This is a genomic window from Flammeovirga sp. OC4 (assembly GCF_000812565.1).
Taxonomy (GTDB): domain Bacteria; phylum Bacteroidota; class Bacteroidia; order Cytophagales; family Flammeovirgaceae; genus Flammeovirga.
In genome coordinates this window covers 1-50,468 of the sequence record NZ_JTAM01000078.1, presented here as the reverse complement: position 1 = coordinate 50,468, position 50,468 = coordinate 1, and the positions used below count along the sequence as shown (strand labels likewise).

General features: G+C 34.2%; 37 protein-coding genes and 1 tRNA gene. 17 read left to right on the top strand and 21 right to left on the bottom strand.

What is annotated here, in order from left to right:
• Window positions 1-48 precede the first annotated feature (48 nt).
• Window positions 49-1,023, bottom strand: coding sequence for an ROK family protein (locus PL77_RS25690; protein WP_044211659.1), 975 nt, complete (start codon window positions 1,021-1,023; stop codon window positions 49-51).
• 521 nt (window positions 1,024-1,544) lie between these two features.
• On the opposite strand from PL77_RS25690, the gene PL77_RS25685 reads away from it, so the two are divergent.
• The 3 genes from PL77_RS25685 to PL77_RS25675 are packed head-to-tail and all read left to right on the top strand — an operon-like array spanning window position 1,545 to window position 3,565.
• Complete coding sequence (locus PL77_RS25685) at window positions 1,545-2,099, top strand: hypothetical protein (protein ID WP_044211658.1); 555 nt, start codon at window positions 1,545-1,547, stop codon at window positions 2,097-2,099.
• Between the two features lie 2 nt (window positions 2,100-2,101).
• A complete protein-coding gene (locus PL77_RS25680) occupies window positions 2,102-2,794 on the top strand; it encodes a YggS family pyridoxal phosphate-dependent enzyme (RefSeq protein ID WP_082026737.1) in 693 nt (230 codons plus the stop codon).
• A 60-nt stretch (window positions 2,795-2,854) separates the two neighbouring features.
• Window positions 2,855-3,565, top strand: coding sequence for a Bax inhibitor-1/YccA family protein (locus PL77_RS25675; protein ID WP_044211657.1), 711 nt, complete (start codon window positions 2,855-2,857; stop codon window positions 3,563-3,565).
• A gap of 73 nt (window positions 3,566-3,638) precedes the next feature.
• Here the strand turns inward: PL77_RS25675 and PL77_RS25670 are convergent, their stop codons facing one another.
• Window positions 3,639-4,091 carry a hypothetical protein gene (locus PL77_RS25670; RefSeq protein WP_156152541.1) on the bottom strand — a complete coding sequence of 151 codons (453 nt, stop codon included), beginning with the start codon at window positions 4,089-4,091 and terminating at the stop codon, window positions 3,639-3,641.
• 357 nt (window positions 4,092-4,448) lie between these two features.
• On the opposite strand from PL77_RS25670, the gene PL77_RS25665 reads away from it, so the two are divergent.
• The 4 genes from PL77_RS25665 to PL77_RS25650 all read left to right on the top strand — a co-directional run bounded on the left by PL77_RS25665 (window position 4,449) and on the right by PL77_RS25650 (window position 7,465).
• Window positions 4,449-4,964 (top strand): hypothetical protein, encoded by a 516-nt coding sequence (locus PL77_RS25665; RefSeq protein ID WP_044211655.1) that lies wholly within the window; start codon window positions 4,449-4,451, stop codon window positions 4,962-4,964.
• Window positions 4,965-5,193: 229 nt separating this feature from the next.
• Window positions 5,194-5,937, top strand: coding sequence for a 5-oxoprolinase subunit PxpA (gene pxpA / locus PL77_RS25660; RefSeq protein WP_044211665.1), 744 nt, complete (start codon window positions 5,194-5,196; stop codon window positions 5,935-5,937).
• Complete coding sequence (pxpB, locus tag PL77_RS25655) at window positions 5,934-6,602, top strand: 5-oxoprolinase subunit PxpB (protein ID WP_044211654.1); 669 nt, start codon at window positions 5,934-5,936, stop codon at window positions 6,600-6,602. The genes pxpA and pxpB overlap by 4 nt, the downstream gene beginning before the upstream one ends.
• Window positions 6,599-7,465, top strand: coding sequence for a biotin-dependent carboxyltransferase family protein (locus PL77_RS25650; protein ID WP_044211653.1), 867 nt, complete (start codon window positions 6,599-6,601; stop codon window positions 7,463-7,465). The genes pxpB and PL77_RS25650 overlap by 4 nt, the downstream gene beginning before the upstream one ends.
• Before the next feature lie 28 nt (window positions 7,466-7,493).
• Here the strand turns inward: PL77_RS25650 and PL77_RS25645 are convergent, their stop codons facing one another.
• From PL77_RS25645 to pruA, 8 genes are all read right to left on the bottom strand, one after another.
• Entirely contained in the window at window positions 7,494-10,061 is a 2,568-nt protein-coding gene (locus PL77_RS25645) for a hypothetical protein (protein WP_044211664.1), read from the bottom strand.
• Window positions 10,054-11,271 (bottom strand): glycosyl hydrolase 53 family protein, encoded by a 1,218-nt coding sequence (locus PL77_RS25640; RefSeq protein ID WP_044211652.1) that lies wholly within the window; start codon window positions 11,269-11,271, stop codon window positions 10,054-10,056. The genes PL77_RS25645 and PL77_RS25640 overlap by 8 nt, the downstream gene beginning before the upstream one ends.
• Window positions 11,272-11,344: 73 nt before the next feature.
• Window positions 11,345-12,421 (bottom strand): SusE domain-containing protein, encoded by a 1,077-nt coding sequence (locus PL77_RS25635; RefSeq protein ID WP_044211651.1) that lies wholly within the window; start codon window positions 12,419-12,421, stop codon window positions 11,345-11,347.
• Between the two features lie 10 nt (window positions 12,422-12,431).
• Window positions 12,432-13,970, bottom strand: coding sequence for a RagB/SusD family nutrient uptake outer membrane protein (locus PL77_RS25630; RefSeq protein ID WP_044211650.1), 1,539 nt, complete (start codon window positions 13,968-13,970; stop codon window positions 12,432-12,434).
• 11 nt (window positions 13,971-13,981) lie between these two features.
• Complete coding sequence (locus PL77_RS25625) at window positions 13,982-16,987, bottom strand: TonB-dependent receptor (RefSeq protein WP_044211649.1); 3,006 nt, start codon at window positions 16,985-16,987, stop codon at window positions 13,982-13,984.
• 193 nt (window positions 16,988-17,180) lie between these two features.
• The gene (locus PL77_RS25620) at window positions 17,181-19,631 is read right to left on the bottom strand and encodes a glycoside hydrolase family 2 TIM barrel-domain containing protein (protein ID WP_044211648.1); all 2,451 of its coding nucleotides are present in this window, start codon (window positions 19,629-19,631) and stop codon (window positions 17,181-17,183) included.
• A gap of 109 nt (window positions 19,632-19,740) precedes the next feature.
• Window positions 19,741-23,739: a hybrid sensor histidine kinase/response regulator transcription factor gene (locus tag PL77_RS25615; RefSeq protein ID WP_082026734.1), complete on the bottom strand. Its 3,999-nt coding sequence runs from the start codon at window positions 23,737-23,739 to the stop codon at window positions 19,741-19,743.
• A gap of 192 nt (window positions 23,740-23,931) precedes the next feature.
• Window positions 23,932-25,566 (bottom strand): L-glutamate gamma-semialdehyde dehydrogenase, encoded by a 1,635-nt coding sequence (gene pruA, locus PL77_RS25610; RefSeq protein ID WP_044211646.1) that lies wholly within the window; start codon window positions 25,564-25,566, stop codon window positions 23,932-23,934.
• Between the two features lie 223 nt (window positions 25,567-25,789).
• On the opposite strand from pruA, the gene PL77_RS25605 reads away from it, so the two are divergent.
• Complete coding sequence (locus PL77_RS25605) at window positions 25,790-26,251, top strand: N-acetyltransferase (RefSeq protein ID WP_253274022.1); 462 nt, start codon at window positions 25,790-25,792, stop codon at window positions 26,249-26,251.
• A 122-nt stretch (window positions 26,252-26,373) separates the two neighbouring features.
• Window positions 26,374-29,223, top strand: a complete 2,850-nt coding sequence (gene uvrA, locus PL77_RS25600) for an excinuclease ABC subunit UvrA (RefSeq protein ID WP_253274021.1) — start codon at window positions 26,374-26,376, stop codon at window positions 29,221-29,223.
• A 307-nt stretch (window positions 29,224-29,530) separates the two neighbouring features.
• On the opposite strand, the gene PL77_RS25595 is transcribed toward uvrA, so the two are convergent.
• From PL77_RS25595 to PL77_RS25585, 3 genes are all read right to left on the bottom strand, one after another.
• Entirely contained in the window at window positions 29,531-30,289 is a 759-nt protein-coding gene (locus PL77_RS25595) for a class I SAM-dependent methyltransferase (RefSeq protein ID WP_044211644.1), read from the bottom strand.
• A gap of 121 nt (window positions 30,290-30,410) precedes the next feature.
• Entirely contained in the window at window positions 30,411-30,944 is a 534-nt protein-coding gene (locus PL77_RS25590) for a hypothetical protein (protein ID WP_044211643.1), read from the bottom strand.
• 121 nt (window positions 30,945-31,065) lie between these two features.
• Complete coding sequence (locus PL77_RS25585; protein WP_044211642.1) at window positions 31,066-31,668, bottom strand: OmpH family outer membrane protein; 603 nt, start codon at window positions 31,666-31,668, stop codon at window positions 31,066-31,068.
• Between the two features lie 250 nt (window positions 31,669-31,918).
• Here PL77_RS25585 and PL77_RS25580 point away from each other — a divergent pair, with 250 nt between their 5' ends.
• Entirely contained in the window at window positions 31,919-33,958 is a 2,040-nt protein-coding gene (locus tag PL77_RS25580; protein WP_044211641.1) for a BatA domain-containing protein, read from the top strand.
• 84 nt (window positions 33,959-34,042) lie between these two features.
• On the opposite strand, the gene PL77_RS31050 is transcribed toward PL77_RS25580, so the two are convergent.
• Both PL77_RS31050 and PL77_RS25570 read right to left on the bottom strand, forming a co-directional pair.
• The gene (locus tag PL77_RS31050; protein WP_172665951.1) at window positions 34,043-36,355 is read right to left on the bottom strand and encodes a GAF domain-containing protein; all 2,313 of its coding nucleotides are present in this window, start codon (window positions 36,353-36,355) and stop codon (window positions 34,043-34,045) included.
• Window positions 36,356-36,679: 324 nt separating this feature from the next.
• Window positions 36,680-36,764: transfer RNA gene (locus PL77_RS25570), tRNA-Leu, on the bottom strand.
• 287 nt (window positions 36,765-37,051) lie between these two features.
• On the opposite strand from PL77_RS25570, the gene mnmA reads away from it, so the two are divergent.
• Entirely contained in the window at window positions 37,052-38,257 is a 1,206-nt protein-coding gene (gene mnmA, locus PL77_RS25565; protein ID WP_044211640.1) for a tRNA 2-thiouridine(34) synthase MnmA, read from the top strand.
• Window positions 38,258-38,382: 125 nt separating this feature from the next.
• Here the strand turns inward: mnmA and PL77_RS25560 are convergent, their stop codons facing one another.
• The 5 genes from PL77_RS25560 to PL77_RS25540 all read right to left on the bottom strand — a co-directional run bounded on the left by PL77_RS25560 (window position 38,383) and on the right by PL77_RS25540 (window position 42,890).
• Window positions 38,383-38,913: a hypothetical protein gene (locus tag PL77_RS25560; RefSeq protein WP_044211639.1), complete on the bottom strand. Its 531-nt coding sequence runs from the start codon at window positions 38,911-38,913 to the stop codon at window positions 38,383-38,385.
• A gap of 34 nt (window positions 38,914-38,947) precedes the next feature.
• Window positions 38,948-39,799: a rod shape-determining protein MreC gene (gene mreC, locus PL77_RS25555; RefSeq protein WP_044211638.1), complete on the bottom strand. Its 852-nt coding sequence runs from the start codon at window positions 39,797-39,799 to the stop codon at window positions 38,948-38,950.
• A gap of 167 nt (window positions 39,800-39,966) precedes the next feature.
• Window positions 39,967-40,992, bottom strand: coding sequence for a rod shape-determining protein (locus PL77_RS25550; protein ID WP_044211637.1), 1,026 nt, complete (start codon window positions 40,990-40,992; stop codon window positions 39,967-39,969).
• Window positions 40,993-41,275: 283 nt separating this feature from the next.
• On the bottom strand, window positions 41,276-41,941 hold the full coding sequence (locus PL77_RS25545; RefSeq protein ID WP_082026733.1) for a carboxypeptidase-like regulatory domain-containing protein: 666 nt from the start codon (window positions 41,939-41,941) through the stop codon (window positions 41,276-41,278).
• Window positions 41,942-42,215: 274 nt separating this feature from the next.
• Window positions 42,216-42,890 carry a hypothetical protein gene (locus PL77_RS25540; protein ID WP_044211636.1) on the bottom strand — a complete coding sequence of 225 codons (675 nt, stop codon included), beginning with the start codon at window positions 42,888-42,890 and terminating at the stop codon, window positions 42,216-42,218.
• 451 nt (window positions 42,891-43,341) lie between these two features.
• Between PL77_RS25540 and atpD the strand changes: the two genes are divergently transcribed.
• From atpD to PL77_RS25515, 6 genes are all read left to right on the top strand, one after another.
• Entirely contained in the window at window positions 43,342-44,847 is a 1,506-nt protein-coding gene (gene atpD / locus PL77_RS25535; protein WP_044211635.1) for a F0F1 ATP synthase subunit beta, read from the top strand.
• Window positions 44,848-44,994: 147 nt separating this feature from the next.
• Window positions 44,995-45,240: a F0F1 ATP synthase subunit epsilon gene (locus PL77_RS25530; RefSeq protein ID WP_044211634.1), complete on the top strand. Its 246-nt coding sequence runs from the start codon at window positions 44,995-44,997 to the stop codon at window positions 45,238-45,240.
• A 1,413-nt stretch (window positions 45,241-46,653) separates the two neighbouring features.
• Window positions 46,654-46,884, top strand: coding sequence for an IS3 family transposase (locus PL77_RS32580; RefSeq protein WP_156152542.1), 231 nt, complete (start codon window positions 46,654-46,656; stop codon window positions 46,882-46,884).
• Window positions 46,885-47,252: 368 nt separating this feature from the next.
• The gene (locus PL77_RS31610) at window positions 47,253-47,408 is read left to right on the top strand and encodes an IS3 family transposase (RefSeq protein WP_082026732.1); all 156 of its coding nucleotides are present in this window, start codon (window positions 47,253-47,255) and stop codon (window positions 47,406-47,408) included.
• Window positions 47,409-47,869: 461 nt separating this feature from the next.
• On the top strand, window positions 47,870-48,601 hold the full coding sequence (locus tag PL77_RS25520) for an exopolysaccharide biosynthesis polyprenyl glycosylphosphotransferase (RefSeq protein WP_305728126.1): 732 nt from the start codon (window positions 47,870-47,872) through the stop codon (window positions 48,599-48,601).
• Window positions 48,602-48,686: 85 nt separating this feature from the next.
• On the top strand, window positions 48,687-49,859 hold the full coding sequence (locus tag PL77_RS25515; RefSeq protein WP_156152540.1) for an O-antigen ligase family protein: 1,173 nt from the start codon (window positions 48,687-48,689) through the stop codon (window positions 49,857-49,859).
• On the opposite strand, the gene PL77_RS25510 is transcribed toward PL77_RS25515, so the two are convergent.
• Entirely contained in the window at window positions 49,856-50,392 is a 537-nt protein-coding gene (locus PL77_RS25510) for a hypothetical protein (protein ID WP_052444727.1), read from the bottom strand. The two genes, PL77_RS25515 and PL77_RS25510, sit on opposite strands and share 4 nt — an antisense overlap.
• Window positions 50,393-50,468 lie beyond the last annotated feature (76 nt).

Here is a 50,468-nt window from a genome sequence, read left to right as displayed (position 1 = left end):
GATGAGTTATGAGACAGCCTCTTTTCGTTTTATCTTAAATACAAGTAACTATGCTTTAGCTGCTTGTTTTTCATATTCTTGCCATGCTAATGCAGAAGAACCTAAGATTGCTGTGTTGTCACCTTCTAAGTTAGATACTACTAATTTAGTTTTACCTTTGAAGATATGTAAGCAATTTTCTTCCATAGCTTCACGTGTAGGCTCTGTAATGTAGCTACCTGCACTTGCTAAACCACCAAACAATACAATAGCCTCTGGGCTAAAGATCGCAATAGTATCAGCTAACGCTTTACCTAAAATCTCTCCAGTTACGTCAAATGCTTCTTTTGCCAATTCATCACCAGCTTCAGCAGCATCGAAGATATCTTTTGCTGTCAACTCTTCGAAAGTCTTATCAGATAAAGAACTTGTACCGTTGCTGTCAGCTAATAATTCAAACATTGTACGTTTGATACCTGTTGCTGAAACGTAAGTTTCTAAACAACCTCTACGACCACAACCGCAGATACGGCCACCTTCAACAACATTGATGTGTCCTAACTCACCTGCAAAACCATCATGACCATATAATAAGTCTCCGTTTACGATGATACCACTACCAAGACCAGTACCTAATGTAACAACAACGAAGTTTTTCATTCCTTGAGCTACACCAAATTTCATTTCACCTAAAGCAGCTGCGTTAGCATCATTTGTGATGGCAACAGGAACCTTGAAGTGCTCTTCCATTAAGTCAGCAATAGAAACTTCTTTACCCCAACCTTTAAGGTTTACAGCTTCTTCGATTTTACCAGTATAGTAGTTAGCATTTGGAGCACCGATTCCAACTGCAACCATTTCCACTTCACCTGCCTCTTCTTTCAGTTTATCTACTGTAGCAAATACATTAGATAAGAAGTTTGCAAATGGTTCGTCAGCACCTGTAGGGATGTGCGTACTTGCCAAACATCTACCATGTTTGTCTACAAAACCAATTTTTGTATTAGTACCTCCTACGTCAATTCCTAAAGTTACGGTCGTCATGATTTAATATATATATTTTGAAAAGTGTTTGTTTGATTTTTCCAAATCCAATTGAGTTGGCTAATTACAATAAAGAATTTTAATTAAGAAATGATTTTCATTACAAAATGTAAACGAGAATTAAAAAATCGATTGCAGTATTTAATAATATTGATCCCCAATGGAATTAGGTCGATAATAAGGCTCTTTATTGAACAAAAAATGATGTAAATGCCGATAGCTATTAAAGTTTGGCTATAAAGCTCATGTATCGTCAACTTTTAAAACTTCCCTTCTTCTTCATGATTATCTTAACACAAAAACAAAGTAAAAAAGTCAAGGCCGATTTAGATACTAATAAATGATTGCTTGAATACAGATCAAAAGACAGGGGGGGGTATTATTATCTTCTAAAAAAGGGAGATTGATTAATAGCATATTTTTGGTTTCACACAAAAAATTAAAATTCCTCTCCAATAACTCTCTTCTTTCTTTCTTACTTCCTACTTCTTATACTACTTTTGTAGCCTTAAGACTGAATTATGAAAGAACAAGCACAATCACCAAAATTAAAATTTTTAAAACCTGATTTATTCAAGGTTGGAGCCGTAGCAGGCGTAATAGCCGCATTTATCCTTATTGGATATGTTATGGTATTGCATGGACTCAACCTCAACTCATTTGGAAGATGGAAAAATATTAACTTCCCTCTTTACGGTCTTTTCTTTGCGGGTGCAATGACCTATTTCCGTCTGAAATTAAACGATGGAAAAATGAAAGGTCCTCAAGGTATTTTAATCGGGGTAACGTTAAATAGCGTAGCCACAACGTTATATGGCTTTTTACTGTATGTTCTTTTAAGTACAAAAGGTATTGGTCAAGCAATTATTGAGCGTCATAAAGCAGATTTAAAAATCATCTTAATAGAAGGAAAATCAGTAATTATTGAAAGTCTTGGCGAAGCAGGTTACGAAGAAAACGTAAAAGGTGTTGAAGAATTATCAGCAGGTGTTTTAGCCGTAGACCAAGCTATTGGATTGTTGTTCCTTGGCTTTTTCCTTACTTTCTTATTTATGCTAATTATCAAAAAGAAATAAATATGTCATCTATCGCAGAAAATCTTAATTCTTTCAGACAAAAACTGGAAGGTACTTCTTGTAAATTGGTTGCCGTTAGTAAGACCAAACCTGTAGAAATGTTGAAGGAAGCTTATGATGCTAATCAAAGAATATTTGGTGAAAATAAAGTGCAAGAATTGGTAGACAAACATGAAGTTTTACCAAAAGATATTCAATGGCATATGATTGGACACCTTCAAAGAAATAAGGTAAAATATATTGCTCCATTTGTCTCTTTAATTCACTCTATTGACAGCCCAAGACTTCTGAATGAAGTTCAAAAAAGAGCAGCTCAGAACGACAGAGTAATTGACTGTTTACTTCAAATTTTTATTGCTGAAGAAGAAACTAAGTTTGGCTTTTCTAAAGAAGAAGTAACTGAATACTTATCTTCAGAAGAGTTTCAGGCGTTGAAAAACATCAGAATTGTAGGTGTGATGGGCATGGCAACCAATACCTCTGATGAAACACAAGTGCAAAAAGAATTTGCCTCTTTAAAGACACTTTTCACTGAACTCAAAGAGAAATTTAATAACTTAGAGAACGTAGAACTTTCTGAAATTTCTATGGGTATGAGTGGTGACTTCCCAATCGCCATCAAAGAAGGTAGTACAATGATCCGTGTTGGAAGTGCTATTTTTGGTGCAAGAAATTACGGAGCCCCGAAACACTAAGTCTTAATATTTCGTTTATATCACCAATGATTAACAGAAAATCTTAAAATATTACCTAAAATGAGACAACAAGAGTATGCGTTCCAACGCAGTCATAGATCAGATAAAGAAATAGCAAGTATTCAAAGTTCATTTATGACAAAAGTTTATGGTTGGATGAGTGCTGGATTATTAATTACAGCTTTTGTAGCCATGTTTGTAGCCAACAATGCTTCTAACATGCCAATCGTAACCAATAACTTCTGGATTTTAGCCATTGCACAATTTGGTTTGGTTATTTTCTTAAGTGCAAGAATTAATAAAATGTCATCGGCCACTGCCACAACATTATTCATATTATATTCAGGTTTAACTGGTGTTACATTATCGACTATTTTTTATGTTTATCCTTTAGCTAATATTGGATCTACATTCTTAATTACTGCGGGTACATTCATTGGTATGAGTATTTTTGGTTTAACAACTAAAAGAGACCTAACATCAATGGGTAACCTTTTGATTATGGCTCTGTTTGGCTTAATCCTAACATCAGTAGTAAATATCTTTATTGGTAGCTCAATGTTATACTGGCTATCATCAGCAGTAGGTGTATTGATCTTCGTGGGATTAATTGCTTATGATTCTCAAAAATTAAAAGAGATGAGCTACGCTATCGCAGACGGAGAGTCAGCACAAAAAATGGCTATCTTAGGTGCATTAAGCTTATACTTAGATTTCATCAACTTATTCTTATACTTGTTACGTTTCTTCGGCGGATCAAGCAGAGACTAGGGTTAGATAAAATATTAATATTGACTCCTTGAAAGGTGAACACTTTTCAAGGAGTTTTTTTATGAATTGATTTCTATTTAGAAGCATAAATCGCTTTAATATTGGGTTGTAAATAGGGTGAAAACTCAGCTTTCAACCGCCCGTCTTTGGCAATAAATAGATGTAGATTATTGAGGCTTGTTATACCCGGCTGCACTTGATAATCGTATTCTGAATTATAAAAAGTGATGACATTTTGTTCTGATAAATTCCAAGAAAACTGTATTTCTTCCGTATCAAAAATTAAGCGTACGGTTACTTGTGTTTCATTCTCTCTAACTACAGAAATATAACTATCTCCTATTTCATGCTCTTCTAACGGAGCTACTGTATTTACCCCCTCATATTGAAAACCAGAAATAATATATTGACCTTCTATATTTTTAGATAAATCAATCTGCTTAATTTCATCGGTTTGATCAAAACAAGAAACAAGGAAAAATGGAATCGTAATAAGTAATAGATGGGTAAATCTGAAGTAATTCATAATCAAAAAGTAATTCATGTAATTAGGTTTCTGCTCATTACACGAAAGAATTGGTTTTGTGGCCATTAACAGTATTTAGGTACATGTAATTGATTTCTCATTAAAACAGGCTTAAAACATTCAATAATTGGGGGAGATAAGGAAAGAACTATTCATTTATTATTTTTCTACATGTAATAAACTAGGACAAGTTTTATTATTACAATCTATTTTCTTTCGTTTTTAAATCTTAAGTACACATCAAAGTAGAAGTATCATTGTTGCTTCTATTTATTGTAAATGGCTGTACTAATGAAAGCGAAATAATAACTGAAACTTAAAGAAGCATTCTATTTTTTAATTATATAATATACTACTATGTTAAAGCAAACACATTTTTTTCGTCTGCTCATTATTCTTGGGATTCTATCACTTTATTCGTGTAGCGAAGATGAAGGACCACTTGACCCTATTAAAGGTAAATGGCAGGTATCTGCAATCAATGCTACAGAAACTGAAACCTACGAGCTTCGTCCTGAAAAAAATAATATCACTTATTTTAAAGCTGATAATATCAGTTCCACCTATGAATTCATGGATGAAAATATCCTAGAGGTAAGAGGTAAATACGATCGTATCCGTTATGATGAAGAAGGTAATGAACTTTCTGTCGTACGAGATATTCCTAACCACAGAACAGATTACTGGGAAATTAATGAAGACATGAGTGAATTCTTATTTGCCATTGATGGTACTTTTTTAGAAGAAAGATGGGAGATTACTGAATTAACCACGAATAAGATCACTAAAAAATCTGTAGTGGAAATTGATATTGAAACTACGGATGGTCCGATTAACATCAAAATCGAAGTAATTATAGAATTGACACGTTAGCAGTATAAAGGAAATGGAATATTCCCTAATTCCTGTCATTCAACCTGTTTGATCAGAAGAGAGAAAAAAGGATTGATAAAGCTATAAGAACAGCTTTTAAGCTTACGAGATAACACAGAAATAAGTACTAAACCATAAACCACCTTGAGCAATTGAGGTGGTTTATTTTTTCTCCAAAAACCAGATAATTAATTATTTTGCACCCTCAACAAATATTACTCTTCAAAACTTGAAAACAATAGACCTCAATGCGGATTTAGGAGAAGGCTTCCCTTTTGATGAACAACTCCTCCAAATCGTTTCTTCCTGCAATATTGCCTGCGGAGGGCATACAGGAGACAAAGAAAGTATGAAAGCTACATTGCGTTTAGCTCAAAAATATAATGTGAATGTAGGTGCACATCCATCCTACCCTGATCTAGAAAACTTTGGTCGGAAAGAAATTGTGATTTCAAATGATGATTTGAAAAACTCGATCATGGATCAAGTTCAGAGCTTTCTTTCTATAGCAAAAGAGGAAAATATCAGTGTAAATTATGTAAAACCTCACGGTGCATTGTATAATAAAGCCATGATTGATATTACTACGGCAACAGTCATTGTTGAAGTAATTCAAGCTGTAAGTGAAAGTTTATCTATCATGGGAATGCCTAATTCAGTATTGGAAATTCTATGTCAAGAGAGTGGTATTTCTTTTATCAAAGAGAGTTTTGCGGATAGAAGATATACCTCAGAGGGAAAATTGGTTCCAAGAAGTGAAACAGGAGCCGTAATTCACACTAATGAAGAAGTATGGCAACAAATCAAAAGTACAATTGAGAAAGGGCAACTTGAAAGTATAGATAAGCAACTCATTTCATTAAAAACAGATAGTATTTGCTTCCATGGAGATACCCCTGAAGCCTTAGAACTCATTCAATTCGTAAAGAAAAAGCTAGTAGAAAATTCTATTCATATTCAATCATTCTTATGATGGAGGTAAAAAGATTTGGGGAAAAGAGTTTGATTATTCAGTTTGAGAATATCATTTCCATTCCGGTTCATCAACAGGTAAAAAACTACTATAAATACCTTTTACATTCTTCTATGAAAGGTATCAAATCAATCTCTCCCGCTTATAATTCTATCACATTAATTTATGATCCTTTTCTGATTGCTTTTGATACGTTAAAATCAGAAATAGAAAATATAGAGATTGATGGTGATAAAGAACTTGAGCAAAAGGTAATTGAAATACCGGTCTGTTATGCCACTTCTTTAGGGTTAGATATTGAAGAAGTAGCACAATCAAAAAATATTTCAATAGACGAAATTATCCATTTACACACTACTCCTCATTACACTGTGTATATGTTAGGTTTCTCTCCAGGTTTTATGTACTTAGGTGGATTAGATCCTCAATTACTTACACCAAGAAAAAAAACACCACGTCTTCAAATCCCTGCCGGTGCTGTAGGATTGGCAGATCAACAAACGGGAATCTATCCTTCTGCAACTCCAGGGGGATGGCAGATCATTGGGCAAACTCCGATTCCAATTTTCCAAGTCAATGAAAAACCGCTTGTACAAATGGGGGATCAAATAAAATTCAACCCCATTGACCTTGATACTTTTCACCAACTAAAGAATACCAAATGAGCTTTGAAATCATAAAAGGAGGATTGATGACCACCATTCAAGATGGAGGACGATATGGTGTGCAAGATCAAGGAATACCCGTGTCCGGTTTTATGGATGAATCTTCTGCTCAAATTGCCAATTCATTGGTAGGAAACTCACCAAACTCCGCTTTGTTAGAATGCTGTCAAGTAGGTTGTACAATCAAGGCTCATACTGAATTTTCTGTGGCTTTTCACGGAGCACATATGGAACTTAAATTAAACAATCATTTAGTTTCTCAAGGAAAAATTATCACACTTACGACTGATGATATATTGAGTATTGGATTTGCAACCAAAGGCATGTACGGTTATTTAGCCATTGCTGGTCAATTAAACCTTCCAAAAATATATAATAGTTACTCCACCTACCTCCCTGCCAAATTTGGAGGTTATTATGGTAAAAAGCTTGAAATGGGAGATGTTGTCCATATCCTCAAACCTAATATCCTTTCCAATAGCTTTAGTGTCATCAAACCTCAAAATTTTCCTCAACAAATTGTACTTGAAGCACTACCTGGCCCTGAGTGGAATGAACTTCCAAAAGAAAGTCAAGAGTTACTATTATCCACTACTTATACCATAAGTAAAGATATTAACCGTATAGGATACCGATTAGAAGGTGATCCAATTCCTTTAGGAAATCAAAAAGAAATAATTTCTTCTGGAATGGTAAAAGGCACCATGCAAATTACGAGTGCAGGAATTCCGATTATTATGATGGCAGATGCTCCTACTTCAGGAGGGTACTTAAGAGTATTGAATTTGACAGAGAGGGCATGTGATCAATTGGCACAGATGCAAGTGGGTGGAAAAGTTCTATTTAAAATAAAAACGGCTTAACCTTCCGAAGAAAGCTAAGCCTGTTCCACTAATTCACTTGATTTGTTATCGCTGTTGCATTCAATAATTCAATAGATTCTATCTCTATTTGACAATGACTATCCAGTGTTTTTATTTGTAGTGCTTCAATTTTATTCCAATCAAACACTCCTTCCACTTCAGAAGGTTCAAAGTAATAAGGTAAAAAAGATGGATAACCTCTTGGAAGTGCGATCACTTTAGTAGGTGTAAGATCATTTATTTCGATAAAATAATCTTCCTTCTTTTTATCAATACTTAAGGTATGACCATATGTCTTTCCATCTATATCAATTAAAGCTATTTCTATCTTTTGGGGAACCTCATTTAAAGTCCTTACTTTAATTTTGATTTTTTGATCATCGGAAAAAGTTGAATTCGATTTTAATTTATCACCTATAAAGTGTCGAATTCCATAAGTAGGTACTGTCATTGCATCATCCGTAGGTACTTTAGGTAAATTGATCTGAAGCACATCTCTTGATGATGATAAACTAGAAGACAATTTCACATCCTTATGCCATGACTTATTTAAATGGGCATAATCGCTTTTCGGATCAAATAACAGAATGGGAGCACTTTCTTTTACAATACGAGTAGTATATTTTTCTAATGATGTAAAATCCCAATCATTCAGATCACCATTTACTCCACCTGGAAAAGTTTTTATTCCTTCTGATGTAGTTGCCGTAATGGTATAATTAAAGTACCCTGCACTTAATTGTTCTGCATTAATCTGTCCTTTATAAGTAAAAGCTTTTACACGATCAAGTTGACACTTCACAACTTTACCATCATTATACCCTGTTAAGTGAAGGTGCTCAGGTAATTCCTTATCAGTAAATTCGGCTGAAATAATTAAATCTTGATTTTCATTTAGTTGATGTGTCTCCTTATGAATCACCAAAGGTTTTTCGATGGATTGTTTTGGAGCCCTATACTCTCCTAATAGTATATTTTGATATTTACTATTTGCAGTCCAAGAGTGTACTTTTCCTTTTTGCGTTAGAACATAAGTACCTGGTTGAATATCAAAAGATCCGTTCGTAGTTTGGCTAGAGCGTTGATTTCCTTTATTTATTCCTTCAATGGAAAAATCATTCCCTAATTGAGGTAGATTGATGGTCATTTTCCATTGATTCCAAAGGATATCAGCCACCTGTTTCTCTAAACTATTTTTTCCTAATGGATTTTCTGTAATCACTACATCAGGCATCACTTCTAAACGCCAAACCCCATCTTCCAACTGATCTAAAAAGTAAGCTCCTTTACCTTCATAATCGACCAAGGGGGAAGTACCAATACCTGCAATTTCTTTAAGGTTTGTCACTTCTTTTGGTGATGTTTGATGCGTATTGGTGTAAAAGAATTTTGACGTATTATCAAAAATCACCACGTCGTTTTCATAATCAATCGAGGTATTTTTAAAAGTAGTGTTATCAGGAAATCTACCATAATCAGTATACATGGGCACTTCATGAAATATCTCACTTGAAATTTTCAAGCTTATTGCCTTGCTTGGAGTGTAGGCTAAATTCATGTAATGCGTATTGTATTCTGTATTTCTATCCGCTAAAAAAGTAGGATCATATGCAAATTGTGTTGCCCACTGTATACCCGCTGTTCTAAAACTTCTAGCCATAGCAGGATACATGTAAGATTTCATTATATCTGCACAATCAAATTCATAAACCACTTTTGCTTTCTTTTGGAAAGTCTTGTACTCCGCAAAAGGGATATTATAATCATCTACATTTACTAAGAAATTGCCCTTCAATTCTTCTCCTGATACCAGATTCGTTGGGTACCACTGAAAAGTACCTCCATCTATTCCAGCATCATAATAGGCATCAACTAAATGAATACTATGGGATACATTATAGAAAATAGGTTTCTTGCACCCTGTTGATTTCATCGATTTCAGCATCTTTTTAATATATGATGTCACTTCTTTTGGTGTGCCAGAATGATGCGGTTCATTACTAATTTCGAAGGCTACAATATTAGGTTCATCTTTGTATGCTACACCTGTGTACTTATTCTTATGATTAAGAAACTGTGCTAAGTAATTCGCTTGAGCTTTTATGGCTTCAGGATTATCTAAACAAGCATCTTTTCCATATTTGTGAGAAAATCCAGGCGTGTAAGTATCTTTTTCAGGCCAGCCATTCCCCCAGAATGCTATTGGTGTAATCAAAAATTTGATCTCTCTCTTTTTCAATTCAGCAATCATATAGTCAAATAAATCCAAGTGTTCATTGACTAATAAGTTGCCTAAAGAATCAGAAATTTCGGTATCCCAAACATGAATTCTATAGCCATCAAAACCTAGTCGAGCAAAATGATAAATATCTTCATCTATTGCATCTTTAAGGTTAATACCCATCTTTTTTGCACTTCTATAAGCGTGTGCAAATGGACCTGTATAATTCACACCAAAGCCCTTCACTTCTTCTTTATTGGCCCACCTTATCACCCCTTCTTTATCCACAAATGCATCTTGATTTTTATGAGCAAAAAGTGAGGTCGCCAAGAGTGATAATAATAAGGTGAAAATGTACTTTCTTCTGTTATTCATACTCATCCGTCATAAAGTCAAAAGCTGAATTTGCATTGTGGTTTTCGTAATCGAAAAAGGCACAATTCTCCCATGCGGAACCTTCTCCCCAAAGTGTTTTTATTGGAACAGCAACCCAAGCAGGTTCCCAATAAACTATTCCTATTGCTCCTGCATTCATCATTTTTTGAGTCAAGTCATGCAAGAATTTATGTTGACCTTCCAAAGTGAAATCATAACCTGTTAGTGCAGATTGGCCACCGAATAAGTTGTTATAATCATCTCCGGCTTCTGTTGTCCATGGGTAAGCGGTTTCAACAATTAAGATGTCTTTCTTGTATTTATTCTTAAAAGAGGCAATCGCCCCTTCAAGGCTACTGAATGAGATTCCATCATGCCATAATGGATAATAAGAAATGCCAATAATATCACAATCGATAGCATCATCGCCGGACAAACCTTCATCAAACCACCACTCAATATGACTTGGGTCTGCGATATGAATAATTGTCTTTGCTTTTATATCCGATGTCTCATTGACAGCTTTAACAGCTTCTATTCCACTACTCAATAATTGCTTTTGTTCAGTCCATTTACCGTCAAACACACTTACATTCGGAAAGCCTTCTGATTTTCCAGTACTTAAAATTCCTTGATTTATTTCATTACCAATCTGTACCATTTCCGGCATTAACCCTTTTTCGTTTAAATACACCAAAGTATTATAAGTGTAATTGTAAACAGAATCTGATAATACCTCTAATGATGTTATTTCTTTCCATGCCTCAGGCACATCTTGCTTTTCCGGATCTGCCCAAGTATCTGAGTAATGAAAATCCAACATCACTTCCATATTATTGGCTTTGGCCTCAGCAATTGTTTTCTCTACATCTGCTAAATCACAATATACTTCTCCGTCAGGATAGAGTGTGCTATGCCATGAAGGGTTATGCCATAGTCTTACACGCACTAAGTTTGTCCCTTTTTCTGAGAATATTTTATAAGGATTTTTTGAAGCTCCATCCATTTTAAAATCTCCTCCATGATCTAATATTTGATTGACATAAGATAAATCTGCTCCAAAATAAAATGAATTTTCAGTAGGTGGTGGAGTTACAGGTTTTTCCTGATCATCGTCTGGAGCCTGCGGTTTTATTTTATCTTCCACTTTCAGGCAACTTATCGTTAAAAGTGCTGTGGCAACTGCAAGCGTTAATTTTTTTATATTCATTTTGATTATTTTTTATCAATAAGTAAGTGCTAGGATATCGTAAAGCAACACCCTAGCAATTCGTCTCAAAATATTATTTCAATTCAATGGATTGTGTGTAAAGATCCACTGATACTTTAAATTCTCCATCAGTTCCTTCAAACCTAAGATTGGCATCGCCATCAGTATCTCCAGAAAGATCACCAGTTATGGTACCTTCTCTAAAGAAATTATAATTGTATTGTTTTGATGACCAATTCCCATCTTCCGTGAAGAAACGGAAAATATTAGCATTCCAGAAGTTGGAAGTCACTTCATATTTACCTCCACCAAGCCAAGTCATTTTATCAAAAGACCAACCGTTTTGATCTCCAACAAGATATAATTCAGGAGTTGACGCTTTTTCCATTGTGATCGTTTTGGTTCTCAATGAAACTGTCATAAAGTAAACACCTGACTCACCTGCAAAACGGAAATTATCATCAGCATCTGTTGCTGATTCTAATAACTCATCGACTTCATTAAACGAACCATAACCTAATTGATTACTCTCCCATGATGCTCCTTCGAAGAAACGGAAGTGACTGCCGTTATTAAATGTGCCTATTACTTCATATTCACCAATATCCAATGTATGAAGAGCGAGTATATTACTCATATTCCACTCTTGGTCATCACCCATTACGTATAAAGGTGCTAATTCCAATGGAGCGTAAATTGTAATCATGGTTGATACAGATTCTGAATAAACTGGCGCTATATCCTCATGGATATTGGCTTCTACTCTAAACGATACTTCCACTTCACTCCCTCCTTCAATACCTTTTTCTAAAAGGAACTTATTCAAATCCCCTTTTGTAAATGTGGACTCTAAATTATAAGTATGATTTAAATTGATGGGTTCAGAAAAACCATCGGCAGTGATGTCAGCTTGTAGTGAATAATTTGGAGCTGTTGCCACCCCAAAATCTACCGGTGTCCAAAATAAAGTATCAAAATCTTCATTTCTTGTTTCTTCAGTAAAAGTATATTGATCCTCTATTGACATCAATTGATTTGGTGTAACGACCGCATCTTTATCAATTACCGCTTGATCTAATTCTTTTGTCTGACATGAACAAAATGCAATTATTCCCCAAAAGAACGTACTTATTTTTATCAGTTGTTTCATGAGTGTAGTATTAATAGCCAGGATTTTGTTTAAGATTAGGATTAGCAATTAATTGCTGTGCTGGTACAGGGAAAATGTTTCTGTAAGCAGGAGTTGAACGTCCTTCAAAAGATTTTCCTTTCCATGGCCAATTGTAAGAGCCATCTGTAAACTGTCCAAAGCGAATCAAGTCTGATCTACGGTGTCCTTCCCAAAATAATTCTCTCGCTCTTTCATCTAATAGGAATGGTAAATCCAACTCTCCTGCTGAAATTAATGGGGCATTGGCTCTTCCTCTCAGTTGATTGACCATATCCAATGCTTGACTGACTGATCCTCCTTGACCTCCTCTTAAGGTCGCTTCTGCATACATTAAGTAAACATCTGCCAAACGGTACATCGGAAAGTCTGTATCTACTTGCTCAGCGTGATTAGAATCTGAAATATCACCATTCAACTTTCGGTTTCTAAATTTTGTAACACCATATCCATCAGTAAATAAATTAACATCATTGATTTCTAAGTTCTGACCATCTGACCAAAACAAAGCTCTGACATCATTATCAAGATCAAATTTATGGACTAATGCTTTTGTGGTTCTTAACCCTGCCCAAGCATTCTGAACACCAAACATCCCATGAGCATCCATCGATCCTCCAATTTGTGATAAAACCAAATACATTGTTCCTCCAAATGATTGTGTTTTTATACCATCATAAATCATAGGAAAAATCATTTCTGGGCTTGTATGGTTATCCGCTACAAAATTGTTCATGTACTGATTAGGGATGTAGTAACCCGCATTCAATACTGTTTGAAGTGCCGTTAAACACTCTGTATATTTTGCTTCGCCGATATAAACTTCTGCATTCAAATAGATTTTGGCCAACAGCATAGAAGCCACTGCTTTATCTGCTCTACCATATTCAAAACGAGGTTCACCTAATAAACCTTGAATTTCAATTAATTCTGATTCTACATAACTGAATAATTCCTCTCTTGTAATTCGTTCTGGAAAAAATGCTCCTGGTAAATTAGCTTCCGTAACAAAAGGCATTGGGCCAAACATATCCATACCATGAGAATATGCTAATGCTCTTATAAATCTAGCTTCTGCTTCAAAGCGTTTTACCTCAGGTTCTTCACTTTTTTGAGTGGCTCTAATATATTCGTTGGCGATGGCAACCGTATACATAATTCTAGAGTGCATCGCTCCTAAAAATACATCTGTTGCGGACCATGTATGCCAACAAAAATCCTTGATAGTTTGATCATTCCAAGATATTACAGCTTCATCTGTAGATAATTCTTGAAGGTTCCAGTACAAACGTAAGTAGTTATAAAAGCCTTCATCCCCTTCAATATCGGGCATTCCGCTTGGCCCTTGCTGACCTGTTAATGCAATGGATGCATATATTTTCGCCAACCCTTCTTTATAGTCTTTTACTGAGTTATACACATTATCTCCTCCACTAACATTAGGGTCAATTGGAGAAACATTTAAATCATTTATACATGAGGTCAATTGAAATAGACCTATTACAAAAATTAATTTATATATCGATTTCATACCTGTTTTGTTTAGAAGTTTAAGTTTAAGCCAAATTGATATACTCTAGGAATTGGATATACACTTCCATCAATTCCATTTCCTACTTCTGGGTCTACCCCTTCATAATTGGTAATAACAAATGCGTTGTTCACTGTGAAACTTGCTCTTCCACTTAACTTGGTATTGAACATTTGACTGAATGAATACCCCATACTGATGTTATCCATTCTGAAGAAAGAGGCATCTTGAACATAAATATCAGACCAATACTGAGGGTTAATAAAACCAATATCCAAAGCTTCTGGCCTAATGTTAGAGAAATAACCATTAGCGGTTTGATAGTATAAACTGCTTAATGAATTAGATGCTAACCCATAATTATATACATAATTACCAAGACTTAAACGACCTGACATTGAAAAATCAAATTTCTTATAATTCAATCGAGTATTGATACCAATCAGTACATCGGGGTTAGGATTTCCAAATCGGTATTTATTAAACTCATTACTGATCACCTCTCCATTTTCACCTGATCGGTTGACATAAAGTCCTTCGATTGGCTTTCCATCTGTATCATAAATCTGCTGGTATACGAAGAATGAATTCGGTGCATATCCTACAGAATGAATTTGTACTAAGTTACCTTGTCCACCAATTGCACCTGTTGGAACACCCAATGAGTTCGGGTCATTTACTTTATTCAGTTTTGTAATTTCTCTATGGTTATAAGTAATGTTACCTCCTACAGACCACGTAAAATCCTTTTTAGTGATGACTCTACCGGTCAATGAAAATTCAATACCTTTAATTTCCATTGAGCCCACATTTGTTACTAGATAATTGGAGAAGTTGGAACCATCAGCAATTGGAATTCTATTTAATAAATCATTCGTTGTTCTGGTATATCCTTCTAATGAACCTGATAATTTATCATCCCATAAACCGAAATCTAAACCTATGTTATAAGTAGTTGTTTCTTCCCATTTTAAATTAGAATCATAAGCTGAAGGTCGTAATGTATGGTAGTATTCATTACCAAATTGGTAATAAGCTCCTTCTATACTTCTTCTATAATTAGGAATTGCTGGATAATATGGATCTCCGACATTCAATCCTTGTTGACCAGTGATACCATATCCCAATCTTAATTTCAATGTGCTGATTTGATCCACGTCAGCTAAGAAACTTTCATTATGTACATTCCAAGCAAAGGCTAAAGAAGGGAACAATCCCCATTGATTTCCTTTTGCGAAACGAGAAGATCCATCATTTCTTAAAGTGGCTGTTAGAACATAGCGTTTATCAAAGGAATAAATCATACGACCATAAAAGGAAATTAAGTAATTCTCGTTGGCCCAGCCATTATCGTTATAAACTAAAGTCTCATCATAGTTTCTGCTATAGTTATTTCCTACTCTCAACCATCTCTGCCAAGAATAACCACCAATCAGATCAATGTTGTGCTTGCCTAATGACTTTTTGTAGTTCAAGAAGAACTCTAGTAAAGTAGATTCTGTATCAGTAGTATAATTTGATCTTGACCCTCCCTGGTCACCGGCAACATTATTTCCCATAGTCCATGAAGCGCCTGGCAATACATTATCATGACCTACAGTACTTGTTCTATCGATACCTACATTTAGATTAGCATGTAAATCTTCTAAAAAGTGAAGCTTATAATCTAGTTGGGCATTACCCACAAATCTATTGACACTAGCTCTATTGTCTGTAAGATCAAGCATAGCAACTGGGTTTGAAACAAAAGTGTTTGGGGCTCCATTCGGGTCTATACTTCCATCTTCTAATACGTCCTGTGTGTAAGCAAAATATCCTCTATATTTTTCACTATCTGCATATACAGGTTGAGTAGGATCAAATCTTATGGCATTACCAATCGCTGACGTTTCTCCGAAATTAGTATTTGCGGTTGTTCCTTTTGCATTAACATTTACAGATAAGTGATCTTTGAAGAAGGTAGGGTTTACATTCACTGACAATGTATGTCTATTGGTATTAGTTGTTTTCAGAATACCGTTTTCATCATTAAATCCATAAGAAACCCTGTAAGGAACATTTTTCACTTTCCCTGATACACTTAAGTTCGTTGTATAAGACACCGCATTGCTAAAGATTTCATCTTGCCAATTCGTATTGGCATCACCTAATTTTCTAATGGCTCTTTCATCAATACCACTAAATCCACCTTCATGTAATTCAGTAATTAGATCTCTGTACTCATCACCAGTAAGAGTGTTTACAAATTTGGTAGGTGTGCTTACAGAAACGATGTTGTCAAAATTGACTTTCATCTGATTTGAATTCGCCTTTTTGGTTGTAATTAAAATCACACCATTAGATGCTCTTGAACCATAGATAGCCGTTGCTGAGGCATCTTTTAGAACCGAGAATGATTCTATATCATTTGGGTTCAATGTACTTAGTGGATTTGATAACCCTGCCACATCTCCATCATCAACAGGAAAACCGTCAATAACGATAAGCGGGTCATTGGTAGCGCCACCTAATGATGAACCTCCACGAATACGAATCGTTGACCCAGCACCTGGAGCTCCACTGTTTCTAGTGATGTTTACCCCGGCTATTTTACCCGTCAATAAATCTTGAGGGTTAGTCGTTACTCCTTGTATAAATTCTTTTTCTCCAAGGGTAGAGACCGAACCAGTCACATCTGACTTTTCAACTTCTCCATACCCAATAACCACCACTTCTTCTAAGGCTTTCAGGTCTTCTTCCAATTGAATATTTAATTCTTTGGAAGTACCTACCTTTACCTCTTGAGTGACATAACCTAAATAGGATATGATGAGAACAGATTCGTTACTTTTGACTTGAAGTTGGAATTCTCCATCAAAATTGGAGATTGATCCATTGGTTGTTCCCTTCTCTAAAATAGAGACGCCAGGAATTCCCATTTGAGTATTATCTACAATACGTCCTGAGATAATAGATTGTGCATTGATTGAGAATTGTATAATAAATACACAACTAAATAGTAATAGTAATCTTTTCATTTCATTGTATTCTCGTTGCAATAATTGTATGCAACAAACTTAGGTTTAACAGTCATTTTTACGCTTTCACTTTTGACACCTAAAGTTGTAATTTTCGGACAAAAGTGCCTTTTCAGCTTAAATAGAGAGGTTTTTCAAAGTTAAGCATCACCAATACCATTAAAATGACGACTATTGATGATGCTTTATTTTTTTATTTACCCGTCAGATTATCTGCTTTTTTATCGATTGACTTTATCTTAATTGTTCCTGATTTAATTCCTTTTCCTCTGACAATCAATTCAGCATTTCCTGAAGTCATTGAAGATTGAACAATAGCCACCAACTTACCATTGAAAGTTTTCATTGTAGGCTTATGGAACATTTCTAAAGAGGTAGCATCTCCATTACAAACTGCTTTAAAAGTTGAGTTTCCTTTTACTTCAAAGTCCAGTTGTAGATTTGCTGTTGGGCAAGGATTTCCATTTTTATCAACTACAGTTACAGTGACAAAACTCAAGTCTTCCCCATCTGCATAAATTGTTGGTCGGTCTGCTTCTAATACTAAATGATGAGGTTTGCCTGCTGTTCTAATTTCCTTTGAAGCCACTTCTTCACCTTCATTATTGTATGCTACAACTTTCACTACACCCGCCTCATATGTAGTATCCATCCATCTTAAACGATAGCGATCTAAACGTTTGGTTTTATCTTTAATACGAACTCCTTGGCTTACACCATTTATAAATAACTCTGCTTTATCATAATTTGTATACACATATACCGGAGTCACTTCACCTTCTCTTCCTTCCCAATTCCAATGTGGTAAAATGTGTAAAGTCTCTTCTTGAGTATTCCAACGACTTTTGTATAAATAGAATCTATCTTTTGGGATACCTGCTAAATCACAAATACCAAAATAAGAACTTCTTGAAGGCCATTCTTCATTGTAAGGAGAAGGTTCGCCTAGATAATCAAAACCTGTCCAAACAAACTCACCCAACACCCATTCAAAATCATCTTGTAAGATAAAATCATCTTCAGGTAAATTTGACCAAGGGCAAGCCTCCATATCATAAGATGAACTTTGGAAGTCATCGTGTTTTTTAACTTTATATTCTTTTACAGGAAAATGATAAACACCTCTAGAGCTTACTGTTGAAGCTGTTTCTGAACCTAAAACAAACCCTTGTGGGAAAGTTCTATATGCTTCTTGATAAAGATGCGTTCTATAATTTAATCCCGGAATATCCATAATGGCACCAAATCCGTTTTCCATTACAGCTTGAACTTGATCCATCCCTACAGTTACAGGTCGAGTTGGGTCTTCTTTATGGAAAATATCTTGTAACCACTTTGCTCGTTTCACACCGTCAGATCCCCATTGGTCAGGCACCTCATTTCCTGAACTCCACATAATAATAGAAGGGTGATTTTTTGTTGCTCGCACTAAATGTTGAACATCAATTTTAGCCCATTCGTCAAAGAAACGATGGTAACCATTGTCTACTTTTGCTTTTTTCCATTCATCAAAACTTTCTGCTACCACCATTAACCCTAACTCATCACAAAGTTCCAATTGCTCAATAGAAGGCATATTATGGGCTGTTCGAATGGCATCAGCTCCCATTTCCTTCATCATTACCAATTGTCTTTTTAAAGCAGATCTATTGATGGCCACACCTAATGGACCTAAGTCATGATGAAGACAAACACCTTTTATTTTTCTTTTCTCACCATTCAATTCAAACCCTTTTTCTGCAGTAAATGAGATAGATCGAATACCAAACTTTTCAACAATTTCATCGGTCTGTATTCCATCAACAAATGTGGTCGTTATCATTTGATATAAATAAGGATGTTCAGGGCTCCATAATTCAGGTTGTACTACAGCCAATGTATTCTCAAATTCATTACCAAATGACGCATTGGAAGAGGAAGTACTAATTATAATTCCATCTAACGTCTTAATTGTTGTTTTCACTTCTTCAACATTACCAATCGTCTTCGTTCTTACGGCAACTTTTGCTTTTTCAGAAGTGATAATCGGAGTAGTTATGGTATTGCCCCAACGCTTTATAGCATTAGGTTGCTTGGTTATCAATTTTACATTTCTATAAATTCCTGCACCAGGGTACCATCTTGATGATTTCGGTTCATTGTGTAAACGAACTGCCAAAGTATTCTGCCCCTCTTCTTTTAAAAAAGAAGTGATGTCAAAATAAAAATAACCATAACCATAAGGGTGTTCACCTACATAATTACCATTGACATAAACCTTAGCTTCTGACATAGCACCATCAAAATGAATCAATACTTTTTCCTGATTTTTTCTTTTAGGTGTGTCAAATTTCAGACGATACCAAGCAGTTCCCATATAAGGTAATGCCCCCGTTCTACCAGACTTTTCAGTGGGTATTTGTTCTCCATCTTGAAGGATAGCGACACGCTGAGCATCATGTTTTTTATCAAATGGTCCTTTGATCGCCCAATCATGTGGAACAACTACTTTTTCCCATTGTGAATCATTGAAGTTTACATTTTTAGCTGTGGCAAAATCACCTTTACTGAATCGCCAATTTTCTTTTAGTAATGTTTCCATTCTTTGCCCATAACTGATATTTGCTATTAAAAAGGCAAGAATAATAGTAAATCTCTTCATCATTTCATCTTGTTATTTTCAATAATCAAAGTTGATCATTTGACACCTGATAAGTGTTGCACTTATAGGACAAAAAATTGACATTTTGAGTATTCAAGGTGAAAAGAGACCTCTAAGAATTAGCTTTTTGATACTTTTCCTGATATTTCTTTGGAGACATCTTAAACTCTGATTTAAACACTCTTGAGAAATAAGAAAGGCTTGAAAAACCCGTTTGGTCAACAATATCAGTAATATTTCCTTCTTTGTTCTGTAATAAAATAGAAGCTTTTTTCAGGCGGTATTTTTTGATAATATCTTTTGGCGTTTGCTGAGTAATCGCTTTCAATTTACGGGTAAGATGTTTGGCACTAATGGACATTTCATCCGCTATCATTTCTACAGATAAATCCTCATTACTCAAGTTAGACTCAATGAAATCAATGACCTTATTGACAAAAATAGTATCCTCATTATTCATTGGGTTCACTCCTTCATCACCAACTAAATCACTTTTAGACGCACTTAAAGTTTTTCCTTTTGCTATTAACTTAAAAGCATACGTCGTCAACTCTTCAATCTCTACTGGCTTCGTCAGATAAATATCTGCACCGGCATTCAAACCTTCAATTTTTTGAGTAGTTAATGATTTTGCGGTTAATAATATGATTGGAATTTTATCTGTTTTAGGGTTTTTCTTTATTTCTTCTGTAAATGAAATACCATCCATAACCGGCATCATCACATCAGAAATGATAAGTTGAGGTACAATACGAATGGCCTTTTGTAAGGCGTCTTGACCATTTTCTGCAATGATCAAATTGAATTTATCTTTTAAAGACATTCGTAATAAATCCACAATATCTTTATTGTCATCAACAATGAGCACCAATGACTTTTCATCATCAAGAGTCAGTTTATAAGAGGCTACTTTTTGATCTAAATCATCTCGAATTGGAGTTGAAATAAGATCCACTTCATCCTGTACAATTTGTTCCAATGGTAAATGTTCCATTCCTAAAGGTAAATCGATGGTGAATGTAGTCCCTTTGTGCCCATCACTCTCAACACTGATACTACCATAATGCAATTCTACAAACTCAGCCACAAGTGCCAAACCAATACCTGTTCCTCCTCGGTTTTGATTTTTTGTTTGATAAAAACGCTCAAAAATATGTTGTTGATCTTTTTCCGGAATGCCAATACCTGAATCTTGGATAAGTATTCTTAATCCCTCATTACCTTTAAATGTACATGTACTTAAATGCACTTTTATTTCCCCTTTATCATCTGTGAACTTGAAGGCATTGGAAAGAAGGTTAAACAGAATAGTTTCCATCTTTTCTTTATCAATCCAAAGTTCTAAGGATTCAAATGTAGAAGTAAACTGATAATTTATATTTTTCTGAATCGCTTGATGCGAAAACAGGTGAACGACGTTCTCACAAAAATCTTTCGCCTCCGTTTTAGAAAATTTCAAAGATAACTTCTCGTTTTGCATCTTATTGAAATCTAAAATCTGATTGACTAATTTTTTTAACCTATCAGCATTCTTTTCTGCTATTTCTAAAAGGGATACACTGTCTTTATCTAATGCTACTTTGGCTCTGATTTGCTGAAGAGGTGGTAATATTAAACTGATAGGTGTTCTTAATTCATGAGAAATATTCGTAAAATAAGCCTCTTTGGTCCTATCAAGTTCCTCTGCATGATCCGCCCTAATTTCAGAAATCTGTAGCTTATTCTTCAACTTTAATCGATTCGTATAAATTCTGAATCCTACATAAAAGAACCCAATGATTAAAAAGATATATATAGCTATAAACACATTTTGCAATAAGAAAGGGCGTTCAATAGTTATTCCTAATGGTACAGCTTCTGTGACTGTTTCTCCGTAAGGGTCTACTAGTTTCAACTCAAATGTATATTTACCAGGAGAAACATTTGAAAAAATAGCCTGATTTTCACCTTTAGGAACAGTATGCCAGTTTTCATCAAAGCCGTTTAATCGATAGGCGAAAAGGTTCTTTATAGAGTTATTGAAATTAAGGTCAGTAAAGTTTATTGTAAAAAAGCGTTCTTCATAGTTAAGTTTAACTGATTTAGTAAACGAGAAATTATCTTTTAGTATAACTCGACCATCAATCTCTTTCCTAGGTTCTACTTTTTGATTATTAATTTTCAATCCTGTAAGATATAAAGATGAACGATTTTGATATTCTTTTAATTCATCAGGCTTGAAAGTGATATACCCATTATTTCCTCCAAAATAGATCTCATTATTATTTTTTGTAACACAACTAAAGTTAAAATTCTTTATTGGTAAATTATAGGATAAGGGATAAGCTATTGAAATCTTTTTTAAAGGATCATATTTGATAATAGAAAGGTTTGTAATAGACCAAATATTCCCTTCTTCGTCTTCCGTTATGGATACAATATTATCGTTTTTCTGAATTTTCAATAAATGATCTGTTATCTCATTCGTATGAATATCATATTGAATCAAACCACTTGATGAACCTATCCAAAGGTTATTTCGACTAGAATATAAAGTAAAAACTTCCTGATTTTCGATATGCTTATTTATATCAGGTAACTCTAAAGTTGTAAGCGTTTTAGGGTCAACCTCAAATACTTTATTATAAGAGGCTGTAAAGATCTTATCATTCACAAAAATAAATTTTTCACTATCCAGCCTTTTATTTTTTATCTGCTCAAATTGTTGGTTTTTCTCTAAACCCAAAATGCCATCCTTCAGTTTAAAAATTCCTCCTTCCCATGTATTTACCCAAATATCTCCACTATCACTTTCTAATATATTCCCTACATAATTGGACAAAAGTTCAGGGTGATTATCAACTGTTATATTGGTCATTCTTTGCTGTTTGGGATGCCAAATATTTATCCCCGCTACAGTTCCTATCCAAATATTTCCCTTTCTATCCTCTAAAATTGAGTAGGTATTGTTCATCAATATTTGATGCTGATGAGGGCTTTTTACTGTAAAATGAGTCTGTTTTTGAGTTTTCAAATTAATTCGAATAACCCCATTAGAAGTTGCTAACCATAGATGATTATTTCTATCCACAATCATCGATTTCACTTGATACCCAGTTCTTTTATCATCAATTTGATAAGATAATTCATACACATTGTACAAAGCTTCTTTGCTATTGAGGATAGAAATACCATTTAAAGTAGCGAGCCATAATTCTTCATTTTTCCCCTTATAAATAGAGTTGATAATATTATTTGAGATACTATAAGGCTTTTGTGCATCATGAAAATAGCGAAGGCAAGTCTTTGTTTTTATGCTGTATAAATTCAACCCAAAGTCAGTTCCCAAATACAAAGTGGCGTTATTATCTTGAAATATATTTTTAATGACTTTATTTGAGATACTCTGATTGATATTAGCACATTCATTGATGGCAAATGTCTCTTTATCTATGGCAAACAAACCCATTTCAGTGCCTATCCAAAGATTATTTGAAAATTGATCAGGTTGAATTGAAAGTACTAGAGTATTTTTTGATTTATTTTTTATCAATTGAATTGTTTCAAATTTTGAACTTCCTTCTTTCAAATAGTTCAAACCATCGTTAGTGCCTACCCATAAATTGCCATTCTTGTCCTTATAAATAGACCTTACCATTTTATGTGACAACCCATTTTTATCATCAAAAACTACCGTTTCTTCATCATTATATTTAATAATGCCCTGAGAAGTACCAATCCAAATCGTTCCATTCCTCCCATTTTCTATTGTTCTTATTTTAGTATCAGGTAAATCAATTCTTTCTACTTCTAAAGTCTGAACATTTACCCTATTCAACCCATTCCAGCTCCCTACCCAAATATATTTATCAGTTGATAACACTTCCGTTAATTCATTATCCGATAAACTGTGTTGGTTATTATTCTTTTTAAAATACAAATATTCATTACCATCATATCTTACCAAACCATTTCTTGTGGCCACCCAGGTAAAACCATATTTATCTTGAGTGACATCAGAAATAATATTAGAGGGAAGTCCGTCACGCATTGACATCGTCGAAAAATATAATTCCTGTGCAAACGTGAATTGACAACAGATTAAAAAATAGGTAAGTAAAGTATATTTCATTTTTAAGAACTTTAATAATCACATCAAAAATACATTCAAAAAATTAATATCAGGTTCTAACACTTCAATTTAATAAACAAAAAAAGAGCATAACCCTTTCGAATTATGCTCTTCTTATATATTAGGAAGGATCAAAGTTTCAAAAAGAAAGAGTCCACTCTTCCCTCTTCATTCTTACCTCTTCCCTCAAAACTATCCCATAAATGGATACTTGTAATCTTCTGGAGAAACGAATGTTTCTTTCATTGTTCTTGGAGTAGTCCAACGCATCAAGTTGATTGCAGAACCCGCTTTATCGTTAGTACCTGAAGCTCTAGAACCACCGAAAGGTTGTTGACCAACAACAGCACCAGTTGGCTTGTCGTTGATGTAGAAGTTACCTGCAGCGTTTTCTAATTTCTTAGTTGCTAACTCAATCGCATAACGATCTTGAGAGAAGATAGCTCCTGTCAATGCATACGAAGAAGTGTTGTTTACTAAGTACATTGCCTCATCGAAGTACTCTGCGTCATAAACGTAGATAGTAACGATTGGTCCAAAGATCTCTTCTACCATTGACTCGTAGTTAGGATCTTTAGTTACGATGATTGTTGGCTCAACGAAGTAACCTTTTGATTTGTCGTAACCACCACCAGCGATGATTTCACACATCTCAGAAGCATTTGCTCTGTCGATATAACCTGCACACTTGTCAAATGATTTCTCGTTGATTACTGCCGTGAAGAAGTTTTTGAAATCATGTGGAGTACCCATGTGGTTGTTGATGATATCATTCGCATCCTCGATGATATAACCTTTCACTTCTTCCCAAAGGTTAGAAGGAACATATACACGAGAAGCTGCAGAACATTTCTGACCTTGGAATTCAAATGCACCACGAGTGATCGCTGTAGCTAAACCTTTCGCTTTTGCTGATTTGTGTGCCAAGATAAAGTCTTTACCACCAGTCTCACCTACGATACGAGGGTAAGTGTTGTACTTCGCGATGTTGTTACCGATAGTAGCCCAAAGATCTTGGAATACACCTGTAGAACCTGTGAAGTGAAGACCAGCAAACTCAGGGTGATTGAAAATCACGTCACCTGCGTCTGGACCAGAAACATAAACAAGGTTGATTACACCATCAGGTACACCAGCTTCCTTAAATACTTCCATCAATACGTTAGCAGAGTAAATCTGATCGTGAGATGGTTTCCAAACTACTGTGTTACCCATCATTGCAGGAGCTGTTGGTAAGTTACCTGCAATTGCTGTAAAGTTGAATGGAGTTAAAGCGAATACGAATCCTTCTAACGGACGGTACTCTAATCTATTCCACATGCCTGGAGATGACTCAGGTTGATCCTGGTAGATCTCAGTCATGAATTGTACGTTGAATCTTAAGAAGTCGATTAATTCACATGCTGAATCAATCTCTGCTTGGTGTGCTGTTTTTGATTGGCCAATAATAGTTGCTGCATTGATCTTCGCTCTGTAAGGACCTGCTAAAAGATCTGCTGCTTTTAAGAAAATTGACGCTCTGTGCTCCCAAGACAATTCCGCCCAAGCTTCTCTTGCACCTAATGCTGCGTTGATGGCTTGAGTTACATGGTCCTTATCACCTTTGTGATACTCACCTACCACATTTTGGTGATCGTGAGGAGATACACAAGTGCCTAAGTTACCCGTACGAACCTCTTCAGCACCAATATACATTGGAACATCGATCTTTTGAGATGACATTTCTGCAATTTTTGCTTCTAACTCAGCACGCTCAGGAGTACCTGGAGCATAGCTTTTGATGGGTTCGTTGACAGCCTTAGGTACGCTGAAAAATCCTTTTGCCATGGTTTAAAATAATTGATATGTGAATATATACTTAGCTGTCTGATAGTATGTGAAATACAGACAGTATAAATTTTGTGCTACAAATGTATGAAATTGAGCCACATAATCATCATGTTATTTGAAGAATAAAAGGCGTTTTTATCATTTTTTATTGATAGTATAACGCACCTCTACTATAATAATTCAATAACTTGCATAGTATTTCAAGTCAAAGCCAATCATTATGATCCATTTCAAAACCTACAATCCATCCCATAAAAATAAAATCATAGCCATTTTCCATTCCAACGCACCTAAATATTTTGATCCAGAAGACGAAGCTTACCTTATTGATTTCCTTGATAATTATACGGATAAAAATTATTTAGTCGTAGAAAATAATGACGGAGAAATTATAGGTTGTGGAGGTTATTATACCAAGGAAGATCGACACGGAATACCATGGGTCATGTTCCAACAAGGAAGCATTGGGGCCAGTAACTTACTGCAGATAGCGGATACTTTTTACAATGAAATTGAAAGCAGAATCATTGCTGAAGGTAAAATGTATCCTATTCATATTAATACCACTCAGCTGATGGAAAAGCTTTTCAACCGTTATGGTTTTGTCACTTATGAGAAAATCAAAGATGGTTTTGGAAAAGGATTGGATGAGTATAAGATGAAGAAGGTATTTAATCAGTAAGTAGAGAAGAAACATCTAGGTTTAACTCAACATTATATTATTTCAAAAAAAAGAAAATAATGTAGACTATTTCCATTATTTTTAAGGACTGAATTTGTTATTTCATCATCATTTCAAGCACTTTGGAGAAACACTCAGAAGCATACATCGAGGAAGAAATTGCCATTTACGGGGCAAGAGAGAATAATCTTAAAAACTTTGATTTAAAATTTCCTAGAAATAGTCTAGTGGTGATCACTGGCGTTTCGGGTAGTGGAAAATCGTCTTTAGCATTCGATACTATCTACGCAGAAGGACAAAGAAGATATATGGAGTCTTTTTCTGCCTACGCTCGTTCTTTTATTGGAAATATGGAACGTCCGGACGTAGATAAAATTGAAGGTTTAAGTCCTGTAATTTCTATTGAACAGAAAACAACTTCAAGAAACCCTAGATCTACTGTAGGTACAACTACAGAGATTTACGATTTCCTTCGTCTGCTTTATGCTCGTACGGCTGATGCTTTTTCTTATGTGACGGGTGAGAAGATGATCAAGCAAACGGAAGATCAAATCATTGAGTGGATCATGAGTCATTATGATGGTCACAAAATGATTATTCTTGCTCCTGTGATTAAAGGTCGTAAAGGTCATTATAGAGAGCTTTTCGTTCAGCTGAGAAAGCAAGGCTACAGCAAAGTGCGTGTGGATGGTGAAATTTTGGACTTAGTACCAAAAATGCAGGTGGACCGTTATAAGACCCACGATATAGAAGTAGTGGTGGACAGAGTGAAAGTAGCTGAGAAAGATATTTTCAGAATTACGCAATCACTGAAAACGGCGATGAAAGAGGGTAAGGGAATCATGATGACGGTTTTCCCTGATGCACCTGCAAAGGAACAAGTAAAGTTCTTCTCTAAATTCTTGATGGATCCAAAGTCGGGTATTTCTTATGATGAACCTGCTCCAAATATGTTCTCTTTCAACTCTCCTTATGGTGCATGTCAGACATGTAATGGTTTGGGTGAGATTGAGGAAATCACGAAAGAAGCCGTTATTCCAGACCCTTCGAAAAGTATTTTTGCCGGTGGTATTGTTCCTTTAGGGGAATATAGAGATATCTATATTTTCAAGATGATCGAGCAACACTTGAAACAAAAAGGATACACGCTTTCAACTCCTATCAATGAGTTGAGTGATGAAATGATAGAAATTGTACTTCATGGTTCAGACGAAGAAATTGAAGTATTGACTGCCAAAGAATCAAAATACGATCAAGCTTGGGTCACTCAGTTTGAAGGTGTAATTCCATTCTTGAAAAGGCATGCAAAAAGTAGTTCTGAAAAAGTAAAAAACTGGGCAGAGGAATTTACAATCGTCAAAACTTGTCCTACTTGTAATGGTGCAAGACTCAAAAAAGAATCTTTACACTTTAAGATTGCAGGTAAAAACATTGCTGATCTGGCTGAAATGGACATCAAAACATTTGGAAACTGGATCAATAATGTGGATGATGACCTAACAGAACGTCAAAAAACGATTGGTTCTGAAATTCTAAAGGAACTAAGAAAGAGAACACAGTTTCTAATCAATGTCGGTCTTGATTATCTGACTTTAAATAGATCATTAAGAACACTCTCGGGTGGTGAAGCACAACGTATTCGTTTAGCAACACAAATCGGAACACAACTCGTCGGTGTACTTTATATATTGGATGAACCAAGTATCGGTTTACATCAAAGAGACAATGTCAAACTCATTAAATCACTTCAAGACCTGAGAGATTTAGGTAACTCAGTAATTGTGGTGGAACATGATAAAGACATGATGTTGGCCTCTGATTACATTCTAGATATCGGTCCGAAAGCAGGACTTTATGGAGGAAATGTAGTGGCGGCAGGAAATCCAGATGCTTTCTTAAAGCAAGGAAGTACAACGGCTGATTTCTTGAGTGAAAAGCTTCAAATTGAAATTCCTAAAAAGAGAAGAGATGGTAATGGAAGATCAATAGAATTAAAAGGTGCCTCTGGCAACAACCTTAAAAACGTTGACGTTTCTTTCCCATTGGGTAAAATGATTGTAGTATCAGGCGTTTCCGGTTCCGGAAAATCTACTTTGATTCACGATACCTTATATCCAATTCTAAACCAAAAGATATACCGTTCCAAAAGAGCTCCTAAAGCTTATAAAAGTATAGAAGGACTTGAGTTTATTGATAAAGTGATTGAGGTAGACCAATCGCCAATTGGTAGAACTCCACGTTCCAACCCTGCCACTTATACGGATATGTTCTCTGAGATCAGATCATTATTTACCAATCTTCCTGAATCAAAAATCAGAGGTTACAAACCTGGCCGTTTCTCTTTTAATGTAAAAGGCGGACGTTGTGAAAACTGTCAAGGTGGTGGTAAGAAGTTGATCGAAATGGACTTCCTTCCTGATGTTTACGTAGATTGTGAAGAATGTAAAGGTAAACGTTACAACCGTGAAACATTAGAAATTCGATTCAAAGGAAAATCAATTTCTGATGTATTGGACATGACCGTTTATCAAGCGGTAGAGTTTTTCGAAGCTCATCCAAAAATCATGAGAAAGCTATCAGCTTTGAAGGATGTGGGTTTAGGATATATCACTTTAGGGCAACACGCTACTACACTTTCGGGTGGTGAAGCACAACGTGTAAAACTCGCAACGGAACTTTCGAAGAGAGATACGGGTAAAACTTTCTACATTTTAGATGAACCTACAACAGGGCTTCATTTTGAAGATATTCAACACCTTTTGGATGTACTTCACAAATTAGTTGACAAAGGTAATACGGTGCTGATTATTGAGCATAATTTAGATGTTATCAAGGTGGCCGATCATATCATTGATATTGGGCCTGAAGGTGGTGCTGAAGGAGGAACTGTAGTAGTAACAGGTACTCCAGAAAAGGTAATTAAAAATAAGAAGAGTCACACTGCAAAATACCTTAAAGAAGAGCTTAAATAATGTGCATCAGTGCACTATAATTTTCCGAATCAGATATAACAGGATATTCAGCATCTGTGATATTTGTAAAAGATTATTTTACTAGAATTCCATAAGTGCCATATAAGTGAATGAATATTTTGTTATTTAATAAGTTCACGAAACAATTCACTTATTATTGCACTATGTTGATAATTATTTGCATTTAGTATACATTCGCTTTATATTTGTGTCACTAACCAATTCAATTATCACTTCAATAGAAAGCACGTTTTCATTTTAAGGAAACGTGCTTTTTTGTATTCAGACTACTTTTATTGTAAGTGAGTTATACTTTTTTAGCGATATAAAAACCGTAACTATAGTAGTCTTTAAACTGCTTATACATTTTGATTTCTTCCTTTTCTTGCGTTACAAGGTTTTTAGCTTTTTCAGAATGATTATTTTCTTCTAAAAATGCTTCAAAACGATCTTCAATTGGACTGTAATAATTATCCAACCAACTTTCTTGTTTTAATGGAAAATACCCTACTGGTTGATACCCTAATTCTTCTATCACTTCTAGCTTATTTGAAGCAGTATCAATTTCCGGATATGCGGCGTTCCAATATTCCTCAATCTCTTTAGGCCTGCTATTGGTTAACCATGTAATTTCACTTACCGCAATATACCCACCTTGCTTAAGGTATTTTTTCCAGTCCTCTAACCCTTTTTTAAAACCAATATTATAAATAGCCCCTTCTGACCAAATCAAATCAAACACACCTTCGTCAAAAGATAATTGATCCATTGATTCCTTCAGAGTAATGATTCTATCATCAAAATTATTTTGAACTGCTTTCAAGTTTAATTGCATCAAAAATGCGTTAAAAAGATCTACAGCAGTGATTTCGGCTTTTTCCAATACTGTCGCTAAAGCAAAAGTCTGTGCACCAGAACCACAACCAATATCTGCTACTTTCAGAGGCTTCTCAAAATCAAGATTGGTCAATGATAGTGCTTTTTCAGTTTCAGTATCACTACCTGGTCCTTGTCGATCAGCTTTAACATGAAAATCAACAAGTAATTTAAAATCTTCTTCAGTCATAGTATTAGGGTTAATTAAGTACTAAGTCACAAATAGGTCATAGTTTATTTTTGGCTTAATACTTAGGATATAAAAAACTCCATCAAAATAGAGTACTATTAAAGATGGAGTTTCCAAATGATTATAATTTCATATCTGTCTCTTCAAAAGGAATATTTTGAAGCATAATTTCTTTGTCTCGTTTATTCAACCTCAAATCAGAAATCACCGTATGAACCGTTGGGTTACTCATGGCCAATAATATTAATGAGAATAAATAAACACCCATCATTAATGGCTCTAACGTCAATCTATAAAGTACCACTGTAATTACAGGAGCTATTGCCAATGGAATAAATTTGAAGCATTGACCTTTAAGAAGCATGGTTAATCGGTAGGGAAGTGAATCTTCTTTTCTGATGACCTTTAACTTCTTTTGGTACTGCATGTAAACTACAATTGCTACTGCCACCGCTATCGCTGCTGTAATACCTGAAAACACCTTACCCAGAGGCTCAATGATCGGCTCTAGCTCTTCGTTCTTATTCTGAAGATACCAAATAGTGAAGAAAGGTACGGAGAGACTTGCTAAAGAATAAAATACAATTCTCAATTTATTGACCATTTCGAATGGGTCTTTGAACCCTTCAAAAAAGTTTGGTTTTCTATCGCTCATATTGTTTAATTATCTGTTACCACAAAGGTACAAAGCTTAAATTTTAATGAAAAAAAATCCACAACAGCATAACAACTATTGTGGATTGAAAAGTACCCTAAAATACTTTGTCTAAATTAAATTACTTCGATCCTTTTTCTTCAGATGAAGCAGCATTTAATTCCTCTTCATATTTAGCATTCAAACCATCGATAACAGCTTGAGTAATATCCTCTACGTTTGGAGTTGACCAGATTACAGTAGATGTAACACCATCGCTATAACCTAATACAATACTATAGTTTTTGTCTGCTGAGTAAGAATCTAAAAATTCTTTTACTCTTTTACGTACCTCAGCTTGGATAGACGCCTCTTCAGCAGCTAAACCTTGTGCTTGAGATTGTTGAGCAATTTGAATTTCTTGTTGTTTGATTGCTAACTCCTCTTGTTTCTTACGAACATCATTTTGAGACATTAAACCTGCTCTAGCTCTTTTTTCAAAGTTCTCAGCATCCTTTTGAAGCTTCATTGCACGAGTTTGCAATTGCTTTTGGCTTTTCTCTACTTTCGCTTGGAATTCTTTGTATTGATCTTCTCCGAATTTATAGTAAACAGATAAAGTATCGTTGTTGATATAAGCGATCTTTGTTGTAGTTCCTGCTGGTGCTGCTGTTTGAACAGGTTGAGGTTGCTGACATGCAATCATTGTAGCAATGATACCTACTACGATTAATAACTTCTTCACTTTATTTATTAGTTTAGAATGTGATTCAAAAAAATGTACTATGAAAATAGATAAAAAAAACTTCGATGGAAGGTATTTTTCTATTTTATTTCCGATTTAATCCGGCACAAATATAATTAAATCCTTCTAAGTGTAAAAAGTCCTATTCTTTCATTGTATCTTACTAGTATAATTTTCACAAAAATGATGAAATTAGATACGTAGAAGTACTCTTTGTACATCAAAGTATCGATATAAGTCTAGATTTTCTATGAACTTCGTAAACCCTGTTTTTTTATATGCCCTGCCTTTGGTTGCGGTGCCGCTAATTATTCACCTTTTTAATTTTCAGAGGTCGTCTGAAGTAAAGTTTACCAATGTTGCCTTTCTTCAAACTGTCAAGGAAATGTCCAATGCACAAGACCGTTTGAAAAAGATATTGGTAATGATTGCCCGTATGGCCTTCATACTATTGGCTATTCTCACCTTTGCCCGCCCATATATACCAAAAGAAGATGGTAGTACACTCCTAAAAGGTGATACTGGTAAAATCAGTATTTATATTGACAACTCCTTCAGTATGCAAAGCGAACGTAATGGTAAAACGCTTTTGGATGCTGGTAAAGATATTGGTAGAAATATCCCAGGTATTTTTCCTGTAGGATATAATTATCAAATCATTGACAATCGCTTTACAGGAAGTTCAAGGTACTTTAAAAACCAAGATCGTACAGAGGAAGAAATTATTGGCTTAACTTATTCTAATTTCACTAGAGGGTTAGATGAAGTCAATACTTTCAGTCAAGATGCATTTGTAAGAGAAAAGATGGGAGACAATAAGCAAATTTTTATGGTCTCAGATTTTCAAAAGTCCACTAACTTAGCATTTGAACAGTTTGAGTTTGATACCTCAACAACTTATCATTTAATACCTTTACAAGCTGATAAAACTGAAAACCTACGCATAGATTCTGTTTGGTTAGAAAAACCATTCTTGAAAGAAAAAGAAAATAATAAGCTTTTTGTGAAAGTGTCTAACCTTGGAAAAGGTGAAGTCAAAGACAGAGACCTAAAATTATATATAGAGGATGTGCAATCTTCAAATGCAACAATTTCATTAGAAGAAGAAGAAACTAAAACAATAGAAATGGCATTTGCTATTGGTAATTCTGGTGCGAAAAGATGTAGAGTAAGCATTGATGATTATCCTGTTGACTTTGATAATGACCATTATTTTATTTTAAATGTTTCTCCAAACATTAACATTGCTATTATATCAGATAATCCTAGAAAATATTTATCTACGGTTTTCAAAAGTGAACCCTTCTTAAATGCTACTTCTTTCCGATCTAATTCTATCAATTATTCAGCAACAAATGGGGCTGATTTATTGATTCTAGATTATGTGGAATCCATCAATGAATCGTTGAATGAAGTAATCACCAATGCAATTAGAAACGGGACCAATATAGCCGTTTTCCCTCCTCCTAATATGGACATAGAAAGTTACTCTACTACTTTTGGTGTTTTAATATCAAAAAATAATATTTCGGCAAGCAGTCAATATATTGGTACAATTCCTCCTCCTAAGAAAGATCCTTTCTTTGCCAATGTATTTGAAAAGAGAATTAAGAATATGAGTATGCCGGAAGGTATTTCTAATTACCAATGGAATGGCAGAGGAGTACACACACTTTTAGGATATAAAAATGGACAAAGCTTTTTAACGATACAAGAAAATGCATTACAGAACATTTACTTCAGTTCTGTCCCTCTTGACCCTCAATATTCTAATTTTGGAAAGCATGCATTATTTGTTCCAGTGATGTATAGAATGGCCATTTTAAGTAAGACCCAGTCAGATCAACTATCTTATAATTTTGAAGAAAAAAACATTCGAATTCGATTAGAAGGACTTCAAAAAGGAAGTATGTACAAGTTGCAAAAGGAACAGCTTGAAATCATTCCAACTCAAAAGGTCAACGCTGATATTCTTACATTAAAACTGCCCAATGAAGATATGGAAGCAGGTTGCTATGCCATTAAAAATACTGAAAATGATGCTATTGTTGGCTATATCGCCTTTAACTATGATATTTTAGAATCTAAATTAGAAAGTTATTCTACTGACGAGTTAAAAGAAAAATTTCAGAATTTGAAAAATGTAAAAGTATACAACAATAGTAAAGCAGATACTTTCAAGCAGGTTTTTATGGAAGATAATGTTGCACAACCTCTATGGAGATTCTTCTTATTATTCGCATTACTTTTCCTAAGTATTGAAATGATTATCCTTCGATTTTGGAAATAAAATAGTAATTGATACTAGTCTGAAATAAAAAATCCATTGTAAACAAAGAGGTTACAATGGATTTTTTATTGGTGAAAATGGCTATTAGACTTTTTCTACTTCTGATGACAAATCATCACCTTTTTCACCTAATTGAGATTTATAATATAAGATTTGCTCGTCTTTTAAAGCTATTTCTTTCTTTAACTCGTTTCTTACTTCCTCAAGTTCTATTTGTCTTCGTGCCATTTCTTCTTGAGTCGTTTGAAGTTCCTCTGTGTTTTGAAGCATTTCTTCTTCTCTTGTTCTTAACTCTTGCGTTAATTTTTGTGCATCAGAAAGTAAATGTGCAGTTCTTGTATTGTGCTTCGCTGATGTAATAGCAGAAGCTATATTCTCTGAAATTCTTTCTACAAACTCGATCATGTACCTTTCAAATACATCAAAAGAAGCCACTTCAATAACTCCCAAAGCTTGCTCATTAAACTTTAAAGGAACAATTAAGATACTCTTTGGAGAGGCTAAACCAAGACCCGTTATAATCTTCGAATAACCTTCCGGTACATCATCAATAAACAATGATTCGTTTTCTTGCCAACAACGACCTGCTAAACCTTCTCCAAAACCGATTTTCTTATGAAGATATTTTTGTCGATCAAAAGCATAACAAGCTTTCAACTGTAAATACGCTTTATCTTCGATTTCATCATCCTCTACCAAAAATAACATTCCTTGATTGGCCGATAAATAATCTACCAATTCCCTTAATACTACTTCGTAAAGTTGATCTACATTGTCTAAGTATTGTCTGGTAATATCAGCAAACTTTGTCACACCTTCATTGACCCATTGCCTTCTGTGATCCTCAATAGAAACCTCTTTTAAACGATCTCTCATCTTCACCAAAGAGTTACCCAACACGTCTTTATTACCATAGGTTTCAAATTTTGTTTCAAAATCACCTTTACCTATATCTCTTGCGAAATCTGACGTATCCTTTGTTCGACTAATAAGCGTATTCATCGAATCAATAGTCTTTCCTATTTCATCAGCAGATGTAACCGGAATTGATGCAGATAAATCACCTTTTGAAAGCTTGGCAATAGCCTCCTGAAGTTTATAAATAGGCCTAGTAAAACTTGTAGAGTAGGCATTCGATACAATCACACCAATGATAAAAATAACCAAAGTGGCTAGTGCTACATTCCATTTCAATCTTTCAATGGATTCAAATGCCTCTTCTTCCTGCATTTCTGCAATAATGATCCACGGTAGTTCCCTTATTTTTAAACTCGAATAAGCACTCAAAGCGGGTTTACCTAAATAGTTCTTAGAAAGTAGGTTTCCCGAATGTCCTTTTAAAGCATCTAGAACGGGTTCTGTAGTAACAGTTTTAGATAATACAGTTGTTCTTAATGATTTGATTTGACTGATTTCATCACCAGAAATTTTAAGTTCTAATAACTCCTCATAAAACTTCTCAGCCCCTTCTTTAAAAAGACGGGCATCACTTCTCATCAACTGATCTTTACCCACCAAATAAGTTTCTCCTGTTTTCCCTAATCCTTCTTGCTTCCAATCACCATCGTCTGTCATGATCTTGTTGATCGCAGACAAAGGCATTGTAGCAATAAGTACAGCTATTTTTTCACCTTCTTCATAAACAGGTGCAGAAAAAAAGATTTGTAAGTCACCATAAGCCCCTTCGTAAGAAACAAAATCAGATAGAATCACCATATTAGGGCGAATCGAATTTCTGGCTAAAGTAAATGCCTGTCCTAGAGCAGACTGCCTAAATACACCATCCATTAAACTAGAGCCAAAGTCTGTATTTTTAGCTACAGAATAAATTACCTCAGAAGTATTGACATTCACTAGTAAAATATCTGCAAAACCATCAGCCATTAAAAACCTTCTGAATGAAGAATGATATCTTTCATGAATATCAGAATAAGCCGTTTTATCTTCAGCTCTATTCATTAGATACTTCTTCCCGATTGGGTTTTGATTATTGGCGATATAAAGGCTTTGAAGTACAACAGCTTTATCCGATAACTCCTCTGTGCTTTTGATAAGTTGTTTGGAAAAAAGGTCTTGATCCCCCAATTTTCTATCTACACTTGTCCGGTAAAACTCCTTCAAGTCTCTTCTCATAAGCGTAATCTTACCCGGAGAATAATAGAAGTCCATGATAGAATAAGCGGGTGACAGTTCCATTACTGCATCTGCTACCATCCTACTTTGGGCTAATACACTTACTTGCTCTTTAGCGTCTTCTATAAAAGACTCCAATGCTCTCCTTTTTACTTCTCTTACAGAAGTCAATTGAGCAAATACCGCCTCTTCAAGAGATTTCTTTGCAGAATAATACCCTAAAAAGCCTACCGCAATACTGGAAAGTGCAGCTATTATAAGCATGTTAAGCAAAACCTTAACACGTATACTTAAATCATTTAATCTTAAACCAACATTCTTAGGAGTTGATGATTGATCACTCATAGTCTACTTTATATGTGTCCTACTACTTCAGTACTTTAAGCAATTCAAGTACCATGATTACATAGTGGATGTATGAACTATTTCTTTTTATAGAATTTATTCCTGATTATGAAAAATAATCATTCAATGTGAATAGATAAAATCACTATGACTATAAAGAATAACGAAGAAACAAGTATTCTATTTTTAAGATTACTAAATTTTGGGCATAAAAAAAAGGTTGATATTTCTATCAACCTTTCTTGGTGCGGGTGGAGGGACTCGAACCCCCACGCCGTGAAGCACTAGATCCTAAGTCTAGCGTGTCTACCAATTTCACCACACCCGCTTTTTGTTGTGGCCTTTTGTTTTAAAGCGATGCAAAGGTGCATGTTTTTATATTACCACGCAAGTTTATCTTGAAAAAAGTTTCTAAACAAAATTAAATATAATGCGTTTTACATTTCCCAAAAGAATATAAGCCTGTTATTCAGATGTGTTAAGTATCTGATAATAAATAGTGTGTACAACATCAAAAAGATATTCCTATCTTTGAAAAAAAAATCAGATTTTTATAAAAAAAATTTGATGTGTTTGTGAAAAGGGAACTTAACCCCCTGTAAGCATTTTAATTTTATGGCAAAAAGAGTAGTAGTTGGTCTATCCGGTGGAGTAGACTCAAGCGTAGCCGCTTATTTATTAAAAGAGCAAGGTTATGATGTAATTGGTCTTTTTATGATCAATTGGCACGATGGAAGTGTAACAATTCAAGGTGAATGTCCATGGATTGACGATAGCAATGATGCATTGCTTGTCGCCAACAAACTAAACATTCCATTCCAAAGTGTAGATTTAAGTGAGCAATACAAAGAACGTATTGTTGACTATATGTTTGCGGAATATGAGGCAGGCAGAACCCCAAACCCAGATGTATTATGTAACAGAGAAGTGAAGTTTGATGTCTTTATGGACATTGCCATGTCACTTGGTGCTGATTATGTAGCAATGGGACACTATTGTAGAAAAGACTCTTTCATTGATGAAAATGGCAAAGAAGTCTTCCGTTTATTAGCAGGTGTAGATGGAAATAAAGATCAAAGTTATTTCTTATCTCAATTGAATCAAGAACAACTTTCTAAAGCATTATTCCCTATCGGGGAATTAACCAAACCTGAAGTAAGGGCAATTGCAGCTGAACAGGATTTAATTACTGCTAACAAAAAAGATTCTCAAGGGCTCTGCTTTATTGGTAAAGTAAAACTTCCAGATTTCTTGAAGCAACAATTAATGCCTAAAGTGGGTAATATTGTTGAGGTTCCTGTTGATCACCCTATTTATCTAGAAAGAGAAGCATCGATCAAGGATGCATCTTCTGATAGTGAAAGGCTAGAGCTTGAAACACTTCCTTATTCCTATAAACCAACTTACGGTAAAAAGGTGGGAGAGCATCAGGGAGCACATTATTACACAATCGGCCAACGTAAAGGTTTAGGTGTTGGAGGTACTCCACTTCCTTTGTTTGTGATTGCAACAGACACTGAAACAAACACTATTTATACTGGTCAAGGTAGTGAGCACCCTGGTCTAAATAGACAAGGTTTAAAAGTAGAATCCAATGAAATTCATTGGGTCAGAGAAGACCTTCAAATGAAGGTTGGCGAAACACGAGAGTATATGGCAAGAATCAGATATCGTCAGCCCTTAGAAAAGGTCACTCTTTATCAAAAAGAAGAAGGGCTATATTGTGTTTTCGAAAATAAACAGTCAGGTATCTCAGCAGGTCAATTTATCTCTTGGTATGAAGGAGACGAATTAATTGGTTCTGGCGTAATTGGAAGATAACTTTTAAAAAGTCTAATATGCTCCATGCATGTATTTTGGCTGTATCTCACCAATTATTTTCATAATAAAAATGGTCATAAACTTTTGAAGCTTATGACCATTTTTGATTTATTTCCTCTACAAACTTAGATTCTTCTACGCCCTACATTACTATAAAATAAGTACTGAATCGCTAGTACTATTACCAATGTAGCTATTGTACTCAAAACACCTCTTAATATAGCCTTAGGCATAAACGCCATACTTCCTGCTTCTATCATGAATAATGTAATATGGTGTAATATTATTTGTGGAATCACAAAGACCAGAAAAGCTCCAAATCCCATTTGATGAATTGTTGGTACCTCTGAAAGTTCATATCCTCCCGTAGGTGCCGTCCATTTCATTATTTGTGTCCTTGTAAAAGCCAGGAAAACACAAGCTGCAGTATGTATACCAATAGAATCATAAAATATATCGATCACAAAACCCATACAAAAACCAACAATCAAAATACTCATGTTCATGGCTCCAAATGGCAGCAAGATAAGAAAAGCAATGTAAGGGAATACCATCACATTACCTTCAAAGAAAGTAAGGTTTCTAAAAAACAATACTTGAACAAAAAGATAGATTAAAAATAAACCTACTTGTTTTAACCAAATTTCTCTTCCCATAATTTCTTTTTAACCCTTAAGACATCTACTAATTTTACTGTTCATCCATAGATTCCAAAGAATCTTTTTCTATTCTGAATAATGACTTTGAAACATACACATGGTGCAGTTTTGAAAAGTCTACAGAAACATCAATTGTGACTAGCCAAAATCGTTCTGAAGGCGTCTTTTCTGCTTCTGTTACCACACCCAACATCACACCTTCTGGATATACTGTATTAAACCCAGAGGATGTAATCGTGTCTCCCACATTAATATCTAAGTGCAATGGTAAATAATTTGCAGATGCTTTCGTAGGGTCCTCTGTATTCCACGTTACCGTACAAAGCGCTCCATTCTTCTTTAGCTCTGAAGATACCGCCATATCTCTATGCAAAAGTGAATAACAAGTTGCAAAGTGATTGGATACTGACTTTACCTGACCTACTACTCCATCCTTTGTCATGATTCCCATCCCTTCAACAATTCCATCCTTTCTACCTTTATTCAAAGTAATGTAATTGGCTGACCTGTAAACAGAATTATTAATTACTCTTGCAGGTATAAAGTCATAGGCAATAGTATCACTCATACCGTAAAATAGTGGAGATAAGGTATTCTTTGTATCAACACTATCATTAATACCTGCCACCTGATATAATTCAATTTGCTTTCTTAAAAGAGCATTTTCATTTAACAAGTCTTCATTGACCTCAGTAAGGTTAAAATACTGTTCTATATTAGATGTAGTATTATAAATCCCTCCTACTACAGTATTAGAAGAAGACAGAATGACCGAACGTTGATAAGTATTATTATTCACAATTAAAGCAGCTGCCACTAACTCTAAAAGAATAAATACTAAAAAGACTCGGTACTTAAATATGATAGCAAATAATTGACTCATATAATGGCAATAAAAATATTATCTCCAGAAAAAATATAAGGCAAAAAGAGTTTTTAGCTTATCGTAAATATTTCTTTTCCCTTAAATATCATGCAAGATAAAATGAAGATCCGAACAAAAAAAAACGCAATGGAATCTTTCAATTCATCTTGCGTTTTTTTATATAATTAGGTAATCAAAATTGCTTTATACCTATTTAATTCCCTTAATACATGTCCTGTTCCTAAAACAACAGCTCTTAACGGATCATCTGGAACATGCACTGGTAATTTTGTTTTAAGTGAGATTCGTTTATCCAATCCTCTCAATAATGCTCCACCACCAGTTAAGTGAATTCCTCTATCATAAATATCTGCAGATAATTCTGGAGGAGCAGTTTCTAAGGCCCTTAAAATAGCCTCTTCAATTTTAGATATGGATTTATCTAGTGCAAACGCTACCTCTGCGTAAGATACGTTGATCACTTTTGGTATACCGGTTAGTAAATCTCGGCCACGAATTTCATAGTCCTCGGGAGCATCATCTAACTCTGCTAAAGCTGCCCCAACTTCAAACTTAATTTTTTCAGCTGATCTTTCACCAATAAGTAAATTATGTTGGCGGCGCATATAATCTAAAATGTCTCGATTAAATACATCTCCAGCAGTTCTTACAGATTGATCACATACGATCCCAGACATTGCAATCACTGCAATCTCTGTCGTTCCTCCTCCAATATCTACCACCATACTTCCCATTGGTTCCTCAATATTTACACCTATACCAATTGCAGCTGCGATCGGTTCCGGAACCATATATACTTCTTTGGCTCCAGCGTGTTCGGCAGAGTCACGAACAGCCCTTTTTTCTACTTCAGTGATGCCCGAAGGAATACAGATGACCATTCTATGAGAAGGAGTGAAAAATCGTTTTTTAGCATCAGACATCTTAATCAAGCCACGAATCATTTGTTCTGCAGCATGAAAGTCCGCAATTACGCCATCTTTAAGAGGACGAATCGTTTTAATATTTTCGTGCGTTTTCTCATGCATTTGCATGGCCTTTGCACCTAGAGCAATCACTTTTCCTGATTGCCTATCTAATGCAATGATAGAAGGTTCTTCTACCGCAATTTTGCCTTTGGTGAGAATCAGCGTGTTAGCTGTTCCTAGATCTATTGCTAGATCACTTGTAAAAAAATCAAAGAAGCCCATTGATACTTTACTCTATTTTCATTATTCAAGATAATTGGTGTAACTGCAGTAAAAAAAATCAAGTTATTAATGGTTTCAATTTGTAACATTTACCTCTATTTGAGTAAACATTCTCAGTATATTGAAAAGGGAATACAAGACAAATGATCAGTATTTGTCTCACCTATTTTTATTGGTTATCAATACAACCGCTTTAATGAAGCATAATAACCGCCTTATCTACGGCTATAAAAGAAACGGCAAATAATGTACCTATGGTATATCAAACACCTATAAAATTACGTTATTCTTTTCTTTTAAAGTCACCTCGTTTTATGGATTTAATCAAATCACCCCAAGCAAATGGGTTCAGTAATGGGTTTGCAGTCTCCATAAAATACTGAGTAGCAATTTGATCTGCCCTATAATTCATATAATATTTGTAGTTACCAGTTGCTCCCATTGGCAATGCATTAGACATCATTGTCAATTTCTCCTGGCTTAGATTTTTTTCCATATTTTCAACCCTTTGATCTTTTTGCTCTCCTAATGCTAAGAATGCCTCTTCAAAAATCTCTTTGGTTGGGTATGGAAAGACTTCAAGTAATGGAAGCTCTGTCACTTCCTCTCTCATTTCTATCAACACCGTAAAACCTAAATCATCTCTTTTAGGAATTACAATTTCTTGTTTTGCAAAACCAACCGAACTCACGACAATAGTATCCCCTACTTGTGTAGGCATCGTGAAAAAACCTGCATGATTGGTCACAGTTCCTCTACCTGCTTGTTTGATATAAACGTGAGCTCCAGGTACACCATATGAACTATCTCCTTCAACTACAATACCTGAAAACTGAATTGTGTTTTGTTCTCCTTGGGCGAAAATATCATTAGGCTGTAAAAAGAAAGTAACTACTCCTAGAAATAGCACTACTTTATAGTTTAATATTTTTTCAAAAAATTGAATCATTCTTCGTCAATGAATAATTTTGATATGTGATTAAGTTTATCAAATATAACGAAAGCCTCAATACAAAAGGGATGTATTGAGGCTTTTCTTGAAATATTTGTAAATAATTAAGTGAATTAGAGATTTAAACTTTTCTCTTTAACACTCTTCGTTCTTTTTTAATAACCTAAACCATTCGAAGTCATCGTATTCCTTGTTACTTCTGAAAAGGTTTTTTATATGACTACTTTTTTGAATAGACGGCTCAAAATGCACTCAAATATATTTTATCATACTAATGTCCTGCACTTTCGTCTGATGAAACAGCTGATGCTAACATCGATGATTTAATTTTTTCAAATTGTTGCTTTTTTAGGTGTTTCAGCTCCATACTTCTTTCTTGTACCCATTTTTCTGGAGAGTATTTTCCTTGTGGATATTTATCCCAATACCCAACGTATTCTAATCCTAATGATTCAAACTCCATTCTAAACTCATCATCAATTAGAATAAAGTTTTCTCTTAGATTTCTTGCTAACGTTGTTATCGCACTTGGTGTTTGCACCATTTGCTGTTCCATTTCTTCAAAATGCTGCCTTAACTCTTGTTTTTCCAACAATATCTCATTCGCGGTTACTTGAGCTTGAAGCTCCTCTCCACCCCAAAATTCATCATTATCAGCAAAAACTTCTTGCTGAAGCTGCTCCGCCGATGGTCTATTATGCTGCTCATCTTGCGATAACGGTGCTGAAGGCCCAAGCATTTGTTTCCAACTTTTGATGTTTTCTTTCTCAGAAATGTTCATACAAACCCATGACTTACCGATATAGGCAGCCCACAAACTCATATCTGTCGGTGTTTCTTGTAGTAGTGACCAAACTTTTGGTTTGTTAAGAGGATCATTTGCATAAGCATTCAATGTTAGAAACGTAAATGCTAGTAATAGATAAAAGGTATTTTTAATCTTCATTTTTCACACAGTAAGTTGCCATTTTGAGTTGTCCATGAAACATACTTATTCTAAAGTATATTTTTAATAAACAACGTAAAACGAGTGTTGATTGCTAAGGTAACCTAAAAAATCATGCCTAATTCGATGTAAGTTTTTATAGCAATAGTTCTCAATTATAATAAAGTCTGTTTACAAGAAGTAAAACTTACATGTAAATTCCTAATAAATTTTAATCTTGATTAAAGATACGCCCCACAATTAACTCTATTTGGTAAAAAAGGGGGTGAAATTCAAAATTTCAACCGGTATACCATAAAAATTGCAATTAAAATACAATTCTTACACTTAAAATGTCAATAATCTTTGGAATCATTAGATAGTATTATAGTTTTGCATTGAAAATAGTCTTTGAAGTAGTCTTGCTTCGAAGCTTGTGTTTGAATTCATTGATATAATAATAAATACCAAGATGTCAAATATCGGTAAAGTTTCCACAGTCATTGGACCAGTAGTTGACGTCAGCTTCGAAGCAGAAGGATCTACGCTACCTGCGATTTACAATGCTTTGAAGGTGAAGAAATCCAATGGTCAAGAGATCATTTTGGAAGTTCAACAACACCTTGGCGAGGAACGCGTTCGTACAGTAGCGATGGACGGTACAGAAGGTCTTCAGCGTGGTGCTGAAGTACTTGATACAGGCGAGGCTATTGCAATGCCTACAGGTGAAGAAGTTAGAGGTCGTTTATTCAACGTTGTAGGTGAAGCTATTGACGGAATGAAACAACCTTCTGGTAAAACTTCATTACCTATTCACAGATCTGCTCCTCCATTTGATCAATTAGCAACTTCTACAGAAGTTCTTTATACAGGTATCAAAGTAATTGACTTATTAGAGCCATATACTAAAGGTGGTAAAATTGGTCTTTTCGGTGGTGCCGGTGTAGGTAAAACAGTATTGATCATGGAATTGATTAACAACATCGCAAAGGTATACTCAGGTATTTCTGTATTTGCTGGTGTTGGTGAGCGTACTCGTGAAGGTAATGACCTTCTTCGTGAAATGATCGAATCAGGCGTAATCAAATACGGTAAAGAATTCGAAGAAGACATGGAGAAAGGTGGATGGGACCTTTCTAAAGTAAACGAAGAAGAGCTTGCTCAATCACAAGCGACATTGGTATTCGGTCAAATGAACGAACCTCCAGGTGCTCGTGCTCGTGTAGCTTTATCAGGTCTTACTATTGCAGAGTACTTCCGTGATGGTGACGGAGAAGGTGAAGGTAGAGATATCTTATTCTTCGTTGACAACATCTTCCGTTTCACTCAAGCAGGTTCAGAGGTATCAGCCCTTCTAGGTCGTATGCCTTCAGCCGTAGGTTACCAACCAACGCTTGCTACTGAAATGGGTGCTATGCAAGAGCGTATTACTTCAACTAAGAGAGGATCAATTACATCCGTACAAGCGGTATACGTACCTGCCGATGACTTAACTGACCCAGCTCCAGCGACAACATTCGCCCACTTAGACGCACAAACAGTATTATCACGTAAGATCACTTCAATGGGTATCTTCCCAGGTGTAGATCCACTTGAGTCATCTTCACGTATCTTATCTCCAGACGTATTAGGAGATGAACACTACAACACTGCTCAACGTGTAAAAGAAACAATCCAACGTTATAAAGAATTACAAGATATCATTGCAATTCTTGGTATGGATGAACTTTCTGAAGAGGATAAGCAGGTAGTAGCTAGAGCTCGTAGAGTTCAACGTTACTTATCTCAACCTTTCCACGTAGCAGAACAATTCTCAGGTATCCCAGGTCTTATCGTAGACATCAAAGATACTATCCGTGGTTTCAACGAAATCTTAGATGGTAAGTGGGATCACCTTCCAGAAGCAGCCTTCATGTTCGTAGGTGCTATCGAAGAAGCAGTAGAAAAAGGTGAGAAAATGCTTGCTGAAGCGAAGTAATTCCTTCACAGCTTAATCATATTCATAAGGCGAGAGTCTAGAGTATTCTCTGATTCTCGCCTTTATTAATTTAGGGAGTAAGAAGTTTACATTTACATAACTACTTCTACCTCTCAAACATAATTTACTTTTATAAATTTATTTATCATGTTTGTTGAATTAATTACTCCTGATAAAAAATATTTTGAAGGTGAAGCTACAGGTGTGAAAGTTCCTGGTATCAACGGGGAATTTGAAATGCTTGATAGACACGCCAACATCATCTCAAGCTTAGCAAAAGGTGATGTTCGTATTGCAAACGGTAGTGATCTTACTACTTTTACAATCGATGGTGGTACTGTAGAAATGCTTGATAACAAATTAGTAATTCTTGCAGAAGCAGTAGTTAGCTAAGCTTCATCGAATGACATTATAATTAAGGACGATTTTCTTCGTCCTTTTTTTATGACTATAATTTACAAATGTCCACAACGTGTTCAATGTAATTTATTTTTGATAGTATTAAATTTACGCCATAAAAAAACACCTCACTAATTGCTTAATGAGGTGAAAACTATACTATCGTATCCTTATATATTCATAAGGAGAAATAATATCCACAAAATCTTGATTAAAAATTGGCATAGTATCGCTAAAATTGATCGTAATTTGTGATTTTATTAGTGAGAAATAGCGTTGTTTTTTTTGAATCGCTAATTAAACAAAATCTTCTGTATATATATGAGTACATACTCATGATAACAATGTGTAATGTTTATCACTAAACACTTATATATCTATATTTTAAATTAAAAATCATTTGAAATAATCATCTTGTAACTAAGATGATTGAAACGTGATACAGTTTCTAAAACCAATAAAAGATAGAAATTGATTTACTCACATATTTGAGGTTTGTTAACTAAGCATAAAGTAACAAAAAATTGTCTTGCATAAAAAGAGAAAAATAGTCAAACTTTATTTTAAATGAACCGAGCAGAGTTTTTATACTCTATTTCTTGTTATTATGTTACTTCAATATTAAGGCTCAGAATGTTTATTTACAAATATTCACTAAACTATTTTTAGCAAATTTATGATTTTTATAAGATTGAAAATGATGCAACGTGTTATTGAAAATATTGTAATAAAAAAGTCATAAAATCTTTCAATAATAGACTTATGACTCTTTATAAGAATTTAAGATAGGAGTGGAATAGTAACCAAAAAGAATACAACTTTTTAAGCTACTCTCTTTACATTCATATTCTTTTTCAGTAGGTGTTTTATAACTTAAGCAGAATGAAGTCTTTTATTATTGCACCAATAAATGGTCACTTCTGGAATAGCTACATATAACCGGAGAGTTAGTAAAGCCCTTTCAATCAAAAAGTATTTCTGCATTATGGGAAAAAGATGTACAAGAAAAAGCTATGACAAAGAATTCAAGTTTATGACAGTTAACTTGGTTCAAAGTGGTAGACCAGCAAAGACAGTTACCGAAGAGAATAACCTGGATAATCATATGATCAGACGATAGTGCGTGAATATAATAAATATGAGAGCAACTCTTTTTGAGGAAATGGAAATGTTGTACAGACATCAGAAGAAGCTAGAATTGCACAGTTAGAAAGGGAGCTTCAAAAGGTAAAATAGAACGCTATATTTTAAAAAAGGTCATAGGTATATTCTCCAAGAGCGACAGTTAACCTATAATTCATTAAAGATAATAGTCAGAAGTTTTCTGTTGAGAGTATGTGTGAAGTTTTAAAAATAAGTAGTTAAGCTTATTACAGCTGGCTTCAAAGAAAAGTATCAAAGCGAAAAATAGCTTTCGAAAGAGATACAAAGTATATTTTAAAGGAATACCATCTTTCAAAAAAGAGGGATGGAAGCCGCAAAATAACTTCCTTATTAAAAGAGAAAGGTATCCAAACTTTTCTAAATCGTGTTGCTAAAATAATGAAAAAAGAGAATATAAAAAGCTGTATTTATAAAAGTTATAAACCTCAAATCACACAATCCAACCATAGAAAGAAGGTCGCATCAATATATTGAATCGGAACTTTAAAACAGATGCACCTTCAAAAGCATGGGTATATGACCTTACTTATATTTTAACAGATCAAGAATGGTTATATTTAACAACCATCTTAGATCTTTTTGACTATTCTATTGTAGAATAGTCAATGTCTAAGGATATGATAGCAAAAAAAAACAGTTTTAAAGGCTTGGAAAATGGCTAAAATAAATCGCAAACCTAAAAAGGGTATGATTTTCCATTCTGATCAGGAAGTTCAATATATCACAGAGAATTTTCAAAAAGATTTAAGAAAAAAATCATGTTATCCAAAGTATGAATCGTAAAGGCAACTGTTGGGATAACGCAGTAGCTGAAAACTTCATTTAAAATTCTCTAATCAGAAATGGCTGATCATAAATATTATTACTCTTTCGCACAGGCTAGAAATGATATCTTTGAATTTATCGAGGTATGGTATAATAAAAAAAGGATTCACTCTGTTTTAGGCTATAAATCTTCAGAACAATTCATGAAATTATATAATCGAAAGGTGGCTTAACTTTATATCCGAAAAAAAGATGCAAATCCAGTTTTCTCATTCAGTTCTGACGATAGTAATACCAAGCGAATATTATTTCACAAGATGTAGTTAAAAAATAGTCTAGTTTGTCGGTGGATAGAGCATACAACTTAACAAACCTATTAAGAGACTACTATATACTTTTTAATAGATTATATTTACTATATTTGCACTATATCAAAAAAAAATATTTATGGATCTATATTCGAAACTTACGCAAGTACATTCGAGTGATATTTCGTTAACTGGGGAATCTGTTTCACTAAGCTATATTAAAAGTAAAAAGTTAATTCATCTTTATTGCCCTAAGGAGACAGTGCAAAAAGTTGAACGCATAAGTAGAGCACATGGGCTAAAGCTAAGTATAAATACCAATAACAAAAATTATTTTACTAATTCTATTGTCCTTTATCATGACCCAACAAATTTATCATTAAAGGATCAAGCAACTATTAAAGAAAATAGAATTAGGTTTCAAAGTAATGCCACTTGTTGACTTCCTAGATAGAGAAAATGGCTTTACAGATATAGAACTATTAGATTGGGAATATTTTTTAAACAAAAGAGAATTTTCTGTTCTAAGAAGAAGTCACAGAGTAATAGCAAAAAGAATAACAGATATCATTTATGCATCTATTTTAGCGACTCTTTCTATACCAGTAATGCTAATTACCGCATTACTAATAAAAATAGAGTCAAAGGGACCTGTTTTCTTTAAACAAAAAAGAGTTGGTTTATATAATAAAGAATTTGAAGTTATCAAATTCAGATCAATGTCTACCGATGCTGAAAAAAATGGTGCTAAATGGGCACAGAAAAATGATCCAAGAGTTACAAAAGTCGGTAAATTTATTAGAGCGACAAGGATTGATGAATTACCCCAACTTTTCAATGTATTAATTGGAGACATGTCTCTAATTGGCCCCAGACCTGAAAGAAAAGTATTTATCAAGGAATTAAAAAAAGAAATTCCTCATTACGAATTTAGACATGCAGTAAAACCTGGTGTTACAGGTTGGGCACAAGTAAAGTATGCTTATGGGGCATCTTTAAATGATGCAATATGGAAACATAGATATGACATGTATTATATAAAGTATCAATCTTTATTGTTTGACCTTAAGATCATATTATATACTGTAAAAACAGTTATTTTTGGTATGGGGAGGTAAATCATTAAAATATCAATTTATACAAAAAGCACTTTAAGAATTAAATTATTTTTAAAGTGTTTTTATTTATTAAATAGTCCTGAGTGTGGAGAGTAAAGACTATATTACATATTTTTTAATTTCAATTTTTGCTTTTTTGAGCATTTCAATTTCATTAACAAATGCAATGATTATTGGATTACTTTTTTTTGCAATATTATATTACCTCAAAAATAAAAAATATGTCAACGATAACTTTAATTATTATTTATTATCACTTTTTATTATACCATTCGTTCAACTAATTGTCCACGGCTATACTTATAATGAATGGTTATATGTAGAGAAATATTTTCCAGTACTTGCTCTTACTTTAACTTTTATTGTAATCCGAACTATCCCTAAAGTTGATTATATACTAGTTCTGAAGTCATTTAGTTATATCATTACAAGCCTCTCTATTGTTTGCCTGATAAATTGGCTTGTTCAAGTTCGTGAAATTGATTATTCCAAAACTCAATTTGATTATACTAATATTATCGGAGGTATCCACGCTGGCTATTTTTCAATATACCTTCTTACGGCTTTAGTCTTTTTTCAATTCTATGCAAAAAGACATTACACTACTTTTTGGTATATTAGACATAGCTTAATAATAATCTCAATAATATTAATCTCATCAAAAACACATGTCGCAATACTTTTAATACTTTTGATTTATTACACAATCCATGAAAGGTATAATAATAAAAGAATATATTATAGTAGTTTATTAATGATTGCTTTATGTCTACTGATCTTTTCTTATTCTGATTTTATTCTTGGTTTCTATTATGCAATAGAAACAAAAACGATTTTATGGAAATGTGGTTTTCAAAGTATTGGTATAAATCAATTTATCTTAGGTTATGGGAATATCGATATGCATAGAGCATTAAATAGCTGTTTTGAAGAAAATAAATCAATAGGGCTTATTGATTTTAATGTTCATAACCAATATTTAGAAACTTTACTAAAGACAGGTTGCATAGGTTTTATATTTCTATATAAGTGTTTATTTAGTAATCTATATATCTTAGTTAAAAGAAAAAAAGACGATATATTTTACGATTTTGCTATACCTGTTTATATAATTATTTTAATTTCTTTTATGACTGAATCAATCTTAGAACGACATATGGGTATTGTTTTTCTCACAATGACATTACTGATTATTAGAGCCTTAATTTACACTAATAAAAATGAAGGTATATATATACCAACTACTTTGAACAATTAATTTCTCATTTTAATATATATATGATTTAAAAATGATTTAGGTAATAACCTAATTGGTATTCTAATCAAAGTTGCTTTTAAAAATGATGGTAAATTTATAAGTTTTTCTTTTAATAGAGAATAAAAAAATAAAAATTCATCTTTACTATATTGCACTCCACTTCTTCTACCAATCATGTCATTTCCTACTCTAGCATGTACTAATACTTTACCTATGTTAATCATCGGTAATGAATTATTTATCATACGTAACCATAAATAATAATCTTCAAAACCATTCTTTTTAAGATAATTACCAGCAATTAATATTGCTTTTTTATTAAACATTACTGACATATGATTAAAAGGGTTTCTCATACTAGAGTATTTATATATGTCTTCTTTAAGTAATGGCACTTGCTTTACCCTATTTAAATCACCTATTTTTTTATTAAACTCTTCCACATAACTTCCAATTAATACATATTTATTTAAAAATGGTAATTGTATTTCAGCTCTATTTAACTCACAAATATCATCCCCATCCATTCTCATGATAAAATCATTTTTACAATTTAAGACACCAAAATGTAAAGCATCACCTTATAGTTACCCCATCAAAACGGACTGC

Excerpts from the sequence above, each read along its gene's own strand:
- pxpB (WP_044211654.1), top strand. The coding sequence starts at position 5,934 with ATGATGGAGGTAAAAAGATTTGGGGAAAAGAGTTTGATTATTCAGTTT.
- PL77_RS25680 (WP_082026737.1), top strand. The coding sequence starts at position 2,102 with ATGTCATCTATCGCAGAAAATCTTAATTCTTTCAGACAAAAACTGGAA.
- PL77_RS25665 (WP_044211655.1), top strand. The coding sequence starts at position 4,449 with ATGTTAAAGCAAACACATTTTTTTCGTCTGCTCATTATTCTTGGGATT.
- atpD (WP_044211635.1), top strand. The coding sequence starts at position 43,342 with ATGTCAAATATCGGTAAAGTTTCCACAGTCATTGGACCAGTAGTTGAC.
- PL77_RS25650 (WP_044211653.1), top strand. The coding sequence starts at position 6,599 with ATGAGCTTTGAAATCATAAAAGGAGGATTGATGACCACCATTCAAGAT.
- PL77_RS25550 (WP_044211637.1), bottom strand. The coding sequence starts at position 40,992 with ATGGGCTTCTTTGATTTTTTTACAAGTGATCTAGCAATAGATCTAGGA.
- mnmA (WP_044211640.1), top strand. The coding sequence starts at position 37,052 with ATGGCAAAAAGAGTAGTAGTTGGTCTATCCGGTGGAGTAGACTCAAGC.
- PL77_RS25645 (WP_044211664.1), bottom strand. The coding sequence starts at position 10,061 with ATGAATAACAGAAGAAAGTACATTTTCACCTTATTATTATCACTCTTG.
- PL77_RS25510 (WP_052444727.1), bottom strand. The coding sequence starts at position 50,392 with ATGAGAATGGATGGGGATGATATTTGTGAGTTAAATAGAGCTGAAATA.
- PL77_RS31050 (WP_172665951.1), bottom strand. The coding sequence starts at position 36,355 with ATGCTTATAATAGCTGCACTTTCCAGTATTGCGGTAGGCTTTTTAGGG.
- PL77_RS25640 (WP_044211652.1), bottom strand. The coding sequence starts at position 11,271 with ATGAATATAAAAAAATTAACGCTTGCAGTTGCCACAGCACTTTTAACG.
- PL77_RS25685 (WP_044211658.1), top strand. The coding sequence starts at position 1,545 with ATGAAAGAACAAGCACAATCACCAAAATTAAAATTTTTAAAACCTGAT.
- PL77_RS25615 (WP_082026734.1), bottom strand. The coding sequence starts at position 23,739 with ATGAAATATACTTTACTTACCTATTTTTTAATCTGTTGTCAATTCACG.
- PL77_RS25560 (WP_044211639.1), bottom strand. The coding sequence starts at position 38,913 with ATGGGAAGAGAAATTTGGTTAAAACAAGTAGGTTTATTTTTAATCTAT.
- PL77_RS31610 (WP_082026732.1), top strand. The coding sequence starts at position 47,253 with ATGGCTGATCATAAATATTATTACTCTTTCGCACAGGCTAGAAATGAT.
- PL77_RS25605 (WP_253274022.1), top strand. The coding sequence starts at position 25,790 with ATGATCCATTTCAAAACCTACAATCCATCCCATAAAAATAAAATCATA.
- PL77_RS25595 (WP_044211644.1), bottom strand. The coding sequence starts at position 30,289 with ATGACTGAAGAAGATTTTAAATTACTTGTTGATTTTCATGTTAAAGCT.
- PL77_RS25590 (WP_044211643.1), bottom strand. The coding sequence starts at position 30,944 with ATGAGCGATAGAAAACCAAACTTTTTTGAAGGGTTCAAAGACCCATTC.
- PL77_RS25540 (WP_044211636.1), bottom strand. The coding sequence starts at position 42,890 with ATGAAGATTAAAAATACCTTTTATCTATTACTAGCATTTACGTTTCTA.
- mreC (WP_044211638.1), bottom strand. The coding sequence starts at position 39,799 with ATGAGTCAATTATTTGCTATCATATTTAAGTACCGAGTCTTTTTAGTA.
- PL77_RS25625 (WP_044211649.1), bottom strand. The coding sequence starts at position 16,987 with ATGAAAAGATTACTATTACTATTTAGTTGTGTATTTATTATACAATTC.
- PL77_RS25620 (WP_044211648.1), bottom strand. The coding sequence starts at position 19,631 with ATGATGAAGAGATTTACTATTATTCTTGCCTTTTTAATAGCAAATATC.
- pruA (WP_044211646.1), bottom strand. The coding sequence starts at position 25,566 with ATGGCAAAAGGATTTTTCAGCGTACCTAAGGCTGTCAACGAACCCATC.
- PL77_RS25530 (WP_044211634.1), top strand. The coding sequence starts at position 44,995 with ATGTTTGTTGAATTAATTACTCCTGATAAAAAATATTTTGAAGGTGAA.
- PL77_RS25545 (WP_082026733.1), bottom strand. The coding sequence starts at position 41,941 with ATGATTCAATTTTTTGAAAAAATATTAAACTATAAAGTAGTGCTATTT.
- PL77_RS25670 (WP_156152541.1), bottom strand. The coding sequence starts at position 4,091 with ATGAATTACTTCAGATTTACCCATCTATTACTTATTACGATTCCATTT.
- PL77_RS25580 (WP_044211641.1), top strand. The coding sequence starts at position 31,919 with ATGAACTTCGTAAACCCTGTTTTTTTATATGCCCTGCCTTTGGTTGCG.
- PL77_RS25690 (WP_044211659.1), bottom strand. The coding sequence starts at position 1,023 with ATGACGACCGTAACTTTAGGAATTGACGTAGGAGGTACTAATACAAAA.
- PL77_RS25675 (WP_044211657.1), top strand. The coding sequence starts at position 2,855 with ATGAGACAACAAGAGTATGCGTTCCAACGCAGTCATAGATCAGATAAA.
- PL77_RS25635 (WP_044211651.1), bottom strand. The coding sequence starts at position 12,421 with ATGAAACAACTGATAAAAATAAGTACGTTCTTTTGGGGAATAATTGCA.
- PL77_RS25630 (WP_044211650.1), bottom strand. The coding sequence starts at position 13,970 with ATGAAATCGATATATAAATTAATTTTTGTAATAGGTCTATTTCAATTG.